At 73.4% G+C, this 57671-nt stretch carries 28 protein-coding genes, 2 pseudogenes and 1 riboswitch (1 of these 31 running past the window's edge); of the genes and pseudogenes, 16 read left to right on the top strand and 14 right to left on the bottom strand.

Features of this window, described 5'->3' with window-relative positions:
* Positions 1–8182 carry the 3' portion of a type I polyketide synthase gene (locus tag JOF41_RS18615; RefSeq protein ID WP_209620782.1) on the top strand. 881 nt of this gene lie to the left of the window's left edge, so the window shows 8182 of its 9063 coding nt (coding positions 882–9063); the start codon falls outside the window, past its left edge; the stop codon is at positions 8180–8182.
* Between the two features lie 45 nt (positions 8183–8227).
* A pseudogene (locus JOF41_RS18610) lies at positions 8228–14155 on the top strand (thioester reductase domain-containing protein); the annotation flags it as partial.
* 254 nt (positions 14156–14409) lie between these two features.
* Here JOF41_RS18610 and JOF41_RS18605 read toward each other — a convergent pair.
* Together JOF41_RS18605 and JOF41_RS18600 are read right to left on the bottom strand one after the other, a co-directional pair.
* Positions 14410–16797: a BTAD domain-containing putative transcriptional regulator gene (locus tag JOF41_RS18605; RefSeq protein WP_209620776.1), complete on the bottom strand. Its 2388-nt coding sequence runs from the start codon at positions 16795–16797 to the stop codon at positions 14410–14412.
* Between the two features lie 220 nt (positions 16798–17017).
* Positions 17018–17938 carry an NAD(P)-dependent oxidoreductase gene (locus JOF41_RS18600; RefSeq protein ID WP_268248803.1) on the bottom strand — a complete coding sequence of 307 codons (921 nt, stop codon included), beginning with the start codon at positions 17936–17938 and terminating at the stop codon, positions 17018–17020.
* 139 nt (positions 17939–18077) lie between these two features.
* Here JOF41_RS18600 and JOF41_RS18595 point away from each other — a divergent pair, with 139 nt between their 5' ends.
* The 5 genes from JOF41_RS18595 to glyA all read left to right on the top strand — a co-directional run bounded on the left by JOF41_RS18595 (position 18078) and on the right by glyA (position 26055).
* Entirely contained in the window at positions 18078–21317 is a 3240-nt protein-coding gene (locus JOF41_RS18595) for an AfsR/SARP family transcriptional regulator (RefSeq protein WP_189224998.1), read from the top strand.
* Positions 21318–21672: 355 nt separating this feature from the next.
* Positions 21673–22848: an acyl-CoA dehydrogenase family protein gene (locus JOF41_RS18590; protein ID WP_209620773.1), complete on the top strand. Its 1176-nt coding sequence runs from the start codon at positions 21673–21675 to the stop codon at positions 22846–22848.
* Positions 22849–22947: 99 nt separating this feature from the next.
* Positions 22948–24378 (top strand): flavin monoamine oxidase family protein, encoded by a 1431-nt coding sequence (locus JOF41_RS18585; RefSeq protein WP_189225000.1) that lies wholly within the window; start codon positions 22948–22950, stop codon positions 24376–24378.
* A gap of 13 nt (positions 24379–24391) precedes the next feature.
* Entirely contained in the window at positions 24392–24589 is a 198-nt protein-coding gene (locus tag JOF41_RS18580; protein WP_189225001.1) for a hypothetical protein, read from the top strand.
* Between the two features lie 89 nt (positions 24590–24678).
* Positions 24679–24764, top strand: a riboswitch (ZMP/ZTP riboswitch).
* 28 nt (positions 24765–24792) lie between these two features.
* A complete protein-coding gene (gene glyA / locus JOF41_RS18575) occupies positions 24793–26055 on the top strand; it encodes a serine hydroxymethyltransferase (RefSeq protein WP_189225002.1) in 1263 nt (420 codons plus the stop codon).
* On the opposite strand, the gene JOF41_RS18570 is transcribed toward glyA, so the two are convergent.
* Together JOF41_RS18570 and JOF41_RS18565 are read right to left on the bottom strand one after the other, a co-directional pair.
* The gene (locus JOF41_RS18570) at positions 26031–26624 is read right to left on the bottom strand and encodes a TIGR04141 family sporadically distributed protein (protein ID WP_209620770.1); all 594 of its coding nucleotides are present in this window, start codon (positions 26622–26624) and stop codon (positions 26031–26033) included. The genes glyA and JOF41_RS18570 overlap by 25 nt on opposite strands.
* Positions 26625–27076: 452 nt before the next feature.
* Positions 27077–27253 (bottom strand): hypothetical protein, encoded by a 177-nt coding sequence (locus JOF41_RS18565; protein ID WP_209620768.1) that lies wholly within the window; start codon positions 27251–27253, stop codon positions 27077–27079.
* Between the two features lie 152 nt (positions 27254–27405).
* On the opposite strand from JOF41_RS18565, the gene JOF41_RS18560 reads away from it, so the two are divergent.
* Entirely contained in the window at positions 27406–30246 is a 2841-nt protein-coding gene (locus JOF41_RS18560; protein WP_209620764.1) for an AfsR/SARP family transcriptional regulator, read from the top strand.
* Positions 30247–30250: 4 nt separating this feature from the next.
* Entirely contained in the window at positions 30251–31078 is an 828-nt protein-coding gene (locus tag JOF41_RS18555; RefSeq protein ID WP_189225006.1) for an arylamine N-acetyltransferase family protein, read from the top strand.
* A 1-nt stretch (position 31079) separates the two neighbouring features.
* Here JOF41_RS18555 and JOF41_RS18550 read toward each other — a convergent pair whose 3' ends face one another.
* From JOF41_RS18550 to JOF41_RS18535, 4 genes are all read right to left on the bottom strand, one after another.
* The gene (locus JOF41_RS18550) at positions 31080–31964 is read right to left on the bottom strand and encodes an NmrA/HSCARG family protein (RefSeq protein ID WP_209620761.1); all 885 of its coding nucleotides are present in this window, start codon (positions 31962–31964) and stop codon (positions 31080–31082) included.
* An 83-nt stretch (positions 31965–32047) separates the two neighbouring features.
* Positions 32048–32632 (bottom strand): TetR/AcrR family transcriptional regulator, encoded by a 585-nt coding sequence (locus tag JOF41_RS18545; protein ID WP_229795958.1) that lies wholly within the window; start codon positions 32630–32632, stop codon positions 32048–32050.
* A 291-nt stretch (positions 32633–32923) separates the two neighbouring features.
* Complete coding sequence (gene pip / locus JOF41_RS18540) at positions 32924–33865, bottom strand: prolyl aminopeptidase (RefSeq protein ID WP_209620759.1); 942 nt, start codon at positions 33863–33865, stop codon at positions 32924–32926.
* A 58-nt stretch (positions 33866–33923) separates the two neighbouring features.
* The gene (locus tag JOF41_RS18535; protein WP_209620756.1) at positions 33924–34535 is read right to left on the bottom strand and encodes an NADPH-dependent F420 reductase; all 612 of its coding nucleotides are present in this window, start codon (positions 34533–34535) and stop codon (positions 33924–33926) included.
* A 79-nt stretch (positions 34536–34614) separates the two neighbouring features.
* Here JOF41_RS18535 and JOF41_RS18530 point away from each other — a divergent pair, with 79 nt between their 5' ends.
* The 3 genes and pseudogenes from JOF41_RS18530 to JOF41_RS38805 all read left to right on the top strand — a co-directional run.
* Positions 34615–34968, top strand: a complete 354-nt coding sequence (locus JOF41_RS18530; protein ID WP_209620753.1) for a winged helix-turn-helix transcriptional regulator — start codon at positions 34615–34617, stop codon at positions 34966–34968.
* 427 nt (positions 34969–35395) lie between these two features.
* Positions 35396–35557 (top strand): hypothetical protein, encoded by a 162-nt coding sequence (locus JOF41_RS18525; RefSeq protein WP_189225011.1) that lies wholly within the window; start codon positions 35396–35398, stop codon positions 35555–35557.
* Between the two features lie 16 nt (positions 35558–35573).
* Positions 35574–36410, top strand: a pseudogene (locus JOF41_RS38805) (NsdA family TPR-like regulatory protein); the annotation flags it as partial.
* A gap of 144 nt (positions 36411–36554) precedes the next feature.
* Here the strand turns inward: JOF41_RS38805 and JOF41_RS18520 are convergent.
* The gene (locus JOF41_RS18520; protein WP_209620751.1) at positions 36555–38027 is read right to left on the bottom strand and encodes a glycoside hydrolase family 76 protein; all 1473 of its coding nucleotides are present in this window, start codon (positions 38025–38027) and stop codon (positions 36555–36557) included.
* 283 nt (positions 38028–38310) lie between these two features.
* Here JOF41_RS18520 and JOF41_RS18515 point away from each other — a divergent pair, with 283 nt between their 5' ends.
* The gene (locus JOF41_RS18515; protein WP_189225014.1) at positions 38311–38583 is read left to right on the top strand and encodes a GlsB/YeaQ/YmgE family stress response membrane protein; all 273 of its coding nucleotides are present in this window, start codon (positions 38311–38313) and stop codon (positions 38581–38583) included.
* Between the two features lie 72 nt (positions 38584–38655).
* Here the strand turns inward: JOF41_RS18515 and JOF41_RS18510 are convergent, their stop codons facing one another.
* On the bottom strand, positions 38656–39945 hold the full coding sequence (locus tag JOF41_RS18510; RefSeq protein ID WP_209620748.1) for a M20/M25/M40 family metallo-hydrolase: 1290 nt from the start codon (positions 39943–39945) through the stop codon (positions 38656–38658).
* A 152-nt stretch (positions 39946–40097) separates the two neighbouring features.
* Entirely contained in the window at positions 40098–42551 is a 2454-nt protein-coding gene (locus tag JOF41_RS18505; RefSeq protein ID WP_209620745.1) for a galactose oxidase family protein, read from the bottom strand.
* An 877-nt stretch (positions 42552–43428) separates the two neighbouring features.
* On the opposite strand from JOF41_RS18505, the gene JOF41_RS18500 reads away from it, so the two are divergent.
* From JOF41_RS18500 to JOF41_RS18490, 3 genes are read left to right on the top strand one after another with little or no spacing between them, the layout of a single operon-like run.
* The gene (locus JOF41_RS18500; protein ID WP_209620742.1) at positions 43429–49836 is read left to right on the top strand and encodes a golvesin C-terminal-like domain-containing protein; all 6408 of its coding nucleotides are present in this window, start codon (positions 43429–43431) and stop codon (positions 49834–49836) included.
* Positions 49833–50303, top strand: a complete 471-nt coding sequence (locus tag JOF41_RS18495) for a hypothetical protein (RefSeq protein ID WP_189225018.1) — start codon at positions 49833–49835, stop codon at positions 50301–50303. The genes JOF41_RS18500 and JOF41_RS18495 overlap by 4 nt, the downstream gene beginning before the upstream one ends.
* A gap of 43 nt (positions 50304–50346) precedes the next feature.
* The gene (locus JOF41_RS18490; RefSeq protein WP_209620739.1) at positions 50347–51378 is read left to right on the top strand and encodes a YncE family protein; all 1032 of its coding nucleotides are present in this window, start codon (positions 50347–50349) and stop codon (positions 51376–51378) included.
* 379 nt (positions 51379–51757) lie between these two features.
* On the opposite strand, the gene JOF41_RS18485 is transcribed toward JOF41_RS18490, so the two are convergent.
* From JOF41_RS18485 to JOF41_RS18475, 3 genes are all read right to left on the bottom strand, one after another.
* Positions 51758–53416 carry a glycoside hydrolase family 27 protein gene (locus JOF41_RS18485; protein ID WP_209620736.1) on the bottom strand — a complete coding sequence of 553 codons (1659 nt, stop codon included), beginning with the start codon at positions 53414–53416 and terminating at the stop codon, positions 51758–51760.
* Between the two features lie 90 nt (positions 53417–53506).
* Positions 53507–55006 carry a non-reducing end alpha-L-arabinofuranosidase family hydrolase gene (locus JOF41_RS18480; protein ID WP_209620733.1) on the bottom strand — a complete coding sequence of 500 codons (1500 nt, stop codon included), beginning with the start codon at positions 55004–55006 and terminating at the stop codon, positions 53507–53509.
* A 235-nt stretch (positions 55007–55241) separates the two neighbouring features.
* Positions 55242–57551, bottom strand: coding sequence for a beta-L-arabinofuranosidase domain-containing protein (locus JOF41_RS18475; protein ID WP_244989626.1), 2310 nt, complete (start codon positions 57549–57551; stop codon positions 55242–55244).
* Positions 57552–57671: the final 120 nt, after the last annotated feature.

The following is a 57671-nucleotide window of genomic DNA, read 5'->3' as shown; positions in this document are numbered from 1 at the left end:
GCGCGGCAGCGCGATCAACTCCGACGGCGCGTCCAACGGCCTGACCGCGCCCAACGGCCCGGCCCAGGAGCGGGTGATCCGCCAGGCGCTCGCCTCGGCCGGTCTGTCCACTTCGGACGTGGACCTGGTGGAGGCGCACGGCACGGGCACCAAGCTGGGCGACCCGATCGAGGCCCGCGCGGTGCTGGCCACCTACGGCCAGGACAGGACCGCCCCGGTGTGGCTGGGCTCGCTGAAGTCCAACATCGGCCACGCCCAGGCGGCGGCGGGCGTCGGCGGCGTCATCAAGGTGGTGCAGGCGATGCGGCACGGCGTCGCGCCGCGCACCCTGCACGCCGAGCAGCCCTCCCGCCACGTCGACTGGTCGGCGGGCTCGCTGGAGCTGCTGACCGAGGCGCGCGAGTGGCCGCGCGGCGACCGGCCGCGCCGGGCCGCGGTGTCCTCGTTCGGCTTCGGCGGCACCAACGCGCACGTGATCGTCGAGGAGGTCGAGCAGGAGGTCGAGCGGGAGCAGGCCGCCGCCGCGCCCGCCGGGCCGGTGCCGGTGGTGCTGTCGGGCAAGACCCCGCGCGCCGTGGCCGAGCTGGCGGCCAGGCTCGCCGACGTCGAGCTGACCGCCGACGTCGCCTACACGCTGGCCACCCGCACGCCCATGCCGTACCGGGCGGGGGCGGTGGGCCTCGCCGACTTCCCCGAAGCGGTGCTGCCGCGACCGGGCAAGGTGGCGTTCGCGTTCACCGGGCAGGGGTCGCAGCGCGTCGGGATGGGCTTGGAGCTGGCGCGGTCCCAGCCGGTGTTCGCGCGCGCCCTCGACGAGGTGCTGGCGCACTTCGAGCAGCCGGTGCGGGCGGCGGTCGAGTCCGGTGAGGGCCTTGACGAGACCGGTGTCGCTCAGCCCGCGCTGTTCGCGGTGGAGGTGGCGTTGTTCCGGCTGCTGGAGTCCTGGGGTGTGCGGCCGGACTTCCTGGTCGGCCACTCGATCGGCGAGCTGGCCGCGGCGCACGTGGCGGGTGTGCTGTCGTTGGCGGACGCGGCGAAGCTGGTGGAGGCGCGCGGCCGGTTGATGCAGGCGCTGCCGCGTGGTGGTGCGATGGTGGCGGTGCGGGCGGCCGAGGACGAGGTGGAGCTGCCCGAGGGTGTGGCCGTGGCGGCGGTCAACGGGCCGCGCTCGATCGTGCTCTCCGGCGTCGAGGAAGCGGTGCTGCGGGCGGCGGAGGGCTTGCGGGGCAAGCGGTTGACCGTCAGCCACGCCTTCCACTCGCCGCTGATGGAGCCGATGCTGGACGACTTCCGCGCGGTGGCCCGGACGCTGACCTTCCACGCGCCCGCGATCCCCGTGGTGTCCACGGTGACCCCCGACGCGGACTGGACCGACCCCGAGTACTGGGTCGAGCAGGTGCGCGCGACCGTGCGGTTCCACGACGCGATGACCGCGCTGGAGCAGCGGGGCGTGCGGACCGTGGTCGAGCTGGGTCCGGACGCCGTGCTGTCCGGGCTCACCGCGTCGGCCTTCGAGGACATCACGCCGGTGCCGCTGCTGCGCGCGGACCGCTCGGAGGCGCGGGCGGTGGCCGAGGCGCTGGCCGCGCTGCACACCAGCGGGGTGGACCCGGACTGGGCGGCGGTGTTCCCCGGCGCCCGCAAGGTCCCCCTGCCCACCTACGCCTTCCAGCGCAAGCGGTACTGGCTGCGCCCGACGCGGGGCGGCAACGCCGCGGGCGTGGGCCTGCGCTCGGCCGGGCACCCGCTGCTGGGCGCGGCGGTGGACATGCCCGACGGCTCGACCGTGCTCACCGGCACCCTGTCGCGGGCCGCGCACCCGTGGCTGGCCGAGCACCGGGTGGGCGGCGCGATCGTGGTCCCCGGCACCGCGCTGGCGGAGATGGCGGGCCGGGCGCTGGCCGAGCTGACCATCACCGCGCCGCTGGTGGTGCCCGAGGACGGCGTGGTCACCGTGCGAGTGGTGCGCTCCGACGACGCCGTGGAGATCTACTCCCGGCTCGACGACGACGAGCAGTGGACCAAGCACGCGGCGGGCGTGCCCGCCGCCGACCCCGGGCCCGCCGAGGACCTGCTGGCGTGGCCGCCGCAGGACGCCGAGGAGGTCGAGTTCTCCTACCAGGGCGTGGAGCGCCACGGCTACGGCTACGGCCCGCTGTTCCGCGCCCTGCGGCGGGTGTGGCGGCGCGGCGAGGAGCTGTTCGCCGAGGTCGCCCTGCCCGAGGAGCCCGAGGCGGGCGGCTTCGCGGTGCACCCGGCGCTGTTCGACGCGGCGCTGCACCCGCTGCTGCCCGGCGTGGTCGACGACGACCGGCCCGCCGCGCTGCCCTTCTCCTGGCGGGGCGTGCGCTTCCACGGCACGGCGGGCACCGCGCTGCGCGCCCGGATCACCCCGACCAGTCCGGAGTCGGCGGCGCTGCTGCTGGCCGACAGCGCGGGCACCCCGGTGGTGTCGGTGGAGGAGCTGGTGCTGCGGCCCGCCACCGGCGCGGTGACCGGCGACCGGCTGCTGTTCACGCCCGCCTGGCGCACCTCGCCGGTCCGGGTCGACGCCACCGCGCGGGTGGAGACCGGCGAGGGGACCGTGCCCGAGCGGGCGCGGCACGCCGTGCACCACGCGCTCGGCGTGCTGCGCGACTGGCTGGCCGGCGACGGCGGCAGGCTCGGCGTCGAGGTCGACGACGACCTGGCGCACGCCGCCGTGCACGGCCTGGTGCGCAGCGCCGCGGCCGAGCACCCGGACCGGTTCGCGGTCCTGCGCGACGGCCAGGCCGTCGAACAGGTCCTGGTGCCCGCCCCGCGCCACGACGGCGCCGCGCCCCGCTGGGACGCGGTGCTGATCACCGGCGCGAGCGGCGCGCTGGGCTCGGCGCTGGCGCAGCACCTGGTCAGCAGGCACGGCGCGGGCAAGCTGGTGCTGGTCAGCCGCAGCGGGCGCGTCCCGGAGATCACCGGGGACGTCGAGGTGGTCGCCGCCGCGTGCGACGCGGCCGACCGCGACGCGCTGGCCGCGCTGCTGGCCGAGCACCCGGTCACCGCGGTCGTGCACGCCGCGGGCGTGGTCCAGGACGGCACGCTGGACTCGCTGACCCCCGAGCAGGTGGACGCGGTGCTGCGGCCCAAGGTCGACGCGGCCTGGAACCTGCACGAACTGGTCGGCGACGTGGACGCCTTCGTGCTGTACTCCTCGATCGCGGGCGTGCTGGGCACGGCGGGCCAGGCCAACTACGCGGCGGGCAACACCTTCCTCGACGCGCTGGCCGAGCACCGCCGCGCCCAGGGCCTCAAGGCGACCTCGCTGGCGTGGGGGCTGTGGGAGGCCGACAGCGCCCTGTCCGGCGGTCTGTCCGAAGTGGACCGCAAGCGGATCTCCCGGCTGGGCCTCAAGCCGATCGGCGTGGCGGAGGCGCTGGCCGCCTTCGACGCGGCCGTCGCGGGCGACGCGCCGGTGCTGGCGGTGACCGGTCTGGACCGCGCGGCGCTGCGCGAGGACCCGCACCCGGCGCTGCGCGAGCTGGCCCCGCGCCGGGCCAAGCCCAAGGCGGGCGCGGACCGGTTCGCCGCGCTGTCCGAGGGCGACCGGCTGCGCGCGCTGACCGAGCTGGTGCGCGGCCAGGCCGCCGCGGTGCTCGGCCACGCCGACCCGTCCGAGGTCGCGGCCGACCGGGCGTTCACCGAACTGGGCTTCGACTCGCTGACCGCGGTGGAGCTGCGCAACCGGCTGGCCACCGCCACCGGGCAGCGGCTGTCCACCACGCTGGTGTTCGACCACCCGACGCCCGCGGCGCTGGCCAGGCACCTGGCGGGCGCGGTCGCGCCGAAGGCCGCCGAGCCCAAGCAGGCCACCCCGGCCGACGAGCCGATCGCGATCGTGGGCATGGCGTGCCGCTATCCCGGTGGTGTGCGGTCGCCGGAGGAGTTGTGGCGGTTGGTGGCCGACGGGGTGGACGCGGTGTCGGGTTTCCCGACCAATCGCGGTTGGGACCTGGACAACCTCTACGACCCCGACCCGGAGCGGATCGGCACGAGCTACGCGCGCGAGGGCGGGTTCCTGCACGACGCGGACCTGTTCGACGCCGACTTCTTCGGCATGTCGCCGCGCGAGGCGCTGGCCACCGACCCGCAGCAGCGGCTGCTGCTGGAGACCGCCTGGGAGGCGCTGGAGCGCGCGGGCATCGACCCGACCGCGCTGCGCGGCAGCCGGACCGGCGTGTTCGCCGGTCTGATGTACCACGACTACGGCAGCGGCGGGGCACTGCCCGCCGAGCTGGAGGGCTACCTGGCGGCGGGCACGGCGGGCAGCGTCGCCTCCGGCCGCCTGGCCTACGCGCTGGGCCTGGAGGGTCCGGCCATCACGGTGGACACGGCGTGCTCGTCGTCGCTGGTGGCGCTGCACCTGGCGGCCAACGCGCTGCGGCGCGGCGAGTGCGACCTGGCGCTGGCGGGCGGCGCGACGGTGATGTCCACGCCCGCGGCGTTCGTGGAGTTCTCCCGCCAGCGCGGGCTGGCCCCGGACGGCCGCTGCAAGCCCTTCGCCGCGGCGGCCGACGGCACCGGCTGGTCGGAGGGCGTGGGCCTGCTGCTGGTGGAGCGGCTGTCCGACGCGGTGCGCAACGGCCACCAGGTGCTGGCGGTGGTGCGCGGCACGGCGGTCAACCAGGACGGCGCGTCCAACGGCCTGACCGCCCCCAACGGCCCGTCCCAGCAGCGGGTCATCCGCGCCGCGCTGGACGCGGCGGGCCTGCGACCGTCCGAAGTGGACCTGGTGGAGGCGCACGGCACGGGCACCACGCTGGGCGACCCGATCGAGGCCGAGGCGCTGCACGCGGTCTACGGCGGTGAGCGCGAGCGACCGCTGGCCCTTGGCTCGCTGAAGTCCAACATCGGCCACACGCAGGCCGCGGCGGGCGTCGGCGGCATCATCAAGGTGGTCGAGGCGATGCGGCACGGGGTGCTGCCGCGCACCCTGCACGTGGACGAGCCCACCCCGCACGTGGACTGGTCCGGCGCGATCGAGCTGCTGACCGAGCAGCGCCCGTGGCCGTCGACCGGCCGCCCGCGCCGGGCGGCGGTGTCCTCGTTCGGCATCAGCGGCACCAACGCCCACGTCGTGCTGGAGCAGGCGCCCGAGACCCAGCCCGCCGAGCCAGCCGAGGGCCCGGTGCCGGTCGTGGTCTCCGCGCGCACCCCGGCGGCGCTGGCCGAGCAGCTGGACCGGCTGGCGGCGGCGGAGGTGCCGCTGGCGGACCTGGCGCACACCCTGGGCACCGGCCGGGCGCTGCTGGAGCACCGCGCGGTGGTGGCCGCCACCGAGCACGCCGACCTGCGCTCCGCGCGGGTGCTGCCGAAGGTGGCCGAGGGCCGGGTGGCGTTCGTGTTCACCGGCCAGGGTTCGCAGCGCGTGCGGATGGGGCTGGAGCTGGCGGAGCACTTCCCGGTGTTCGCGCGGGCCTTCGACGAGGTGTGCGCACTGCTGCCGGTGCGGGCGGCGATCGAATCCGGTGAGGGCCTTGACGAGACCGGCACCGCCCAGCCCGCGCTGTTCGCGGTGGAGGTGGCGCTGTTCCGGCTGCTGGAGTCCTGGGGCGTGACCCCGGACTTCGTGGCGGGCCACTCCATCGGCGAGATCGCCGCGGCGCACGTGGCGGGTGTGCTGTCGCTGGCGGACGCGGCGAAGCTGGTGGAGGCGCGCGGCCGGTTGATGCAGGCGCTGCCGCGTGGTGGTGCGATGGTGGCGGTGCGGGCGGCCGAGGACGAGGTGGAGCTGCCCGAGGGTGTGGCCGTCGCGGCGGTCAACGGGCCGCGCTCGATCGTGCTCTCCGGTGTCGAGGAAGCGGTGCTGCGGGCGGCGGAGGGCTTGCGGGGCAAGCGGTTGACCGTCAGCCACGCCTTCCACTCGCCGCTGATGGACCCCATGCTGGACGACTTCCGCGAAGTCGTGCGCGGCCTGGAGTTCCGCGCGCCGACCCTGCCGGTGGTGTCCTCGGTCTCCCGCGACGGCGACTGGACCGACCCCGAGTACTGGGTGCGGCACGTGCGCGAAACCGTCCGCTGGGCCGACGCCGCGCGACGGCTGGTGGAGGCGGGCGTGACCACCTTCGTCGAGCTGGGCCCGGACGCGGTGCTGTCCGGACTGCTCGACGAGGTGCTGCCGGAGGGCTCGGCCGCGCTGCCCGCGCTGCGCCGAGACCGCTCCGAGCGGCTGACCGCGGTGGAGCTGTTTGCGCACCTGGGGGCCAGGGGCGTGGCGGTGGACTGGTCGGCCTTCCCCGGCCGCAAGGCGGTGCTGCCGACCTACCCGTTCCAGCGGGAGCGGTACTGGCTCACCGCGCGCAGGCGCGGCGGGTCCGGCCACCCCGTGCTGGGCGAGCCGGTGCCCGTGGCGGGCAGCGACGAGGTGCTGTTCACCGGCCTGACCGACGGGCCGCTCACCGCCACCGGCCTGGCGGAGCTGGTGTGGCACGCGGGCCGCGCGGTCGGTTTCCCGGTGCTGGACCTGGAGATCTCCGCGCTGCCCGAGCAGCGGGAGGCGCGGGTGCAGGTCAAGCTCGGCGCGCCCGAGGACGGGCGGCGCGCGGTCACCGCGCACGCCTGGCGCGACGGCTGGGTCGAGCTCGCCCGAGGCGCGCTGGCCGAGGGGCCGGTGGTGGACGCGCGGGTGGACCTGGCGCTGGTCGCCCGCGACGACCAGGACCCGGTGGTGTGGCGCGGGCTGCGGCCCACCGCGCCGGGCGTGGCGGTGCGGCTGGACGGCGGCGTGTTCCGCGACGAGGCGGGCGCCGAGGTGGCCCGCGTGGACGAGGTGTCCTTCCGGGCGCTGGGCGCGCCCCTGTACGAGGTGCGGTGGCAGCCGGTGGAGCTGCCCGCGACCGACGAGCCCGAGCCGGAGGTGCTGCGGGTCGAGGCGGGCCCCGACCCGCTGACCACCGCGCGCACCGAGACCCGGCGGGTGCTGGCCGAGCTGCGGCGCCGCGCCGAGGGCGGCGAGCGGCTGGTGGTGCTCACCCCCGACCCCGCCGACCCCGGCATCGCCGCGGTGTGGGGCCTGGTGCGCGCCGCGCAGGTCGAGGCGCCGGAGCGGATCGTGCTGGTCGGCGGCTCCCCGGAGCGGCTGGCCCCGGTGGTGGCCGCCGGCGAGCCGCAGGTGCTGGTGCGCGGCGGCGAGGCGTTCGTCCCCCGGCTGGCCAAGGCCGAACCCGCCGCGGCGCTGGACGACGTGGTGGTCAACGACGCGGTGGTGCACCGGGTCGAGCCGCCAGCCCCCGTCGTGCTCGGCGCGCTGACCGACGAGGTGCTGGAGGAGACCCTGCGCGAGGTGGTGGACCGGGCGTGGGAGCTGCACGAGGTCACGCCGGACCGGCCACTGGTGTTCGTGTCCACTGTGGACGGCGCTCTGGGTGCGACCGGCCACGCCCACCACGCGGCGGCGGTGGCGTTCCTGGAGGCGCTGGCCCGCCTGCGCCGGGAGGCGGGTTCGCCCGCCACCGCGATCGCCCTGCCCCAGGGCGAGGGCACCGCACTGGACGACTCCGCACTGGACGACTCCGGGCTGGACACGGCGATCCGGGCGGACCTGCCCGCGCTCGTCGCCGCCCCGCTGTCGGCGCTGCCCGCCGGACCGCTGCTGCGCGACCTGGTGCGCCCGGCGGCGACCGCCACGCTGGCCGAGCGGCTGGCGGGCGCGGCCGACGGCGACCGGCGGCGCATCGCCGAGGACGTGGTGCGCGCCCAGGTGGCGGCGGTGCTCGGGCACGGCGACCCGCGCCGGGTGGACCTGGACCGGCCGTTCAGCGACCTCGGGTTCGACTCGCTGACCGCGGTGGACCTGCGCAACCGGCTGGCCGCGGCCACCGGCGTGCGGCTGGAGACCACGCTGGTGTTCGACCACCCCACGCCCGCCGCGCTGACCGGCGTGCTGCTGGCGCGGGTCGCCCCCGCGCAGGCGCAGCCGACCCCGCCCGCGCTGGCCGAGCTGGACCGGCTGGAGGCCGTGCTGGCAGGCATCGGCCACGACGACGACCACCGCGACCAGATCACCACCCGGTTGCGCACGATCCTGTCCCGCTGGAACGAGGCCGCGGCCGGGTCGGACACCGACCGGGTCCGCCCGGACTTCGCCGCCGCCTCCACCAGCGAGCTGTTCGACTTCATCGACAACCAGCTCGGCCGCGTCGCGCGGTGACCGGTCGACCGCCCGAGCAGGAAAGGAAACCCGGTGTCCAACGAGGAACGGTTGGCCGAGTACCTGAAGTGGGTGACGGCCGAGCTCCAGCAGGCCAAGGAGCGCATCGCCGAGCTGGAGGCGGCCGAGCCCGAGCCGGTGGCGATCGTGGCGATGGCGTGCCGCTACCCCGGCGGCGTCGCCTCGCCCGAGGACCTGTGGCGGCTGGTCGAGAGCGGCGGTGACGCCATCACGCCGTGGCCGCGGGACCGGGGCTGGGACGTGGAGCGCCTCTACGACCCCGAACCCGGCACGCCCGGCCGCAGCTACACCCGCGAAGGCGGGTTCCTGGCGCACGCCACCGAGTTCGACGCGGCCTTCTTCGGCATCTCCCCGCGCGAGGCGCTGGGCATGGACCCGCAGCAGCGGGTGCTGCTGGAGACGGCGTGGGAGCTGTTCGAGCGCGCGGGCATCGACCCGACCGCGCTGCGCGGCACCCGCACCGGCGTGTTCGCGGGCGTGGGGGAGCAGAGCTACCTGGGCCTGGCCGGGCCGGAGGAGCTGGAGGGCTTCCTGATGACCGGCAAGCTCAGCAGCGTCGCCTCCGGCCGCGTGGCCTACACCTTCGGCTTGGAGGGGCCCGCGGTCACCGTCGACACCGCGTGCTCCTCCTCGCTGGTGGCGCTGCACCTGGCGGTGCGGTCGCTGCGCGAGGGCGAGTCGAACCTGGCGCTGGCGGGCGGCAGCACGGTCTACGGCTCGCCCACCGGGTACGTGGACTTCTCCCGCCAGCGCGGGCTGGCGCCGGACGGCCGGTGCAAGTCCTTCTCCAGCACCGCCGACGGCACCGGCTGGTCGGAGGGCGTGGGCCTGCTGCTGCTGGAGCGGCTGTCCGACGCCCGCCGCAACGGCCACCCGGTGCTGGCGGTGGTGCGCGGCACCGCCGTGAACCAGGACGGCGCGTCCAACGGCCTGACCGCGCCCAACGGACCCGCGCAGGAGCGGGTGATCCGGGACGCGCTGGCCGACGCCAGGCTGGCCCCGGCCGACGTGGACGTGGTCGAGGCGCACGGCACCGGCACCCGGCTGGGCGACCCCATCGAGGCGCAGGCCCTGCTGGCCACCTACGGCCAGGGCCGCACCGAGCCGCTGCTGCTGGGCTCGCTGAAGTCCAACATCGGGCACAGCGTCGCCGCCGCGGGCGTGGGCGGGGTCATCAAGATGGTGGAGGCGATGCGGCACGGCGTCGCGCCGCGCACCCTGCACGTGCAGGAGCCGACCCCGGTGGTGGACTGGTCGGCGGGCAAGGTGGAGCTGCTGTCCCAGGCGCGCCCGTGGCCCTCGGCGAACCGGGCGCGCCGCTCGGCGGTGTCCTCGTTCGGCGTCAGCGGCACCAACGCCCACGTGGTGCTGGAGCACGTGCCCGCGCCCGAGCCGCAGGACGCGCCGAAGGCGCCGGGGGAGTGGCCGTTCCTGTTGTCCGCGCGCAGCCCGGAGGCGCTGCGCGCGCAGGCCGCCCGGCTGCGCGAGCACGTGGCCGCGCACCCCGAGGCCGACCCGGCCGACGTGGCGTTCTCGCTGGCCACCACGCGCGCGGCGCTGGAGCACCGGGGCGCGGTGGTCGCGGCCGACCGGGAGTCGCTGCTGGCCGCGCTGGACGGGTTCGCGGGCGGCGCGCCGGTGCCGCCGCCGGGCCGGACCGCGTTCCTGTTCACCGGCCAGGGCGCACAGCGCGCGGGCATGGGCCGCGAGCTGCACGAGCGCTACCCGGTGTTCGCCGAGGCGTTCGACGCGGCGTGCGCGCTGCTGGACCCGCACCTGCCCAAGCCGCTGAAGGAGGTCGTGTTCGGCGGCTCCGAGGAGCTGCACCGCACCCGCTACACCCAGCCCGCGCTGTTCGCCTTCGAGGTGGCGCTGTTCCGGCTGCTGGAGTCGTGGGGCGTGCGGCCGGACTGCGTGGCGGGCCACTCGCTGGGCGAGCTGACCGCCGCGCACGTGGCCGGGGTGTTCTCCCTGGAGGACGCCTGCGCGCTGGTCGCCGCCCGCGCCCGGCTCATCGACGAGCTGCCCGACGGCGGCGCGATGGGCGCGGTGGCCGCGCCGCCCGAGGAGGTCGAGCCGCTGCTGACCCCCGGCGTCGGGATCGCCGCGATCAACGGCCCGGCCGCGGTGGTGGTCTCCGGCGACGAGGACCAGGTGCTGGCGCTGGAGGCGCGGCTGCGGGAGCGCGGCAGGCGGACCAAGCGGCTCACCGTCAGCCACGCCTTCCACTCCGCGCGCATGGAGCCCGCGCTGGAGCCGTTCCGCCAGGTGGCCGCGCGGGTGACCTACCACGCGCCGACCATCCCGGTGGTGTCGAACGTGACCGGCGCCCCGGCGGGCAGCGACCTGCTGCGCTCCCCGGACTACTGGGTGCGGCACGTGCGGGAGGCGGTGCGGTTCGCCGACTGCGTGCGGGCGCTGGCCAAGGAGGGCGTGACCACCTTCGTGGAGGTCGGCCCGGAGGCGGTGCTGACCTCGATGGTGCGCGACACCGTCGACGGCGTGGCCGCGGTGGCGCTGCAGCGCTCCGGCGGCGGCCTGGCGGCGGGCGTGGCCGCGCTGCACGCCAACGGCGTCGCCGTGGACTGGCGGGCCTTCTTCGACGGCAGCGGCGCGCGTGCGGTCCCGCTGCCCACCTACCCGTTCCAGCGGCAGCGGTACTGGGTCTCGCACGTCGAGGCGCGGGACGCGGGCGAGTTCGGGCTGGTCGACGCCGGGCACCCGCTGCTCGGTGCGGCCGTCCCGGTGGCGGGCGCGGACGAGGTCGTGCTCACCGGCGTGGTCTCCCCGCGCACCCAGCCGTGGCTGGAGCGCCACCGCGCGCGGGGCGCGGCGGTGCTGCCCTCCTCGGCGCTGGTGGAGCTGGCGATCCGGGCGGGCGACGAGGTGGGGCTGCCCAGGCTGGCGCTGCTGGAGGTGACCGCGCCCGTGGTGGTGCCCGAGCGCGGCGTGCGGCTGCAGGTCCGGGTCTGCGGCGACGAGGTGACCGTCCACTCGCGACTGGACGGCGGGTGGACGCGGCACGCGGTCGGGCGGCTGGCCCCGGCCGGTCCGAAGCCCGCGTTCGGCGACGGGCCGTGGACCGAGGTCGAGGGCGTCGAGCCGGGCGGGTTCGGGCTGCACCCCACCCTGCTGGACCGCGCGGTGCGCCTGGTCGGCGACGGGGAGGCCGTGCGGTGGCGCGACGTCGAGCTGCACGCCGTGGGCGCGGCCTCGCTGCGGGCCAGGGTGACCGAGGGCGGCGGGCTGCTGCTGGCCGACCCCAGCGGTGCCCCGGTGGCCACCGTCGGGGCCGTCGAGGTGGCCCCCGTGGCGGCGCGGGAGGTGGCCGAGGGGCTGCTGCGCCCCGCCGACGCGCTGCTGGAGGTGGTGTGGGAGCCGGTGGCGCTGCCCGCGCCCGCCGAGGACCTGCCGCGCGTGGTGCGCTGGACGCCGGGCGCGGACCTGCGCACCCGGCTCGCGGGCGCGCTGGCCGACCTGCGCGGCGGCGAGCGGCTGGTGGCGGTGACCTCCGGCGCGGTCGGCCCGGACGTGTCCGATGTGGACGGTGCCGCGCTGTGGGGCCTCGCCCGCTCGGCGCAGTCCGAGCAGCCGGGCCGGATCACCCTGGTGGACGCGGACTCCGCCACCGACGAGCTGCTCGCGGCCGTGGTGGCCTCCGGCGCGCCGCAGGTCGTGGTGCGCGGCGGGGTGGCGCACCTGCCGAAGCTGCGGCCCGCGCGACTGCCCAGGCAGCCGTGGAACCCCGAGGGCACCGTCCTGGTCACCGGCGGCACCGGTGCGCTGGGCGCGCTGGTGGCGCGGCACCTGGTGGCCGCGCACGGCGTGCGCGAGCTGGTGCTGACCAGCCGCCGGGGCCCGGACTCGCCGGGCGCGGCCGAACTGGTCGACGAGCTGTCGGCGCTGGGCGCGCGGGTGCGCGTGGAAGCCTGCGACGTCGCCGACCGCGACCAGGTGGCCGCGCTGCTGGAGCGGCACCGGCTGACCGGCGTGGTGCACACCGCGGGCGTGATCGACGACGGCCTGGTGGACGACCTGACCCCGCAGCGCCTGGACACCGTGCTGCGGCCCAAGGCCGACGCGGCCAGGCACCTGCACGAGCTGACCCGCTCCCACGACCTGAGCGCGTTCGTGCTGTTCTCCTCGATCGCGGGCGTCATCGGCGGCGCGGGCCAGGGCAACTACGCCGCGGCCAACGCCTACCTGGACGCGCTGGCCGAGCACCGCCGCGCGCTGGGGCTGCCGGCCACCTCGATCGCCTGGGGCCTGTGGGAGCGGACCAGCGGCATCACCGCGGAGCTGACCGACGCCGACCGCGCCCGCATCGCCAAGGCCGGGTTCCGGCCGGTGGCCACCGAGCAGGGCCTGGCCATGCTGGACGCGGCGCTGGGCGCGACCGCCGTGGTCGCCGTGCCGCTGGACCTGACCGCCCTGCGGGCCCGCCCGGACCAGGCCCCGCCGCTGCTGCGCACCCTGCTGCCGACGGTCCGGCCGGGCGCCCGCAACGGCGCGCCGACGCCGGACCTGGCCGAGCTGCCGGAGGACGAGCGGCGGCGGGTGGTCACCGAGCTGGTGCACGCCGAGGTCGCCTCGGTGCTGGGGCTGAGCGCGCCGGTGCCGGACAAGCCGTTCCCCGACCTGGGCTTCGACTCCCTGCTGTCGGTGGAGCTGCGCAACCGGGTGGCCGCCGCGACCGGCCTGGCGCTGCCCGCCACGGTGGTGTTCGACCACCCCACGCCGAGCGCGCTGGCCGCGTTCCTGGCGGGCGCGGCGGGTCCGGCGGAGGTCGACTACGAGGCCGAGGTGGTGCTGCCCGACGACATCCGGCCCGCCGCCGAGGTCGTGCGCACCGTCTCCGCGCCCTCGCACGTGCTGCTGACCGGGGCCACCGGCTTCCTCGGCGCGTTCCTGCTGCGGGAGCTGCTGCGCGCCTCCGAGGCCACCGTGCACTGCCTGGTGCGCGCCGAGGACGAGGCGGCGGGGCTGGCCAAGCTGGAGGCCAACCTGCGCTGGTACCGGCTGCGGGACGAGGTCGACACCTCCCGCGTGCGGGTGGTGCCCGGCGACCTGGCCAAGCCCCGGCTGGGGCTGGCCGAGGAGGTCTTCGACCACCTGGCCCGCACCGTGGACGCGGTCTACCACGCGGGTGCGACGGTGAACTGGCTGCGCCCGTACCAGGACCTCAAGGCCGCCAACGTGCACGGCACCCAGGAGGTGCTGCGCCTGGCCGCGCGGCACCGCACCGTGCCGGTCCACCACCTGTCCACCACCGGCGTCTTCGCGGGCGCCCGCGAGCCGGGCGTGCCGCTGCGGGTGGACGACCCGACCGGCCCGGCGCGCGAGCTGCCCAGCGGCTACCTGCGCAGCAAGTGGGTGGCCGAGCAGGTGGTCGGGCTGGCCCGCGAGCGGGGGCTGCCGGTGTCGGTCTACCGGGTCGACCTGGTCTCCGGCGACCAGCGCAGCGGCGCCTGCCAGACCAGGGACTTCGTCTGGCTGAGCACCAAGGGCCTGATCCAGGCCGGGGCGGTGCCGCGCGGGCTCAGCGGCGCGGTGCCGATGGTGCCGGTGGACTACGCCACCGCCGCGGTGGTGGCGCTGTCCGCCACCTCCGGGGCCACCCACCACATCTACAACCCCGGCCAGGTGCGCTGGCAGACCATCGTGGAGCGGCTGCGCGCCCACGGCTACCCGCTGGCGGAGCGGGACTGGGAGCAGTGGCGGGCCGCGGTGCTGGCCGACCGGGACAACGCGCTGATCCCGCTGCTGGACGCGTTCGACCTGATGACCTCCGACAGCGCCGCGTTCTACCCGCTGGTGGACGTGTCGAAGACCGAGCAGGCGCTGGAGGGCACCGGCATCCAGTGCCCGCCGATCACCGCCGAGCTGGTGGACACCTACATCCGCTTCTTCGCCGAGACCGGCTACTACCCGGCGGCGGGTGGGAGTCGGTGACCGGGTGGGCCCGCCGGGCTGCGGCTCGGCGGGCCCACCGCTCGCCCGCGATCCGGGGCGGGGCGCGAAGGGGCTGCCGGGAAGGCGCCGCTGAGAAGTGCCGCGGGAAACGCCGCGGGAAACGCCGCTGAGAAGTGGCGCTGAGAAGTGGTGCTGGGGAATCCGCGAGGAGGTGATGGGCGTTGTCCGCCCGCTGGTCTGCGCTGCGCGTCGCCGTTGGCGCGCAGCGTCGTCAGCGTGGGGAACCAGGTGGATCAGTTGTCGGTGACGGCAGGGGGGTGGAGCCCGAGAGCGCGACCGGCGGGGCCGCCGAGACGGCCGTACGCCGAAGAGGCGGTCAGCACACCGCAGGTGCCGCCCAGCAGCACCTCGACGTCACCGCGGTGGTCGCCTCGGTGGTCGAGGCGCTGGGTGGTGCGGTGGTCGCCGTCGTCCATGGCGCTCAGCTCGACCTTCTGCGGGCAGCGCGACCGCAGCAGCTGCCGGTGCACCACCCGAGGCGGGTCGGACAGCCTCGGTTGGAACAGCAGCCTGCCCGTCCGCTCGTCCGCGGCCAGCAGCATCGCCCGCCGCAGCCCACCGGGGCTGCGTCCCGGCTGCGGGGTCAGCGTGATCGACGCGGCGTGCCGCTTGCCGCCACCCCAGTCCGGTCTGCGGTCCAGCAGCGACAGCCGCGCCGACACCACGACCATCAGCGGCGCGGTCTGCTCGGTGGTGTCCACCAGGCACTCCACCGCGTCCAGCAGGTCGTCGCCCGCCAGGTGCAGGTCGCGCAGCTCCAGCACCAGCGGCCTGCGCAGCGCGGCCAGCTTGAGCAGTCCCCGCCACGCGGCCAGCACGGCGCGCGGGGCCGGGCCCGCGGGCAGCTCGGTGCGCTGCGGGGAGCGCAGCAGGCGCAGCAGCCGGGTCGCCTGCCAGTCGGCGTGCCGGTCGACGCCGATGACCTGCCTGCACGCCCGGACCAGCTTCGCCCGCGCCGAGTCCAGCGGCTCGTCCGGCTCGATGCCGCAGTAGGAGGTGAGCACCTGGGCCGCGGCGGCCAGGTCGTCCTCCGCGGACACCACCCCGGTGAGCAGCAGCGGTTGCGCGGGTTCCTGCTCGACGCAGCGCTCCACGCCCGCGATGAAGGAGCGCATCGCCTCGTCCGGCTCACCGAGCACGGTGACCAGGTGGGGGGTGTCGCGCTGCACCGTGCGGCTGAGCAGGTTGCGGACCAGCGCCAAGTCGCTGTCGTGCTCGCCGTCGCCCGCCTTGGCGGGCGCCGCGCCCTCCACCCGCCACGCGCCGCTGTCGGCGGGTGCGCACACCACGGCCTCGCCCGCCAGCGCCTTGGTGCGGTCGCAGATCCACACCTCGCCCTCGGGCACGTGGTTGATCAGCTGCCGCACCCGGTCGACCAGCGTCCCGCTCACCGCGGGCGTGCCGGGGCGGCTCTCCTGGCACCACTCGACCAGGGCGTTGCCGGTGGTCAGCGCGATGTGCACGACCAGCTGGGAGGAGGCCAGGCAGTCCCGCAGCGCCAGCGCGGCCCGCACCGCCCACGCCTCCTGGTCCGCTCGGGCGTGGGGGTGGCCGAACAGCGCCAGCGAGGCCGAGCCGATGGACGTGGCCACGGTGCCGCCCAGCTCCTCGATGCCCGCGCGCACCATGGCCGACGCCGCGGCCAGCGCGTGGTCGACCTCCTCCGGGGCGGTCGTGGCGTCCGCGGCGTCCGGGCGCAGCCACGCCTGGACCAGCGCCACGGTCATGTGCTGGTGGCGCGGGTTCTCCCCGGTGGGCTGGAAGGGGATCAGCGCCGGGTCCGGCAGCGCCGCCGCGTCGCGCGCCGTGGTGGCCGACTCGGGCGCGGCGGGGACCGCCACCACCTGCTCCCGCTCGGGCAGCGCCAGCGACGGGTCGTGCCCGAGGATGGCCTGCTGGAGCTTCTGCAGCGCGGGCCCCGGCTCCAACCCCAGGTCGGTCACCAGGTGCCTGCGCAGCCTGCTGTAGACGGTGAGCGCGTCGGCGTGCCTGCCGCACCGGTACAGCGCCAGCATGAGCTGACCGCAGCAGCGCTCCCGCAGCGGTTCGGCTTCGACCATCGCCTCCAGCTCGCCCAGCACCGCCTGGTGCCCGCCGCAGGCCAGCTCGGCCTCGAAGTAGTCCTCCAGCACGTCGCGGCGGGCGTTGGCCACCCCGGTCAGCTCCGGCCAGGTGATCCCGGCCTCGACCAGGTCCGCCAAGGGGTCGCCGCGCCAGGTCGCCAGCGCCTCCCGCAGGGTCCGGGCGGCGCGCTCCGGCGTGCCCGCGGCCAGCTCCGCACGCCCCTGCTCGGCCATGCGGTGGAACTCGAACAGGTCGACCTGCTCGGGGTCCACCCGCAGCACGTAGCCGGGCGCGCGGGTCAGCAGCTCCGGCGCGGTCGGCGACTCGTCGGCGGCCAGCAGCGCCCGCAGGCTCCACACCGCGTTCTGCAGGATCTTCTTGGCCGAGGCGGGCAGGTCCTCGTTCGGCCACAGGGCGTCGAGCAGGTGGCTGGTCGGCGTGACGTGGTTGGCCTTCAGTAACAGGAAACCCAGGGTGGCACGCTGCTTGACCCCACCCAGCGGTACCGGCCGCCCGTCGTGGACGACCTCAAGCGGGCCGAGCAGTCGGAATTTCATCTGACTTCCCCCACGGTTCGATGGGAGTGCGTGGAATAGCCCTTGTGGGGCCTGGACCCGCGGGAGCGGGCGGTCGCCCGATCCCTCGGGTGGGCCACATCGGTCCGTCACCAGCATTACCGCCACCGGGGCTGGCGATTACCACAGACCTGCGGCGGTCGCGCCCACGATGGTGGGCGGGCGCGGGAGGGTTCCCGCGCCCGCCCACCGTGGCCCCGCGTCAGCTCTGCGGCTTGCGCAGCACCTCGTAGATCGCCGCGAAGCCGTCGCCCGCGTGGCCCTGCTTGATGGCCCGCTCGGCGCGGTCGAGCAGGAACTCCGGCAGCGCCACGTCGACGTTCTGCGCCCTCGTGGCGTCCACCAGGTGCTCCACGGCCACCGCCTGCATGCCCAGCGCCGACCCGCCGTCGGGGTAGGTGCCCCGGTCGACCTGCTCGGCGATCTTCGGGATCTCCGGGGCGACCACGTGCTCGAACCACAGCTGGGCGAAGGGCAGGAAGGACTCCGCCTTGACCTTCTCCGAGCCGACCAGCGCCAGCGAGTGCATGAAGCCGGACCAGGTGGTCCACATCATGCCCAGCAGCGCCACGTCGTAGAGCGAGGGCAGGCCCGCGTCCTCGCCCAGGTAGGTGCCCGCACCGGCGATGGAGGCCAGCGCCGAGGCGTGCTCGTCGTAGACCGCCTTCGGGCCGCCGTAGAAGATCAGGGCGTGCTCGGAGCCGATCATCGGCGGGGTCGCCATGATCGCCCCGTCGAGGTAGCCCACCCCGCGCTCGGCGGCCCACGCCGCGGTCTGCCTGGCCTCCTCCGGGGTGCCGGAGGTGAGGTTGACGATCACCCGGCCCGCGGGCGCGTCGCCCAGCGAGTCCACGATCTCCCGCATGGCGCGGTAGTCCAGCACGCACACCACCACCAGCTTGCTGGCGGCGATGGCCTCGGCCACCGTGGCGGCCGAGACGGCACCCTTGGCGACCAGCGCCTCGGCCTTCTCCGGGGAGCGGTTCCACACCGTCGTCGGGTGACCCTTCTCCAGGAAGGCGTTGGCCAGCGCGGACCCCATCGACCCGAGGCCGACGACGGTCACTGGCGCTCGGTTCTCCGAACCCATGGCAATCCTCTTCGCTTCGTGTTTCCACCTGATGGTTTGCGCGCGGGGGTTCCGCGCGAACCCCAGAGTGGCCCGCCGCTCTCCAGGTGCTCTCTCAACGTTCTCTAGATCCTTCTCCGAACGTGGTCCTCATCTCGGGGGCGGATCGGGAGCGGTCGATAGTGTGGAAGCCATGCGCTTCGGCATCCTGGGAGCACTGGCGGTCTGGACCACGGACGACCGCCCGGTCCAGCTGCCGGGGCGCAAGGTCCGGGCGCTGCTGGCCGCGCTGCTGGTGCACGAGGGCCGCCCGGTCTCCGCCGACCGGCTCGCCGACCTGCTGTGGCCGCAGTCACCGCCGGGCAACCCGGTGGGGGCGCTGCACACCCGCGTCTGGCAGCTGCGCCGCGCGCTGGAGGCGGCCGAGCCGGGCGGCGGCGAGCTGGTGGTCTCGCACCCGCCCGGTTACCTGGTCGACCTGTCCGCCGCGCAGCTGGACGCCGCCGTCTTCACCGAGCTGACCGCCGCCGCGCGGGACGCCGCCGACCCGCGCGCCCGCGCGGCTCTACTGGACCAGGCGCTGGCGCTGTGGCGCGGCGAGGTGCTGGCCGACTTCGCCGACGAGGAGTTCGCCCGCCCCACCGCCGCCCGGCTGCACGAGCAGCGGCTGACCGCCGTGGAGGAGCGCGCGGAGGCGATGCTGGAGCTGGGCGAGCACAGCGTGCTCGTCGGCGAGCTGACCGACCTGCTGGCCCGGCACCCGCTGCGCGAGCGGCTGCGCGCGGCGCAGATGAGGGCGCTGCACGCGGCGGGCAGGCGCGGCGAGGCGCTGACCGCCTTCGACGAGCTGCGCGCCCGGCTGGCCGACGAGCTGGGGCTCTCGCCGAGCCCGGAGCTGGTGGCGCTGCGCCAGGCCATCCTGGAGGACGAGGAGCGCGCCGCGCCCGCGCTGGGGCCGATCACCACCGCCACCCGCGTGCGCACCAACCTGCCCGCCAGGGTCAACGAGCTGATCGGCCGGGACCGGGCGGTGGTCCAGGTGCGCGCGCTGCTGGAGGCGGGCAGGCTGCTCACGCTCACCGGCATGGGCGGGGTCGGCAAGACCCGGCTGGCGCTGGAGGTGGCCGAGCGGGTGGCCGGGGAGCACCCCGACGGCGTCTGGCTGGTGGAGCTGGCCGCCGTGGACCCGGCCGCCCCGGCCGACCGCGACGGCGGGTACAGCCCGGTGGCCAACCAGGTCGCCGAGGCGCTGGGCATCCGCGACGAGACGGTCAACGAGGGCGGGGTGGTGCCGCTGCCGGTCCGGCTGGCCGACGCCCTGCGCGCCAAGCAGATGCTGCTGGTGCTGGACAACTGCGAGCACGTGGTGGACGAGGTCGCCGTGCTGGCGGTGGACCTGCTCAGGGCCGCGCCGGGCCTGCGGCTGCTGGCCACCAGCCAGGTGCCGCTGGGCATCGCGGGGGAGCGGTTGTGGACGGTGCCGCCGCTGGCCCTGCCCGACCCGGCCGCGGCGGGCGACCCGGCGCAGGTCGCCCGCGCGGGCGCGGTGCGGCTGTTCCTGGCCAGGGTCGCCGCGGGCGTGCCGGGCTTCCGGCTGGACCGGACCAACGCCGAGGCGGTGGAGTCGATCTGCCGCCGGTTGGACGGGCTGCCCTTCGCGCTGGAGCTGGCCGCCACGCGGGTCCGCTCGCTGGGCGTGCACGAGGTCGCCCACCGGCTGGAGGACCGCTTCGCCCTGCTGCGCGCGGGCGGCCGGGACGCCCCCGCCCGGCAGCAGACGCTGCGCGCGGCGATCGACTGGAGCTGGGAGCTGCTGGCCGAGGACGAGCGGGCGGTGCTGCGCCGCCTGTCGGTGTTCAGCGGCGGGGCCACGCTGGAGGCGGCCGAGCGGGTCTGCGCGGGCGGCGGGGTCGCTCCCGACGAGGTCGTCGACCTGGTCGCCAGGCTGGTGGACCGGTCGCTGGTCAACGCCGCGGACGGGCCGGGCGGCAGGCGCTTCTGGCTGCTGGAGTCGGTGGCCGCCTACGCGGCGGACCGGTTGCGCGCCGCGGGCGAGCGGGACGAGGTGGACCGGCGGCACGTGCGGTACGCCACCGAGCTGGCCCAGCGGCTGCTGCCGCACCTGAGGGGGCCCCGGCAGCGGGAGTGGCTGGAGCGGGTCGACGCCGAGGCGGCCGACTTGCGCGCCGCGCTGGACGGCGCGGTGCGCCTCGGCATGGCCGAGCACGCGGTGCGCCAGGTCAACGGGCTGGCCTGGTACTGGTTCCTGCGGGGCAGGCTCGGCGAGGCCAGGCGGGCCTTCGCCACCGCCCTGGGCGTGGCGGGTCCGGTGCCCGCGGCCGAGCGGGCGACCGCGCTGGCCTGGCAGGCGGCCTTCGCGCTGCGCGCGGGCGACTCGACGCACTCGCTGGAGCACTACGACCGGCTCGTGGAGGAGATCGAGGACCCGCGCGACCGCGCGACGGTCCGCTGGTTCCTCGGCTTCGCCCGGATCGGCTTCGGCGAGCACGACGAGGCCGAGAAGCGGATCGACCAGGCGCTGGGCGAGTTCCACGCGCTGGAGGACCGGTGGGGCTGCGCGGCGGCGCTGGCGGCGCTGGCCAAGCAGGCGGTGCTGCGCGGCGAGCTGGAGGCCAGCAGGCGGTGCGGGGAGGAGAGCGCGCGGCTGTTCGGCGAGCTGGGCGACCGGTGGGGGCAGCTGCTGGCCAACGACGCGCTGGCGCTGCTGGCCGAGGTGCGCGGCCAGTACGACCGGGCCGCCCGCCTGCACCGCGACGGGCTGCGCATCGCCGAGGGGCTGCAGCTGTGGACCGAGGTCTCGACCAAGCTGGCGGGCCTTGGCCGCATCGCCCTGCTCAACGAGGAGCACGACGCGGCCAAGGAGCTGCACGAGCGCGCGATGCGCCTGGCCGCGGAGCAGAGCAACACCTTCGGCGAGCACTTCGCCGAGGTCGGTCTGGCGCTGGGCGCGCGCAGGCTGGGCAGGCTGGACGAGGCCGAGGCGCACCTGCGCCGCTGGCTGGCCTGGTGCAGGCAGGTGGACGGCGCGCTGGGCCTGGCGCTGGTGCTGGCGGAGCTGGGGTTCGTCGCCGAACAGCGGGGCGATGCCGCGCGGGCGCTGGAGCTGCACCGGGAGGGCTGCGCGCGGGCGTGGGCGGTGGGCGACCCCAGGGCCGTGGCGCTGGCCGTGGAGGGGGTGGCGGGCGCGGTGTCGCTGGCGGGCGACCACGAGCGCGCCGCGCTGCTGCTGGGCGCGGCCACGGCCGCCAGGGCCGCCGCGGGGGCGCCCCTGCCCGCCGCCGAGCGGGGTGACATCGACCGCGTCTCCGCGCGCTGCCGCGCGGCGCTGGGCCAGGCCGCGTTCGAGGCCGCGCTGGAGCGCGGCCGGGAGCTGAGCCTGGCGGAGGCCCGGTCGCTGATCCCGCGCGACTGAACGGCCGGAAAACCACCACCGAACCCGGTGAAATGATTTCACGAGGAACCGTCTAATTCTTCCTGCCCGCTTCTTCTCTGCTCGCGCGTGCCCATAGCGGGTATTCCACACGATCCGGGAACGCGCTGGTCATCGAGCGGTAATCGGCTGGTCATCGCGCCGGCGATGAGTCCGAAGTTACCCCCGATCGGGTGAATTGGGATATACCTACGGCGTCGGTCCCGGAACCTGCCGCGCGGATTCGGCAGCACCGCCCGAGTGGTTCCACGAACCGGCTCACCGCAAACCCGACCCGTTCGCCGACGGTCGCGCCGCTGCGGCCGCGACACCCGCGAAGAACTACGGAGGAGATCCGATGGGTGAGCACGACGAGAGCGCCCGAGCCGTCCTGGAGGCCGTCCGCGACAGCGTCCCCCAGCTGCGCGAGAACGGCCTGGAGGCCGACGAGCGGCGCTGGATCCCCGAGCAGAACATCGACCTGCTGGAGAAGGCGGGCGTGTTCAGCCTGGCCGTGCCGCGCCGGTTCGGCGGCCTGGACCTCCCGCTGCCCGACCAGGTCGCGGTGCTGACCGAGATCGCCAGGGGCTGCGGCTCGACCAGCTGGTCGGCCGTGGCGTGGGTGTCCACCGCCTGGATGGTCACCCTCTACCCCGACAAGACCCAGGAGGAGGTCTTCGCGGGCGGCTCGGTGCGCGTCTCGGGCGCGTTCACCCCCACCGGCAAGGCGGTCCCGGTCGAGGGCGGCTACCGGCTGACCGGCAAGTGGCGCTTCAACACCGGCTGCCGGGGCGCGCACTGGGACCTGCTGGCCGCGCTGGTCGAGCACCCCGACGGCAGCGAGGAGGAGGTCTTCGCGCTGGTGCCGATGTCGGATCTGACCATCGCCGACGACTGGCACGTCACCGGCGCCTCCGGCACCGGCAGCTCCACCACCTCCGCCGAGGACCTGTTCGTCCCCGCCCACCGGGTGATCAGCGGCGAGGTGGCGCTGACCGACGGCGCCCCCGGCCGCACGCCGACCGCCAAGGGCCGCGAGTACAGCCTGATCACCTACGTGGTGGCCGAGTCCGTGGCCACCTACATCGGCATGGCCAAGGCGGCGCTGGAGGTGTTCCTGGAGCGCCTGCCCGGTCGCGGCCTGGCCTACACCTCCTGGACCGACCAGCGGCAGCACCCGCTGACCCAGCACCGGGTCGCGCTGGCCGCCAACAAGATCACCGCCGCCGAGACGCTGTCGGCCTCCTTCGTCGAGCTGCTGCAGCGGCGCGCGGACGCGGGCGAGCAGCCCACGATCGAGGAGCGGGCCACCGTGCGCGGCCAGGCGGGCACCGCCATCCAGCTGGTCAAGGAGGCGGTGCAGGACCTGCAGACCATCGCGGGCGCTTCGGCGCTGAGCAAGTACCTGCCGTTCCAGCGCTACTACCGGGACCTGCTGGCGCTGTCCACGCACGGCCTGATGTCGCCGGACATGAGCCTGGAGGTGCACGGGCGCGTGCTGGTCGGCCTGGACCCGGAAACGCCCTTCCTGTGACCCCGCGGTCGACCGACCGCGCCGAACCACCTGAACCACCTGAAACACCGCACTGAACCACGCACTGAACCACCGCACGAGAAACGGAAACCGCAGCCGATGTTCGACAGATCAGGGACGGGCGCCGGGGTCTCCCGGCGCCGGCTCCTCAAGGGGATGGCGGCGGGCGCCCTGGCGACCGCGGCGGGCGCGGCCCTCCCGCCCGCGCTGGCCGCCGCCGCGCAGGGCGGGCCCACCGCGCAGGCCGACTACGACGTGATCGTGGTCGGCGGCGGGTTCGCGGGCGTCACCGCCGCGCGCCAGCTGCGCCGCAAGGGGCTGGCCGTGCTGCTGCTGGAGGCCCGCGACCGGGTCGGCGGCCGCGCCTGGACCTCGACCTTCGAGGGCGAGCAGGTCGAGATGGGCGCCACCTGGATCGACCCGCTGCAGACCAACGTGTGGGCCGAGACCCAGAACCAGGGCATCTCCATCGTCGCCGACTCCGCGCCGGGGCGGGCGCTGTTCCCGACCGACACGGGCATGGGGTACTTCTCGGTGGAGGAGGCCTTCGGCGGTCAGGGCGAGCTGCTGGCCCGGTTCAGCGAGCAGGCGCGGGCGCTGTTCCCGCAGCCCTACAGCCCGCTGTCCAACCCGACCGCGCTGGCCCAGGCCGACCAGCTCACCGTGCGCGACCGGATCAACGCGCTGTCGCTGACCACGCGGGAGAAGCGCTGGCTGGACGCGGGCGTCGGCCCGATCAGCGGGCTGTCCACCCGCGGCGCGATGACCGACTTCCTGCACTGGTGGGCGCTGTGCAACTACGACGCCGCGACCTACCACGGCATCAACACCTACCGGCCCAGCACCGGCATGGCGGGCCTGCTCAACAAGATGCTCTCGCGCGACGCGCCGGACGTGAAGCTGAACAGCCCGGTCACCGCGGTGAACGACTCCGGCTCGCAGGTGTCGGTGCGCACGAAGTCCGGGACGACCTACACCGCGCGGGCGTGCGTGATGGCGGTGCCGGTCAACGTGTGGCGCACCATCTCCTTCACGCCCGCCCTGTCCTCGCTGCGGCTGCGGGCCTCGCAGGAGACCATCGGCGTCGGCACGGCCCGCAAGTTCTGGGTGCACCTGCGCTCCAGCCTGGGCAACACCTACGTCAACGCGCCGGAGTCCTACTCGGTCAACGTCATGGTGCCCTACAAGCAGACCTCCCAGGGCTACCTGATGATCGGCTTCAGCGTCGACCCGAACCTGGACGTCAGCAACACCACGGCGGTGCAGAACGCGATCCGGGCGCTCGTGCCCGACGCCCAGGTGCTGGCCCTCAAGGGCGCGAACTGGGGCTCGGACCCCTACGCGCTGGGCGGCTGGTCCTTCCGCAGGCCCCGGCAGCTCACCGAGCTGCTGTCGGCCATCCAGAAGCCGCAGGGCCGCATCGCCTTCGCGGGCAGCGACATCGCCAGCGGCTGGAGCGGCTACGTGGACGGGGCGATGGAGTCCGGCGTGCAGGCCGCGCTCCAGACGCAGTCCATCCTCGGCGTCTGAGGGAAGTGGAGCGATGACCGCCCCGACGACCACTCCGACGACCGCCGCGGAGCGCACCGGCCCCGCCGAGCTCACCGATGAGCACGAGCGCACTGGGGACATCGTCACTGGGGACACGGTCCTGAGCAGGCTCTGCCGGTACGGCGCCGTGCTGGCGGGCGAGGAGTGGATCGCGGCGGTGGACGCCCTGCTCGCGGAGGAGCGCGGGTGAGGCCCGCGCGGTGACCGGTGGCGCTGCCCGGTGACGACCGGGCAGCGCCACTCGCGTCGTGGGGCCGGGGCGCGCGGGGCGGGTAGCATGGCCGCACTCGCGACTGGCGTGCCGAAGGTGGGAGCGACCACCGGGGAGCGGAGGCCGGATCGCACCGCGCGCCTGGGTGCGACGGCGGCGCTGCCGCGCGCCCGGAGGTTGTCGTGCACGATCCCGCCATCCCGTCGCTGACCGCCACCGACCCCGAGGTCGCCGCGCTGGTCCAGGCCGAAGCGGGCCGCCAGTTCGGCAAGCTGAGGCTGATCGCCTCGGAGAACTACGCCTCCACCGCCGTGCTGGAGGCCACCGGCTCGGTGCTGACCAACAAGTACTCCGAGGGCTACCCCGGCCGCCGGTACTACGAGGGCCAGCAGCTGGTGGACCCGATCGAGACGCTGGCGGTGCAGCGGGCCAAGGCGCTGTTCGGCGTCGCGCACGCCAACGTCCAGCCCTACTCCGGCTCCCCCGCCAACCTCGCGGTCTACCTCGCCTTCCTCGACCCCGGCGACACCGTGCTGGGGATGGCGCTGCCGATGGGCGGCCACCTGACCCACGGCTGGGGCGTCTCGGCCACCGGCAAGTGGTTCCGCGGCGTGGGGTACGGCGTGCGCCGGGACACCGGCCGGGTCGACCTGGACCAGGTGCGCGACCTCGCCCGGCGCGAGCGGCCCAAGGTGGTCTTCTGCGGCGGCACCGCCGTGCCGCGCACCATCGACTTCCCCGCCTTCGCCGAGATCGCCCGCGAGGTCGGCGCGGTGCTGGTGGCCGACATCGCGCACATCGCCGGTCTGGTGGCGGGCGGCGCACACCCCTCGCCGGTCGGCCACGCCCAGGTCGTCACCACCACCACGCACAAGACCCTGCGCGGTCCGCGCGGCGCGATGATCCTCACCGACGCCGAGCACGCCAAGGCCGTGGACAGGGCGGTGTTCCCCGGACTGCAGGGCGGGCCGCACAACCACACCACCGCGGCCATCGCGGTCGCGCTGGGCGAGGCCGCCACCCCCGCGTTCCGCGACTACGCCCACGCCGTGGTGGCCAACGCCCGCGCGCTGGCCGAGGCGCTGGTCGAGCGCGGCTTCGACCTGGTCTCCGGCGGCACGGACAACCACCTGATCCTGGTGGACCTGACCGGCCGCGGCATCGCGGGCAAGCCCGCGGCGAAGGCGCTGGACCGGGCGGGCATCGAGCTGAACTACAACACCGTGCCGTTCGACGGGCGCAAGCCGTTCGACCCGTCCGGCGTGCGCCTGGGCACCGCCGCGATCACCACCCGCGGGCTGGGCGTGGCGCAGATGCCGCTGGTCGCGGAGTGGATCGACCGGGCGGTGCGGGCGGCGGGCGAGGACGACGAGGCGGCGCTGGACCGGATCGCGGCCGAGGTCGGCGAGCTGGTGGCGGCCTACCCGATGCCGGGCTGGGCGTAGCGGACCGCGCCCGCCGCGCGGCGGCACCGCTCGACCTCGTACCACTGGCCCTGGTGCAGGCGGTAGGCGCGGCCGTCGACCTCGGTCTCGAACACGATCCAGCGGTCCAGGGGGATCGGCCCGGTCAGCAGCTGCTGGCCGTGCTCGTCGGCGCAGGGCATCAGGCGGCTGTCGCGCAGTTCGCTGACCCGCATGGCGGGGACGATCCGCGCGAAGCGCCCGGTGATGCAGGCGATGTCCGGGCCGGGGGCGGGGCGCAGCGGGCCGAGGCCGCCCACGTTGTTGGTGTAGAAGGACTTCGTCACCGCGGCGTGGGCGGCCGCCGGGCTCGGCCAGCACGTGGCCAGCGGCCCGAACCGGTCGTCGCCGCCCAGGGCGACGGCCAGTCTGTGCTCCAGCTCGGGCAGCAGCGGGTGCTCGGCGTCGAGCGGGCGCCCCTCGGGCGGGCGGTGCTGCGGCGGGACGGCTGGGAGGGGGCGGCCGGACACCCGCCGCCCTCGCGGGGCGGAGTCACCCGACCGCGCGTCGGCGCGCACCGGCCGCGGGGGTGTGGGCAGCTCTGCACTCAACGGAGGTTCCTCCGATAATTATTCACGTTGCTGTGCCTGCTGGTGGGGGGAGATCACGTTTTCTTTTCGGCACGGGTCGAGTTCTCCCGGAGCATGCCCGACGGCGCGGCGGCCGTCTCGTCCACCGCGTCTCATTTCGGTGAGCGGTAGTTCGAGCGCGGTGAGCGGTGTAATCCTTCCGTCCCCACTGATAGGTGGTCCTGAACTCCTTCGTAGTCGTATCTGCCTGCGGATCCACCAGGTCGTTCACCGTAATGGCCTGGTCAGATCACTCCATAGGGGGGTGTTTTGGCGGTGCCGAGTAGTCGAAAGTCGTATTCGTGTGGAATGGTCGACGAAACACCTCTCGCGTACTACGCGATCTGCGGTCACGGGCGGCCGGACCGGCGACCGCCCGTCACGGCAGCGGTGCCGGTCCGCGCGGAGGAACCGGAATGAGCAAATATCGGGATTCACCGTTCCCGGTGGTGCGCCGACCGGGGCGGGGAATGCCCCGCCGTCCCGTCGGGCCGGTCCCGCTCGGCGTCGGCGGCCTCGCGGGAGCGCCGCAGCAGGCGGTGGTCGTCGGCGGCGCGCTCGGCTTCCGCCCTGCGCTGCCGGATGATGGTCCAAGCGTCCCAGTGGTGCATCAGGCCCCCTTCGGCGTCGGCTGCGCGGCGGCCCGACCCCCCTGGTTCCGGGCCGCCACGTCACCGAGGGTGGGAGCGGGGTGTTGAGCGGCGGCCCTGCAAACGTTGAACCCGCTGCTCAGCGCCGGGAGGAACGAGTGGGGGAGAGCGTCATGGGGGTCGGGTTCCGCGTCCTGGACGGGGTCGAGGCGCGCGTGGGCGACAGGCGGCTGGAGCTGGGGCACGCGCGGCAGCGCTGCGTGCTGGCGGCGCTGCTGGTGGACGCGAACCGGGCGGTGTCCGCCGATCGGCTGCTGGAGCGGGTGTGGGGCGAGCGGCCGCCGCTGCGGGCGCGGTCGGTGCTGCGCACCTACGTGTCCCGGCTGCGCGGGGTGCTGGCGGGCACCGGGGCGACGATCACCCGGCGGGACGGCGGCTACGTGCTCGACGTCCCACCCGGCTCGGTCGACCTGCACCGCTTCCGCTCCCTGGTGGCGCAGGCCAGGCAGCAGCGCGACGACGGCCGCGCGCTGGCGCTGGTGGAGGACGCGCTGGCGCTGTGGGGCGGTGAGGCGCTGGGCGGGCTGGACACGCTCTGGGCGCAAGCGGCGCGGCAGGCGCTGGAGCTGGAGCGGGCCGCCGCCGACAACCAGCGCGTCGACCTGGCGCTGCGGCTGGGCAGGCACGCCGCCCTGCTGGCCGAGCTGCCCGCCCGCGCCGCCGCGCACCCGCTGGACGAGCAGGTGGCCGGGCAGCTGATGCTGGCGCTGCACCGGGCGGGCCGCCCCGCCGACGCGCTGGCGCACTACCAGCGCATCCGGCGGGCGCTGGTCGAGCAGCTCGGCGCGGAGCCCGGCCCTCGACTGCGTGAGCTGCACCAGCGCATCCTCACCGCGAACGACCCCGGCGACGCCCCGCACCCCGAGCGGGACGCGGGCGGCGGGCGGGTGCCGCGCCAGCTGCCCGCGCCACCGGGCTCGTTCACCGGCCGGGAGCACGAGCTGGCCGCGCTGGACGGGCTGCTCGGCGCGGGCGGGCGCACCGGGATCGCCGTGCTGACCGGTGGCGGGGGCATGGGCAAGACGTGGCTGGCGCTGCGCTGGGCGCACCGGCGCCGCGACCGGTTCCCCGACGGACAGCTGCACGTGGACCTGCGCGGCTTCGACCCGGTGGCCGAGCCGCTGGCCCCGGACGCGGTGGTGCGCGGCTTCCTCGACGCGCTGGGCGTGCCCGCGCCGGACGTGCCCGCCGAGCCGTCCGCGCAGGTGGGCCTGTACCGGGGGCTGACCGCCGACCGGCGGCTGCTGGTGGTGCTGGACAACGCCCGCGACACCGCGCAGGTGGTGCCGCTGCTGCCCGGCGGCACCACCAGCGCGGTGCTGGTCACCAGCCGCCGCCTGCTCACCGCGCTGGTCGCGGGCCACGACGCCACCCCGGTGGAGGTGGGTCTGCTGTCCGACGAGCAGGCCGCGGAGGTGCTGGCCGGGCACCTCGGGGCCGCCAGGGTGGCCGCCGAGCCCTCGGCCGCCGCCGAGCTGCTGCGGCACTGCGCCGGGATGCCGCTGGCGCTGGGCGTCCTCGCGGCCCGCGTCAGGACGCGGCCGGACCTCCCGCTGGCCGCGCTGGCCGAGGAGCTGGCCGACGCGTCGGCCAGGCTCGACGCGCTGGACACCGGCGAGCTGCCGACCACGTTGCGCGCGGTGTTCTCCGCCTCGGTGCGGGTGCTCGGGCAGGGCGCGGCGCGGCTGTTCGGGCTGCTGGGCCTGGTCCCCGGCCCCGACGTGGGCACCGCCGGGGCCGCCGCGCTGGCGGACGTGCCGCTGCCCGCCGCGCGGCAGGCGCTGCGCGAGCTGGAGGAGGCGCACCTGGTGCACCAGCACGCCCCCGGCCGCTACCGGATGCACGACCTGGTCCGGTTGCACGCGGGTGAGCTGGCGGGCGAGGACGGCCCGGCCGCGCTGGAGCGGCTGGCCGACCACTTCTGCCACGTCGCCTCGTTGGCGGCGGACCGGTTCGCGCCGGGGGAGCCGCACCGCCGCCCGCCCGTGCCCGTGCGGGCTGGCCCCGAGGTGGTCTTCCCCACCTACCGGGAGAGCAAGGAGTGGCTGATCGCCGAGCGCGCGAACCTGCTGGCGCTGGTCGGCCGCTCGGCGCCGCGCCACGCGGTGCACCTGTCCAGGGCGCTGGCCCGCTACCTGGACTCCATCGCCCACTACCACGACGCGCTCGCCCTGCACCTCGCGGCGTTCGCCGCGACCGGCGGCCAGGACGGGTACGTCCTGTGCCACCTGGGGACGGCGCTGAGCAGGATCGGCAGGTTCGCCGAGGTCCTGGGCCACTACGAGCGCGCTCTGGAGATCGCCGCGGCCACCGGCGACCTCGCGCTGGAGAACATGGCCGCGACGGCGCTGGGCATCCACTGGCACCAGCGGGAGGGCGCCGACGCGGCACTGCCCCACTACGAGCGGGCGCTGGCCGCCGCCAGGCGCGGCGGCTACCGGCACAGCGAGGGCATCGCGCTGGCCAACCTGGGAGGAGCGCAAGCCGAGCGCGGGCGGCACGAGGAAGCGCTGGCCCTGCTGGGCCAGGCGGGGGGCATCGCGGAGGAGCTGGGCGATCCGGGTCTCGGCGCGGTGGTGCTGAGCGGTCTGGGCGACCTGCACCGGCGTCAGGGACGCGCGGAACTCGCCATGCGGATGCACCACCGGGCGGCCGAGATGGCCAGCGGGGGCTCGATCCGCACCATCGAGGTGCAGGTGCTCAACGGCCTGGCGTCGGCCGTGCACCGCCTGGACGGCCCCGAAGCGGCGCTGGAGCACTACGGCAAGGCCCTCGACCACGCCCAGCGCACCGGCTACCGGCTGGAGGAGGTGCTGGCGCACGAAGGCATGGCGGCGGCGCTGCGCGAGCTGGGGCGCGCCGGGGAAGGCGCTCGGCACGCCGAGCGCGCGCTGGCCCTGCGGGCGGAACTGGGACTGCGCTTGACCTCCAGTGAGGTCGATGTTCCACAGTAGGCGCATGGGGATCGCCGTTGAGCAGAAGACCGAGTGGGACATCGACGTCATCGACGTGGACCGCTACCTCGACCGCATCGGCCACGCGCGGCCGGAGCAGCCGTCCACCGCGGCGTTGAAGTCGCTGCACGCCGCGCATGTGCGCGCCATCCCGTTCGAGAACGTGGACGTCGTGCTGGGCCGCCACCGGGGCATCGCGCTGCCGGTGGTGTTCGACAAGCTGGTCGGCCGCAAGCGCGGCGGCTACTGCTACGAGCACGCGACGCTGTTCGCCGCGGTGCTGGAGCGGTTGGGCTACCGGGTGCGGCGCAGCTACGCGCGGGTGCAGCCGGACCACCCCGGCCCGAACACGCACATGCTGCTGGTCGTCGAGGCCGAAGGCGCGCAGCACCTGGTGGACGTCGGTTTCGGCGCGGAGATCATGCACCCGATGCCGCTGGTGCACGGCGCGGAGGTGGACCAGGCGGGGTGGCTGCACCGCGTCGTCCGCGAGGACGACCTGTGGACGCTGCAGAAGCGCGTGGACGGCGGCTGGGAGCGGCTGCACAGCACGGACACGCGCGCGGCGAGGCCGATCGACTACGAGGTGTTCCACCACTACACCTCGACCCACCCGCGCTCGCCGTTCACCGGACGGCTGGTGGTCATGCGGCTGGCGGAGGGCGTGAGCCGCAAGCTCATCGGGCGGCAGCTGCTGGTCGAGCACGCCGACGGGCGCGTGGAGCAGCGCCCGGTCGGCGTGGACGAGCTGGACGAGGTGCTGCGGGGGCTGGACGTCGAGCTGGACGAGGAGGAATCGGCCCTGCTGCGCCAGTTCCACGCCGCCGGGTGAATCACGCCTGCGGCATGCGCAGGTCCCGCGCGGCCCAGGTGGCGAAGTCGGTGGTGGGCAGCCCGAGCGCGTGCGCGTGCTCCGGCCGCACCGGGGTGTCCACCACGTTCATCCACTCGTGCAAGGTCACGATCGCGGGGTCGAGGCCGTCCGGGGGCAGCACCGGGATCTCGCGGCCCAGCGCCCGCGACAGGGTCGCCGCGATCCCGCCGACGGTCAGCAGGTCCCCGGCCAGGTCCAGCTCGACGCCGTGGAACCGCTCGGGTTCGGCGAAGGCCCCCGCGGCGGCGGTGCCGATGTCGTTCACCGCCACCAGCGGGATCAGCGTGTCCTCCCGCATGGCGGTGACGAAGCCGCCTTCCCACCACTGGCCGAACAGGGGAGTCCACCCCGTCAGGCTCTCCATGAACGCGGCGGGCTTGAGCAGCGTCCAGTGCCGGAACCCGGCTTCCCGCACCAGGTCCTGGGTGTGGGCCTTGCTCTCCCAGTAGTGCTCGTCCCACTTGCCCTCACCCCAGCCGGGGGTGGCGCGGTGCGCCCCCGCGCCGTAGACCGAGGTGTGGACGAACTGCGGCACGCCCGCCGCCTTCGCCGCTTCCACGAGGTTGCGACCGTGCCTGACCTCGCGGTCCGGGTCGTCGACGCCGTGGGTCTGCACCGAGAACACCGCCCGCGCGCCGGTCGCGGCGGCCACCAGGGACGCGGAGTCGTCCAGGTCACCCGCCACCAGGTCGGCGCCCAGCGCTTCCAGCGCCTTGGCCCGCGCGGCGGCCGGATCGCGCACCAGCGCGCGCACCGCCGAGCCCTGGGCGAGCAGGGCGCGCGCGACGGCTCCGCCCTGCGTGCCGGTGGCGCCGGTGACGAGGACCGGATCGGTCTGGGACATGGGATCTCCTCGCGCGGAACTTAAACGGGGTAGCCCCCCGTTTCTTGTCGCCACCGTAGCGGAGGGGCACCCCGTTTAACAACCTACCTCGGTCGAACGCCGTTGAGCGCCAGGTGGAGCAGCCGCTCGGCCGAGGCCGCGCTGTTCTCCGTCCCCTGGCCGATGGCGGTGACCAGGGCGATCAACTCGGTCATGGACACCTCGCGGTCCACGGCCCCGGCGGCCTTCGCGCGCGCCAGCAGCGGCTCGCCCGCCTCGTGGATCATCCGCGTGCAGAGGGAGGACTGCGGGAACTCCTCCGTGCCGCCGCGGGTCAGCGCGGCGGCCAGCCCCTTGGTGGAGGCGATGAAAGTGCCCACCGCGCGCAGCCACCCGGTCAGCGCGTCGGCCGGGTCGGCCAGGTCGGCGAACTCGTCGACCCGCGCGCACAGCCGCTCCACCTCGTCGTGGAACAGCGCCTCCAGCAGGTCCCAGCGGGAGGCGAAGTGCCGGTGCAGCGTGGCGGAGCCGACTTCAGCGCGCCGCGCGATCTCCTCCAGCGACGCATCGGCCCCGTGCTCGGCGACCGTGGTCCTGGCCGCCGCCAGGATGCGGTCGTAGTTGCGCTGGGCGTCCGCGCGCTTCGGGCGGCCGGGAGCCACGGGCACCTCCGGGAAGTGGGGCGTCACCCTGAATCCTAGTCGCTCCGGCTTCAGGCGGTGTCGCACCCGCGACGCCGGTCGGCTCGCGCTCGTGACCGGCGACGAGCATCCCTGGCGCGCCAGGACGGCAGTGGAGCCCCGGTGTCGCGGGAGTCCCACCCGAGGTGCTCTCGGTCACCGGGACTCCCCGTCCCCGCTCGGATTCTCTGTCCGAAGTGGACCCTCAGCTCGGCGACGTCCTCACTCGCCTTCGCCGAGTCGTCCCCGCCCGAGTCGTGCTGGAACGCCATTCGTTCGACACCGATCGATCAAAGGTCGTCACGGCCGGAACCGGTCCGTCGCGGCCACCCTGGCCTCGGTCATGCCGGGACCACCGCCGTGCGCGATCTCGCGGATCAGCACCAGCTCGCCCTCCGGCCACACCCGCTCCAGCAGCCAGGGTGTGCCGACCAGGTTGCCCAGGTCCAGCTCGCCCTGCACCACCACGCCGGGAATGCCCGCGAGCTTGTGCGCCTGGGCCAGCACCGCGCCGTCGGTCAGCCACGAGCCGTGCGCCCAGTAGTGGGTCACCAACCGGGCGAAAGCCAGGCGGTACTCGGGCGAGTAGTCGCTCATCAGGCCGTTGGGGGTCTGGGGCAGCATGGCGTCCTCCCAGGTGCACCAGTCGTCGGCGGCCTTGCGGTGCACCGCCGGATCGGGGTCGAGCAGCAGTTCCAGGTAGGCCGCGGCCAGGTCGCCGTCGCGCCGGTGCGCGGGCACGCCGTCGCGGAACCGCGCCCACGCCTGCGGGAACACGTGCCCCAGACCTCGGGTGAGCAGGTCGACCTCCACCTGCCTGCCGGTGGCCACCCCCGCCAGCACGATCTCCGACACCCGGTGCGGGAACCGCTCGGCGTAGACCAGACCGAGGACCGCGCCCCACGACGCCCCGAACAGCAGCCACCGGTCGACGCCCAGCCGCTCGCGCAGCAGTTCCAGATCGCCGATCAGGTGATCGGTGGTGTTGGCCGACAGGTCGACCACCGGCGCGCCCGCGTGCGGGGTGCTGCGCCCGCAGCCGCGCTGGTCCAGCAGCACCACCCGGTAGGCGGCGGGGTCGAAGTAGCGACGGGAGTTGGGCGTGCACCCCGCGCCGGGCCCGCCGTGCAGCACCACGGCGGGCTTGCCGTCGGGGTTGCCGCACACCTCCCAGTACACGTGATGCCCGTCGCCCACGTCGAGCATCCCGTGGTCGTACGGCTCGATCTCCGGGTACAGCACGGCGTCCCCCTCGGACTGGATGCAACAGTGCTGTTACATTAACCGGGGGCGCAACGGCTTATCCCGACGCGGCCTCCAGCGGGGTGAACGCCGCCCGGACGTCCACCCCCTTGACCCACATGCCGATCGCGAACGCCGCTGTCGCCTCCAGCAGCGCCGCGCGCTCCAGCGGCCCGCCGTCGACCGGCACGCCACCGGCGTCGCGCACCAGCCGCCCGACCAGCGCCACCGCCTCGGGGTCGTCCCCGCACAGCGGCACCGCCAGCGGCCTGTCCCCGAACACCACCGGCGACGGCCTGCGCCACACGTCGACGTGGCAGAGGTTGAACGCCTTCACCACCCGCGCGTCGGTGCCCGCGAGGCGCAGCGCCTGCGCGGGCTCGTCGAGCACGAAACGGCCCTGCACCACCGAGTTCGTGCAGTCCACCACGATCTTCCCCGCCGCGTCGCCGAGGCAGTCCGCCGCCACGCCTGCGGGCACCGCCAGCAGCACCGCCTCGCCGAACGACAACGCGTCGCCCAGCGATCCGGCCCGCGCGCCGATCCGGTCCGCGCACACCGCGGCCCGCTCCGCGACACGCGCGCCCACCAGCACCTCGTGCCCGGCGGCGACCCACTTGCCGCCCAGCGCCCCCGCCATCGAGCCCGCGCCCAGCACACCGATCCGCACCCGTTCCTCCTCGTGGTTGGCTGGGCACGACGCTAGGGAGCCCGATGGGCACCGTTCGGTGCCCGCGCGGAGGTGGACAGTGGAGTACCTGGCCGACTGCCGGGCGCGGCTGGCCTTCGACCTGCTGGCCAACACGTGGAACCCGGTCGTGCTGTGGGCGTTGCGCGACGGCCCCCGCCGCCACGCCGACCTGCGCAGGCACATCGGCGGCATCCGGCAGAAGGTGCTCACCGAGACGTTGCGCCGCTTGGAGGAGCACGGCCTGGTGGCGCGGCGATCCCGGCCGGGCCGGGTCGACTACGCGCTGACCGGCCTGGGCGCGAGCCTGCTGGGGCCGATCGGCGCGCTGGGGGAGTGGGGCCACGATCACGGCGACGCCGTGATGGCGGCGCTGGACCGGGAGCCGTCCACGGCGGGGTCAACCGACGGGTGAGGCGACGGCGCGCACTTCGCGGACCAGGTGGGCGGCGAGGACCCAGGGCAGCAACGGGTCTCCGAAGGTGGTGATGACGGGACTGGTCGGGGTCCAGGGGTGTCTCCTCGCGGTAGCCGATGCCCCGGTTGCCGGGCAGTGCGATCACGCCGGGGCTGTCGCCCTCCTCGGCCGACCACGCCGTCACGTAGGGCACGAGCGGGGCGGTGTGCTGCCTGCGGTGGCGGGGCGAGGCGGTCATGGTGTTCTCCGGGCGGTGCGGAACGTGCTCTGGTTCTGTCGTCGCGCGGCCACCACCCAAATCCGTGCGTCCCACGTGGGAAATCCGCTCCACGAAAGTTCCACGTCGAGGCAAGTCACCCGTTTGGGGAGGCCGGCTACCCTGAGCCGAGGCGCGGACACCCGGCTGGACCACCAAGGGGCCCTCATGGCACGTCGCACGGACGCGATCGTCGAACACCGCGAACTGGGAAAACTCCTCACGGCGTACCGCGATCTGGAAGCCCGACGAGCTGAACACGAACTGCGGGTGCGCTGGGAAGCCCTGACCCGCACACGCCGGGATCTGCCGTTCGGCACCGTGGTGTGAACGGCAGATCCCGCCGATGCTGGACATGGGCGTGGGCGACGGTCGTGGTCCGAGCCCCCGCGAGCCCGTCGATGACGACTACATCGCTTCCCTTCGACAGCAGATGAGGCGACTGCTGGACATCGACGTCCAGTTCGGCGGGAACGAGGCGTCCGTTCAGGCGGTGCGCTTGTTCCGAGCCGCGCACCGGCGGGTCGGCGCCAGTCCGTGTCCGCCACGCCTGAGGCGCGACCTCCACTCGGCGGTGGGGGAACTGGCCGAGATCGTGGGATGGCTGCTCTACGACGCCGATCGGCAGGACGCGGCCCGGCGGATCAACCTGGAAGCGCTGCACTACCTGCGCTGGGCGGGGGACCGCGGCGTGGAGCTGCTGACGCTGCAGAACATGTCGATGCAGGCCGAGTACGTGAACCGGCCCGACGAGGCGCTGCACATCGTGGACTCGGTGCTCGGCTCGGGTGGGCTGTCCCCGCGCCTGGAAGCCCTCTTCCTGGCGCGCGGCGCCCACGCGCTGGCGCAGCAGGGGCGGCGGCAGGAGGCGGCCCGCGCGTTCGGCAGGGCGAGGTCCCGGTATCTCGACGGCACCCGCGATGGTGATCCGACGTGGGCGTACTGGGTGGACGACAGGCAGTTCGCGTGGTTCGAAGCGAGGATCAACGCGGAAGCGGGCAACCACGGCAAGGCGGCGGAGATCTTCCACGACGCGCTGGCGGCGACCCCGAAGCACCGGGTCCGCGCCTTCTACAGCCGGACCGGCTACCTCTTCGAGAGCCTGGTCGACTGCGCGGACTGGCGCCAGGCGGAGGAAGTCGTGCCCCGCCTGGCGCCCTACGTCCTGGAAGTCGGCTCGGGGCGACCGAGTCGATCCTGCGCGCCACCCTCGCACGGGCGGACCGCCCCGGCACACCGGGCGACCTCCGCGACGGCGCGGCCCATCTCCGGGACCTGCTCGACCGGCGGTGACCGGGGTGATGCCGCTGTCGGGGCGGAACCCGGCTCAGGCCGCGTTCATCAGGTCCAGCGCACTGTGCTGCCGCGCCGCGTCCGCCCGGTCGAACGGACCGGCCCAGCGCAGCCCGTAGGTGTCCAGCGCGGTGCGGTTCGCCGCATGCGCGGTGTTGGCCTGCCGGGTCAGGTAGGCGGTGTAGGGCCGGTCGGCCAACACCCGGTTGAGCACGCCGAGCGAGCGCGCGTAGATCCCCTTGAACGACGGGCCGTCCGGCTCGCAGTTGGCAGGCTCGCAGGGCTCCCGCAGCACGCCGTTGGCGTGCAGCGCCTGCGCCGTGGTCGACGCGGCGGCGAGCTGGCGGGCCCTGGTCAGCAGCGCCGCGTCACCGGTGGCCCGGTTCAGCTCCACCAGCGCGGCCAGGACGACGCCCTGGTTGTAGCTCCACACCTGGGAACCGTTGTTGCGGCAGGTGTCCAGGGAGATGCCGTCGTTGACCAGGTTGGCGCTGTTGATCATCCCCGTGCCGCTGTACCAGGACCAGCCCGCCCGCGCCCGCTGGAGGTAAGCGGTGTCGCCGCTGATCCTGTTGTGCAGCGCGGCGTTGAGCTGGATGTAGAGGGCGTTGGTGATGGCGTTCTTGTAGTCGTGGGCGGTGCGCCACCAGACCCCGCCGCCGCACACGCCGTCCCAGTGGGCGTGCATGTGGTCGGCGGCGTGGCGGGCGGTGGACAGGTACCTGCTGTCGCGGGTCAGGTCGTAGGCGGCCACCCAGGCCAGCCCCCACCACCCGGTGTCGTCGAGGTAGTCGTTGCGGAAGTGGCCCATCGCGGCGTTGACGTTGCGGTCGTAGGTGTTGGCGATGGCGTACCGGTAACTGGCCATGCCCGAGACGCGGATGTTGTCGACGATCGCGGTGAGCGCGTTCGCCGAGTTCCACCAGCCGCTGGTGGTGAACAGGCCGGTGCCGTTGTCGTAGAACTGCATCAGCGCGGTCGCTGCGGCGGTGCGCCGGTCGTAGGCGTTCCAGGTGGTGCGCGCCCACGCGGTGCAGGCGATGTCCGGGCGGTTCCCGGCCCTGCCGCAGGCGCGCAGCGCTCCCACGCCCCGGTTGGCCCAGTCGTCGACGTTGTACATCATGGTGCGCCATCCCGCGGCGCCCGAGGGGATGGCGGTGTTGCCCAGCCGGGCACCGGAGGCCCAGCTCCGGCCGCCGTCGAAGGAGCGGTCGAGCCAGACCTCGTCACCGGGGAGGCCGCTGCCGATGGTGGCCCAGCCCATGGCGTCGGTGTCGTTGAAGCGCAACGAGATGCGGCGACCGAACAGGGTGGCCGAGCCGCCGTCCCGGTCGGCCGGGGCCAGCGCCGGGTCGCGCGCGTCGCAGTAGCGGTTGCACACCGTCGCGGCGGCGGACGGCGTGGTGCTGGCGGACGGCGTGGTGCCCGTGGGGGATTGTGCTGTCGCAGGGGGCGCGGTGGCGAGCAGGGTGGCGACCGCGCTGACGAGGACCAGGGACGACTTCATCGTCGAGACCTCCCGGATGGATGCGCCCATCGGAGATGTGAGAGCGCTCTCACACAGTTGCCGACGCTAGTGCCGCGCGTGAGGACCGGTCAACGCGCCGGATGCGGTGTTCCCCTTGGGGCAGCGGAAACCGGGACGTGGGCCGTTCCGGGGATGGACGCGGACCGGGCAGGCGATCACGATGGGCGACAGCTCACCGACAGTCTCGACCACTGATGACCGGCAGGAGTGAACCCGGCGGGAACCGGGTATGCCACGCCGCAGTTCGAGCAGAGGAGAGGACATGACCGTCACCAGCATCATCGGCGCCCTCGTCGTGGGACTGATCATCGGCGCGCTCGGTCGCCTGTTCCGGCCGGGCAGACAGGCCATCCCGATCTGGCTGACCATCGTGGTCGGCATCGTCGCCGCCTTCATCGGCACGTTGATCGCCTCGGCGCTGGGGGTGCGCGACACCGGCGGCATCGACTGGATCGAGCTGATCCTCCAGGTCGTCGTGGCGGTCGTGGGCGTCGGCATCGCCGCGAACGTCTACGGGCGGCGCAGCCTGCGCTGACTCGCGGGCGGGCGCGGGTGGGCCGCCCCCACCCGCGCCCGCCGCCGCCGCACCGCCAGAACGGCCGCACCGTCAGAACTGCAGCGACCAGCCGTTGATCCGGCCCACGTCCTGCCGCGCCACGTCCTGCACCCGCAACCGCCACGTGCCGTTGGCGACCTCGGTCGAGGCGTTCACGGTGTAGGTGGTGACCAGGTCGTCCCCGCCGTCGGCGCTGGAACCCTTGACCCGGTACGAGCTGCCGTCCGGGGCGAGCAGGTCGATCACCAGGTCGCCGCGGAAGGTGTGGGTGATGTCCACCCCCAGGCCCAGCGCCGCCGGGGCGTTGCCCGGCACCGCGGAGACCGTGATCGCGCTCTCCGCGGTGGACAGGTCGGGGATCGGCACGTCGGTGGTGTTCTCGAAGCGCGGGCCCGGCGTCGCGCCCGCCCCGGCCAGCGTCCACAGGGCCTGGGCGATCGCGTCGCTGTTGCGGTCCAGCGCCGTGGCGTCGATGTTGGCGGTCGTGTCGCAGGACCGGTGGTAGCAGCGGTCGAACGCGACCCCCGCCGTGCCGCCCCACTTCTGCGCCTGCGCGCTGGTCTTGGTGACCTCGGCGCCGGTGAACAGCCCGCCGACCGGGATGCCCGCGCGGGCGAACGCGGCGTGGTCGGACCGGCCGCCCACCGAGGTCAGCTCGGTGGGCACGGCGAGCGCGGCCTGCAGGGTCTCCTGCAGCGCCAGCGACCCGGCGGGCTGCCCGCTGGCGCTGTAGACGAAGTAGCCGGGGTTGGGCGAGCCGATCATGTCGAAGTTCAGGTACGCCTTGATCCTGGACCGCTCGGCGGCGGGCAGGTTCTCGACGTAGTAGGTCGACCCGACCAGGTTCAATTCCTCCGCGCCCCACCAGCCGAACCGCAGGTGCCGCTGCGGCTGGAAGCCCTCCCGCGCCACGGCCAGCGCGACCTCCAGGATGCCCGCGGACCCGCTGCCGTTGTCGTTGACGCCGGGGCCCGCGCTGACGCTGTCCAGGTGCCCGCCCAGCATCAGCACGTCGTCGGGGTTGCCGCCGGGCCAGTCGGCGATGAGGTTGTAGCCGGTGGCGCCGCTGGCGGTGAACTGCTGCACGGTGGTCCGGTAGCCCGCCGCGTCCAGCCTGGCCTTGACGAAGTCCAGCGAGGCCCGGTAGCCGGGCCTGCCGTGGGCCCGGTTGCCGCCGTTGGCGGTGGCGATGGCCTGGAACTGCTCCAGGTGCGCCTGGACGTTGGCCAGCGGGATGTCCGGGGCGGCCTGCGCGACCGGCTCGGCGCGGGCCGCGGTGGGGGTGAGCACGGCGGTGGCGAGCAGGATCGCCACCGCCAAGGGGGTCCTCTTCGGGGACATGGCTACCTCCGCAGGGTTGGGATGGCCACCGTTCGAGAGTGGTCCGCCCCTGCTCGGCGCGCTAGCGGCGTTCGTCGTGAGGTGTTCGGCCGATTCGGTTACTCCATTGACTCGATAGTTTCAGTGTTGACAAAAATTGGCCTGGCCCGGGATCAGAGGCCCACGTTGACGATCTTCGCCACGCTGGGGACGCCGTTCTTCAACGCGAACAGCATGTGGTTGCCCGGCAGCACGTCGCCCGCGGGCGGGATCTCCACGGTGTAGCGCGTCCTGGTCGCCGGGGACGTCGACACCGTGCGCAGGGGGATGCGCCGCTGGTCGTTGTTCACCGTGTGCGTCACCGGCCCGTAGCGCACCAGGACGAACGACACGCCGTCGTCGGCCTCCACGGTCAGCTGCCCGCCGGCGGTGGCGGTGGCGGGCGCGGTGTGGATGGTGGGACGCGGCGCCTCGCGGCCGTCGCGGTCGAACAGGTAGGGCGGGCTGAACACCTGCCCGTCGGGGTGGTTGGTCTCGCACGGCAGCTGCCCGCACAGCCCGCCGCCACCGCTGAAGACGCGGCCGTCGGGCAGCAGGGTGGCGACGCTGTGGTAGTTGCGCGGCACGGCCATGGTGGCCTGCGGGGTGAAGCTGTTGTCGGCCGGGTTCCACAGCTCCGGGGTCAGCACCGCGTCGGTGTCGGTGAACTCCAGCGGCACCCGCTGCCCGCCGATGACCAGCACCTTGCCGTCGGGCAGCACGACGCTGGTGGCGTAGGCGCGGCGGAAGCGCATGGCGCCGCCGTCGGTCACCCGCGGCCCTCCCGCGCCGGTCAGGTCGATCAGCCGGGCCCGGTTGCTCGCCAGGTAGCGGGGGTCGGCGATCTCGTTCTCGAGCGGGCGGTAGTGCGGGGCGCCGCCCGCGGTGAAGATCTTCCCGACGTCGTAGGAGGCGGCGTTGCCGTGCATGGCGTCCTGCGTGCCGCGGGTGCCGGCGCTGGTGGCGGTGCCGCTGCCCGCCGTGTCGATCCAGTGCATGGTGTTGCCGGGGCCCGCGTGGAACACGCGCCCGCCGCGCACGGCGTGGAACCAGCCGTGGTTGTCCGCGCGGTAGGGCCCGCCCTCGTCGGCGGTGTGGATGGTCGAGCCGAGGACGCCGGGCAGGGTGCGCCAGCGGCCCGTGGCGGGGGAGAAGACCTCGCCGGGGTGGTCGCCGTCCCGGCCCGCGCCGTGGGAGTTCCAGGAGCCGCCCAGCACGAACGCCTCGCCGGTGGACAGCAGGGTCATGCCGGGGTATCCGCGCGGCGCGGCCATCCCGGCTTCCCGGCTCCAGCGGCCGGTGGCGGGGTCGTAGCTGCTGGTGCTGGTGATCGAGTCGCCCCCGGTGACCAGCAGCCTGCCGTCGGCCAGCGCGGCGGTGCCCGGGCAGAACATCTCGTGGCTGACCTCGGCCTGCTTCTCCGGTTCGACCACCCCGCTGTCCGGGCGCAGCCGCGCGGTGTGCGTCGGCGAGTCCGTGCTGATGGCCGTGCGCTTGCCGGAGGACCAGGTCAGCAGCGTGCCGTCGGGCAGCACCGCGGCGGCGGCGGGCACCAGCGGCAAGCCGATGGTGCGGGTGCTCCACGCGCCGTGGGTGGCGGGGGTGGCGGGACCGTCGAGGGTGATCTCGGCGGCCTCCACCTCCTCGGGGCCCTGCTGGGCGGTCAGCCGCACGTGGCGGGCCTGCGTCACCCGGTCGAACACGGCGGTCTTGGGGTAGTCGTCGTCGCTCCACGTGCCGCGGGCCACCTCGGTGAACTGCGCGCCGTCGGAGCTGGTGGAGACCGCGTAGCCCAGCACGCGCTTGGACCGGTCGCGCGGCGGCGCGTAGACCAGTCCGTCGACCCGCTGGGGGCGGCCGAGGTCGAGGGTGATCGAGGGCGCGCCGGACGCGGTGCGCCTGCCCGACCAGAAGGTCCTCGGGTCGTCGTCGAGCACCGCGGCGGCGGACTGGGCCCCGTTGCGCCCGGTGGCGGTCCACCCGGTCCGGGGCAGCGGCACCGAGCCGGGGCGGTGACCGGGGTCGCCGAGCAGGTCCAGGCGGGCCGCGGAGACCTGCCTGGGCGCGGCGGTGTCGGTGGCGACCAGCCGGACCGCCGAGGCCGTGGTGGCGGGGAAGGCGATGGTCTTGGCCTCCTCGGTGTGCCCGAGCCTGCCCGAGCTGACCGGGAACCAGTCCCGCTCGGGTGTCCGCACGTCGATCCGGTAGTCCAGGAACAGCTGCGCCTGCGCGCCCCGCAGCGGGTGGTAGACCAGCGCCGACACGGTCCGGGGCGTCGGCAGGGCGATGGCGATCCAGCGCTCGCCGCGCTGGTCGGCCCCGCTGGTCCAGTGTCGCCCGCCCGCGGGGTCCAGCACGCCGTCCGCCCGGCCCGCGCCGTCCTCGCTGCTGGCCGTGGCCCGCCAGCCGGTCCGGTCCAGCGCGGGAGCGGGCAGGCGGTCCTGGTCGGGGAACGGGGTGGTGACGAACGGCTCGGCGGCCGACTGCGGCCCGGTGGTCAGCGCCGCGGCCGTGGCGGCGGCCACGGCGATGAGCGTCCACCTTGGACGGCGGGAGCGCGCGGGCACGCGAGTGGTGGGTTCGTCCATGAATTGCTTACCTTCCCCATCGGGATACGGCGGGACGATCGGTCGACGGCCTGCCCGCGTTCGTCTCCGGATGGTAGGTCCGGTCATGAGCGACCGGAAGTCGCTCGATGGGGTTGACGACCTCATTGAGGGACAGGTATTCCGCGAGTTCCAGCGGTCCGTCGCAATAGGACCAGAAGGGTCTTTTGGCCCGGTTTTTCCGGATTCCTCATTGGTGCCGCACGCGCAAGGGCAGTGCCGGGGGCCGGCCACCGGCCTTCGGCGGGCAGGCCCGCGGACAGCGCAACGTGGTGGAACGCTGCTTCAACCGGCTCGAGCAGTTCCGCGCCGTCGCCACCCGCTTCGGCAAACGCTGGAAGACCCGCTGGAAGTCCGCGCTCAACGCCTCCGGGATCGCCTTCGACGGCCGCTTGGCCGCCGGACGCGGCCGGCCCTCTTCACCCCGAGTCGCACCGCTCGTTCGGCAGAGCCGCTCGTCTGGGCGGCAGGCCGTGCTGATGCCGGCTCTACGCCGAGTAGGTCTGCGGCAGTCCTCCCGTCACCTGAATAGGTCACTCCTGATCACCCCCGCTGTGTTTGAATGCTTGCGAGGCCGTTCTGGTGGGGGTTATGCGGCCTGTTGTTCGAGGGGTGTTCGTAGGGGCGGAACGCAGCTCGCTCACGTTGACGGCGTCTTCCGGGGCGGCCGGTGCTGGGGCGTGCCTGTGCGTGAGCGCGGGGGGAACAGGTGAACAAGGGGAAAGCACGTCTGCTCTGGTCTGCCGCTTCGGCGTTGGCGTTGGCGGCGGCCGGGCTCTTACCGGTGCCGACACCGGCCGCGAGAGCGGCGGAGGTCGTACCCAGGGCGGTCGCGCCACCGTCTCAGAGGTGCACCCAGGTGGCCGTGGCGGCGGAGGCAGCCCGTTCGTCCGCCCAGGCGCCGGAGAGCAGGCTGATCCGGGCGGATCAGGCGTCCGCGGCGTACGCGGCCCCGGACACGCCGCGACGGATGATCCCGGGTGACGAGCACCCGGTGCGGGTGACCGTCCGCAACACCACGCAGCAAGCGCTGGTGGCGGGCAGGCACGTGCTGTCCTACCACTGGACCCTGCCCAACGGCACTGACGCCACGGCCGGGAACCGGCTGGACACCGCGTTGCCCGCGAGCGTGGCGCCGGGCGCGGAGGCCACTCTGGACGCACGGGTGAAAGCCCCGCAACTGGCCGACATCGGCAACGACCGCGAGCAGTTCACGCTGCGGTGGGACGTCTACGACAACAGCACCCGCAAGTGGCTGTCCGAGACGACGGGCGTGCCCACCCTCGACCTCGACGTGCGCGTGGAGGAGCCCACTTCCGACCAGCTCGGGCTGGAGCACTTCTACTCCTACGCCAGTGTCCCCACCGGCGCGGGCGGGGACCTGTCCGTCAACGAGTTCTCCGGCAACGCCGTGTGGAACTACGACGTGTTGACCAACCCCAGCCGCGGCCTGGCGAGCTTCAGCCGGGTGACCTACAACTCCTCGGACACCTCGGACTCCTACGCGGGCCCCGGGTGGTCGGTCACGGCGTCGACGCTGAACCGACTCGGCACACCGCTGGCGTTCGGCGGCTTGCTGCCGGGACTGCTCGGGTGGCCCACCACGGTGACCCTGGTCGACGGCGACGGCACCGGGCACGTGTTCGAGCTGAACAAGCACGACAGCGCCGACAGCCGGAAGTGGACCTACGACGCGCCTGCCGGTGTGCACCTGTACCTGCAGTACCTGCCCGACAACGGGGAGGACCGCCGGTGGAGCTTCACCACGCCGGAGCGCACGCGGTTCTTCTTCGACGGGCAGGGCTACCACACGGCGACGGTGGACAAGAGCGGCAACACCATGTCGTTCACCTACGAGCGGGCGCTGCTGGGCAACCGCAACACCGGTGTGCTCAAGCACGTCACCGACGCCAACGGGCGCCGCACGCTGACGCTGGACTACTACCAGCGCGGTGACGCGTTCTCGTACATCCTGGGTGGCCGGAAGCTGACCGGGACGAACCTGGACAACCTGTTCATCATCAACAAGGTCAAGTCGATCACCGACGTGTCCGGCCGGGTGGTGGCGTTCACCTACACCGACAAGGGCCACCTCGGCGAGGTCGTCGACGGCCAGGGCAACCCGGACGCCAAGCCGTTCACGTTCTTCTACGACGAAGCCAACGCCAAGCTGCTGTCGGTGGTGGACCCGAACGGCGGCACCACCAGGGTGGACTACTTCACCGGCGCCGGTGAGGCGTTGCGCAAGTGGAACGTCCGGACCGTCACCGACCGGGGCCGGGCCGCGACGAACTTCGACTACGTCGACCCGGACGGCGACAAGGGGTCGAAGGTCGACTCCACGCTGGTGGACGGCAACGGCCGCACTACGCGCACCCTGCTCGACGGCTACGGGCGGGCGGAGCGCATCACCAACGCCAAGGACGAGACCACCCGGCTGCACTGGGACGCCGACAACAACGTCGTCCGCCTCGTCGAGCACAACGGCGCCACGCAGACCTGGTCCTACGACCAGAAGACCGGCTTCCCGCTGGAGATCCGCGACGCCGAGGCCAACCGGACCGACGGACCGGCCACCCGCCTGGGCTACCGCACCGAACTCGACGGGCACGTCGCCGACCTGACCGGGAAGACCACCCCCGAGGGCCGCCAGTGGGCCTTCGCCTACGACGACAAGGGCAACCTCCTCGCCGTCACCGATCCGAAGGGCAGCGCCACCCCAGAGCAGGGCGACTACACGTCACGCTACTCCTACGACGGCTTCGGGCACCTGATCGAGCAGACCGACGCCAACGGCCACACCACCAAGTACAGCGACTACGACGCCAACGGCTACCCGCGGCTGATCACCGACCCGCTCAACTGTGCCACGGCCTACCGCTACGACGACGTCGGCAACGTTACCTCCGTCACCGACGCGCGGGGCAAGACCAGCACCTACACCTACGACATCTTCAAGCGCCCGCTGGACGCGCGCGAGCCGAAGGACCAGGCGGCCGGCGTCCACATCGTCACGCCGGGCCCGCGCTACGACCGCAACGACAACGTGGTGACCAGCACCGCTGCGAACGGCGCCGTCACCCGCGCCGTCTACGACCCGATGGACCGCCAGGTCGGCATCTACGCGCCCAAGGACGACGCGAACGGCCCGGAGAAGCTGACCACGTTCGACTACGACGCGGTCGGCAACCTGATCAGGCAGACCGAGCCCAAAGGGACGCTGACCCCGCAGGACCCGGACGACTTCACCTACACGTTCACCTACGACGAGCTCGATCGGGCCGTCCGGGTCGTCGACGCCAACGGAAACGTGCTCAGCGCGGAGTACGACGACGTCGGCAACCTCGTCGAAGAGGCCGACGCGCGCAAGAACAAGACCCCGAACCCCGATGACTTCACCACCCGGTACGTCTTCGACGCCAACCACCAGGTGATCGAAACCGTTGACGCGGAAGGCCACTCGGCGAAGACGCGCTACGACCGCGACGGCAACGTCGTCGCCAGCACCGACGAGCAGGGCAACGAGACGCTCATCGAGCTGGACGAGCGCGGCATGCAGCGGGAGGTCCGCTCGCCGCACAGCTCCGACAACGGCACCATCCGGTACTTCACCACCCGCTACGAGTACGACCAGGTCGGAAACCTCACCCGCACCACCAACCCGCGCGGGGTCGACACACCGGACAAGGGCGACGACTTCGTCAGCGAGACGGTCTACGACGAGCTCAACCGGGTGCGCGAGGAGATCCTGCCCTACGACCCGGCCGACCCGGAGCACAAGACGCCGATCGCCACGATCAAGAGCTACAACGAGGTCGGCGACCTAGTGGAGGTCAGCGCACCGCCGTCGCACGGTGAGTCTGTCCGCAACATCACCAGGCAGACGTACTACGACAACGGCTGGCTGCGCACGTCGACCGACCCGTGGGACATCAGGACCGCCTACGACTACACCGCCACGGGCCAGCAGTCCAACCGCACGGTGACCAGCGCTGGCGGGGGTGCGCAGCGCGTGGAGACGTGGGAGTACTTCCCCGACGGCAAGCTCAAGAAGCGCTCCGACGAAGGCGTCCCGGTGGGCCGCAACGTCGTGGTCGTCGACAACTCCAACGCGGCGCGGACCCAGGTGAAGGGGAACTGGCGCACCGAGGAGTCCGGCAGGGGCTTCCAAGGCGCCGCGTACCGCGCCACCGATGCCGACGACGCCACGTTCGCCTGGAAGGCCGCCGTTCCGGCCGACGGCACGTACGAGGTGCTGGTCCGCCACCCCGGTGGGACGGCCACGGACGCCGCGTACACCGTGGAGCACAACGGCGGCACGAGCACCGCGACCGTCGACCAGACCCGGCGGGCCGGTGAGTGGACCAGCATCGGCGAGTACGCCATGTCGGCGGGACAGCTGCGCACCATCACCCTGTCCGGCAAGGCCAACGGCACCGTGGCCGCCGACGCCGTGCAACTCGTGCGCGACAACAGCGCCGATGCCGACGACGAGAAGAAGGTCTTCGAGCACCGGTACGACCCGAACGACAACCTCGTGGAGATGACCGACTCCACGCCGAACACCCCGGTCGACGCCTACCGCGTCGGGTACAACGCGGTGAACCTGGCGGAGAAGGTCGAGGAGCTCAAGGCCGGCGCGGTCAAGCACACCACCGACTACCGCTACGACGAGAACGACAACCTGACGTTCGCCAAGTTCGACGGCAAGTCGTCGCTCTACGAGTACAACGCGCGCGATCTGGTCACGAAGGTCACCAACAAGAAGGACGACAGCGACCAGGGCAAGGTCAACTCCTTCACCTACACGCCTCGCGGTCACGTCGAGCGGCACGTCAAGAGCAACGGCAACACCGTCGACTACACCTACTACCTCGACGGGCTGCTGCGCCGGCAGCTGGAGAAGAACAGCGACCAGGTCGTCGCCGAGCACAACCTGGAGTACGACTCCAACTCCAACAAGACCCGCGACGACGGGCGCAAGCAGAACGCGGACGACCACGGCGCGACCATCAACGCCGACGCCACCTACACCTACGACCCGCGCGACCGGGTGCGGAAGGTGACGAAGAAGGGCGGAGACGGCGAACGCACCGAGGAGTACAAGCACGACGACAACGGCAACGTCTGGGACCAGCGGGTCGGCGGCGCGCACACCACGTTCGAGTACGACCGCAACCGACTGCTGTCGTCCACCACGGACGGGCAGCGGGCGAACTACGACTACGACGCGTTCGGCCGCCTGCACCAGGTGACGCAGTCCGGCAAGCAGGTGGAGAAGTACACCTACGACGGGTTCGACCGCAAGGTGGAGCACGTCAAGGACCAGGGCTCCGGACCGAGGACCACCAAGTACACCTACGACCCGCTGGACCGGCAGCAGACCCTGGTCGAGGGCGACAAGACCACGGCGTTCCACTACCTGGGCCTGTCCGACCAGGTTCTGACCGAGGACGAGAACGGCAAGCTCCGCAAGGCGTACCAGTACTCCAACGACGGCGAGCTGCTCGCACAGGTCAAGTACTCCGACGACGGCGGCGAGGAGGACTCGGTCTACGGGTTCAACCCGCACTCGGATGTCGAGCAGGTCACCGATGCGAACGGCGACACGAAGTCCACCTACGGCTACACCGCCTACGGCAAGGACGACGAAGAGGAGTTCTCCGGCGAGGACAAGCCCGACCAGGCGAACCCGGACAAGCCGGAGGAGAACTCCTACCGGTTCAACACCGCCCGGCACGACAAGAGCACCGACACCTACGACATGGGGTTCCGGGACTACTCGCCCGGCCTGAACCGGTTCTTGACCCTGGACCTGTACAACGGGGCGCTCGCCGACCTCGGCATGACCACCGATCCCTGGACCAACAACCGCTACTCCTTCGGCGCGGGCAACCCGCTGTCCCAAGTGGAGATCGACGGCCACGGGTGGCTCGACGACGCCGTCGACTGGGTGAAGGACAACGCCAAGGAGGTCGGGCACGCGGCACTCGACGTCGTCGGCGTGATCCCCGTGGTCGGCGAGGCCGCGGACCTGGCCAACTCCGCTTGGTACGCCGCCGAGGGCGACTACGCCAACGCCGCGTTGTCCGCGGCCGCCGCAGTGCCGTTCGCCGGGTGGGGCGCCACCGCGGTCAAGGCGGGCAAGTACGCGGTGAAGGGCGCCGAGGCGGCGCAGGGCGGCGCGAAGGCGGCGAGCGCCGGGCAGAGCACGGCGAAGACGGCAGGCCAGGCGGCCGACGCCGGGGCCAACGGTGCCAAGGCGGCTCCGGCGCCGAAACCGGCGCCGAAAGCAGGCGGATCGAGTGGCGGCAAGCCCTCCGGGGGCGGGGGCGGCAAGGCCGGTGGCACGACGTCGACGGGCAAGAAGGCCTCCGGCGGCGGCTCGGGCGGCGGCAAGGCAGCCAACGGCGGCGGCACCAGCGCTACGAAGAGCGCCGCCGGCGGCGGTGGGAAGTCGAAGTCGTCGACGTGCAACAGCTTCGCGCCGGGAGCGGCGGTCGCGATGGCGGACGGCACCCGCAAGCCGATCGAGGACGTGCGCATCGGCGACGAGGTGCTGGCCACCGACCCGGAAACCGGCGACGTGACCGGCAAACCGGTGATCGCTTCGATCACCGGCCGGGGAACGAAGGACCTGGTCGAAATCACCGTCGACGCGGACGGGGACGCAGGCACGGCCACCGGAGCGGTGATCGCGACCGACAAGCACCCCTTCTGGGTGGACGACCAGGGCCGCTGGATCGACGCGCAGGACCTGCGCCCCGGCGACCAGGTGCGCACCGACCGCGGCCTCAGGCTGTCGGTGGTGTCGACCAGGGTGTGGACCGAGGAGAAGCAGGTCCACAACCTCACGGTCGCCGATGTCCATACCTACTACATCCACGCGGGTGAGATCCCGGTCCTGGTCCACAACTGCGACCTGGACAGCGCCACGCCGGACCAGCTGCACAAGCTGGCGACCGAAGGCGGTTCGGCCAAGAAGTTGTCCCCCGCCGGGCGCAGCATCCAGAAGCACAGCGCGCCCAACCGACCGCAGGCGCAGCGCGACAAGTACGACTTCGGCGCGAAGAGCAACTCCGACCGCAACTTCGTGGGCGACACGTACGTCGAGGAGATCCTGACCGATCCCCGGGCGACCAGGAAGCTCAACCACAACGCGACACCGCACTACGGCGGGTCTACTTTGGACATCAGGATGGGCAACGGTGTCGGCGCGAGGTGGAGCATGCGCGGCGGCCGGATGACTTTCGAGGGGTTCCTGTGACAGATCGCGTTGAGGTCAGCGGCGGCTTCCGCCAAGAGGACTTCGAGGCCGACGGATCGTTGCGCGACGTGTGCGTGCTGGAGGCCGGCCTGCCGGTCTGGGAGCGCCTGGTACGCGCGGTCGTGGAATCGTCCTGGGAGCACCAGTTCGAGGTCGACGGCGAACCGCGTCCGCTGGAGGAGTTCTCGGTGTCGGAGTTCTTCGCCTCGGCGGAGGACCAGGACGTGTCCGCCCGGCTGGCCGTCCGCGTGGGCGAGGTGTGGTTCGACTGCTTCTTCTCCGACGTGGAGGAGGTCGAGTTCAGCTTCGACCCGGCCGAGATCGCGGACGGTGAGCGCTTCGGCTCGCTGGAGCGGTTCATGGTCTGGCTGGCGGGCGCGTGCGATCGGAGAGTCGTCATGACGGTGGAGACCACCCGGCACGACGACATACCAGTGTTGCTCGAAACGCGGAAAGTGGACGGTTGAGACGGCACGGGGGATTCCCTGGGCCGACTACGGAGGGGGAGCCATGGGGCGGGGTGCGTTGGTGTGCCTGGGGGTCGCCGCGCTGACGGCGATGTCGGCGGTCTCGGCGCCGGTGGCGTCGGCGGCGACAGCGCTGCCGTTGTCGGGGTTCGGCGACGTCGTGGTGGACAGCGTCCACCAGAGGGTGTTCGTCTCCGGTGGTGCGTCGTCCAACGGCGTGGCGGTGGCGGACTTCTCCGGCCGGGTCCGCGCGGTGATCGAGAACCAGCCGGGTGCGGACGGCCTGGAGCTGAGCGGGGACGGCACGCGGCTGTTCGTGGCGCTGTCGGCGGGCGACGGCATCTCGGTGGTCGACACGTCGACCCTGGCCGAGACCGCGCGGTACCCGACCGGGGCGGGCTCGTGCCCCACTCACCTGGCCCGCACGGGTGGTGTGGTGTGGTTCGGTTACGGCTGCGCGGACGGCAACTGGTCGGGCAAGATCGGCAGGCTGGACCCGGCGGCGGCCGAGCCGGTGCAGGGCGACCAGCAGGGCGCCACCCGGTTCCAGCGGGCTCCGCTGCTGGCGTCCTCCGGCACCGAGCAGGGACCGCTGGTGGCCGGGCAGTTGTCGTTGAGCCAGTCGACGGTGCAGGTCTACACCGTCTCGGGGGCGGCGCTGACGGCCGGGGCGTCCGGCGACGTGGTGGGCGCCGGGCTCGCGGACCTCGACGTGACCGGTGACGGGGCGACGCTGTTCAGCGCGGCCGGGGGCCGGGACCGGGTCGAGGCGTTCGCGACGGCGGACTTGGCGCGTCGCGGTGCGTACGCCGCCCGGCCTCGACCCGCTGCCGTGTCGCTGGCGCCGGACAGCGCCTACGTGGCTGCGGGAGCGCTGACCAACGACTCCAGCGACGTGCTGATCTACCGCGTCGGCGGCGCGACGCCGGTGAACACCGTCGCACTGGACAGCGGCGAGACGGTGCAGCCGCGTGGCTTGGCCTGGTCTGCCGACCAGCGGACGCTGTTTGTGGTCACCAGGCACAACAACGACCCGCAGCCGCGCCTGGAGGTCGAGCGCTACCCCGTTGGCTGATGAGCGGATCAACCCGGTGAGGTGGCCGAACGCCGCACCCGCAGCGGTGCGGGGTTCGGCCACCTCGCCTCGTCGGCACGTGCGGTGGCGGACCCTCGTGCTCGCTCGAAAATGCCGCCCGCGCAGTGGTCGGGCACCGGTGATGCCATGGTGGGTCGGTGGGTGTCGCGGAACTGCTGGTACTCGCGCAGCAGTCCGGGGAGCCGGTGCTGTACTCGCCGAGGATGTCGTCCGAGCGGCTCAGGCAGCGTGGTGGTACCGGTGCGGAGCTTGCGCTCGTCTTCCCGGTCCGGCTCCGGGGACCGCGGGACCGCACGGTCGCTCAGCTCGTCGGGGCAGGTCTGCGGTGGTGTTCGCACCTTGGCTCCCCGTGTCCCGATCAGACTCGGGTCCACCGCTGGTTGGCGCCGTCATGGCAGGTCCACACGATCACCGGCGTGTTGTTCGCCGTGCCGTTGTTGTCGACGTCGAGGCACAGCCCGTTCCGCGCGTTACTGATCGTGCCATTGCCGTTCAGGGTCCACTGCTGGTGCGTGCCGCCGTTGCAGGCCCACAACTGGACCCTCGTGCCCGCGGTGGCGTTGATCGGCGTCTCCAGGCACTTGCCGAGCAGTTGCAAGGTGTTGCCGGTGTGCGTGAACCGCTGGTTGGCGGCGCCGTGGCAGTCCCAGATCACCGGTTGGGTGCCGTCGGCGGTGGAGCTCTCGGGCGCGTCCACGCACCGGCCTGCCGATGCGCTGCGCAGCGCGAAGGCCGTGGGCAGCGGGATGTCGCCGCCGCCGCTCACCCGGAACACGGCCGTGCCGTGGGCGGGGACGCTCGCCGAGATCGCGCCCGTGGTCGTGGAGGTCGCCCCCGTCCAGAGGTCGCGCAGGGTGAAGGAGCTCCCGGTCTTGCCGATGGTGTTCGCGGTCGTCGAGATGGTCGTGGTGGTGTTGCCCTGGTTGAGCATGGCCACCGCCACGTCCCCGTCGGCCAACCGCTTGGCGAGCACGCGCCGGGTGCCGTCGAAGGAGACCTGGACGCCCTGCAGGCCGAGGGGGTCCTGGTTGACCGTGATCAAGTCGCTGTTGTTGAGGATGCTCAGGGTGGCCGAGGACGCGTTGCGCACGTCGTTGCCCGCGATCAGGGGCGCGGCCATGATCGCCCACATGGCGAAGTGGCTGCGCTGCTCGGTGTCGGTCATCCCGCCGTTGCCGACCTCCATCATGTCGGGGTCGTTGAAGCCACCGGGCTGGGCGTACGAGGCCAGCGGGACGGTCCAGTCGATGATGTTCTTGACGCCCATGAACGAGTTGCCGTCACTGCCGGTGTCCCACCGGTTGGTGATGTCCTCGGTGGTGCGCCACATGTTCGCGACGTCGCCCCAGTCGCGCAGCCTGCCGGTCTTGGCGTGGATGCTGTTGGGGTTGATGCTGTAGACGATCGGCCTGCCGGTGGCGGCCAGGGCGTCCCGCATCTTCGCGAAGTCCCTGACCTGGTCGTCGATCGTGCCCTGCGGCGAGCACCAGTCGTACTTGAGGAAGTCCACGCCCCACGCGGCGAACTGGCGCGCGTCCTGCACCTCGTGTCCCTTGCTCCCGGTGGCGCCGGGGAAGGCGTTGAAGTACTGCGCGCACGTCTCGGCCGCAGGCACCTGGTAGAGGCCGAACTTCAGGCCCTTGCCGTGCAGGTAGTCCCCGAGCGCCTTCATCCCGCTGGGGAAGCGGGTGGGGTGCGCGCGGAGGTTGCCCTGGGCGTCCCGGTCGGGGTCGAACCAGCAGTCGTCCACCACCACGTACCGGTAGCCCCGTGCGGCCATGCCGTTGGCGACCAAGGCGTCGGCGGTCTGCCGGATCAGCTGCTCGTTGATGTCGCAGCCGAACGTGTTCCACGTGTTCCAGCCCATCGGCGGCGTGCGGGCCACGCCGTTCTCCAGGGCCTGGGCCGGAGCCGCGGCGGTGGTCGTCACGGCGGCCGCACCCGCGACCACCAGGGCGGCGGCCGCCAACAGCGCGGCGAACCGCCCGCGGCGGGCGGAGGGGAGTAATCGAATCATGGCGTTCCTTCGTCGACGGGTCGTTCCGCGCTTCGCGTTCGTGGTCGTGAGCCGGAGCCCCCGCACTCGGTGCGGGGGCTCCGGGGTCGGTCAGCGTTGCAGCGTCAGCAGGCCGGGGCGGTAGGGGAGCTTGCCGTAGTCACCGCCGGAGCTCGGGTTGCGGCCCTGGTAGAGCAGTTGCAGGTTGCAGGGGTCGATGGTCTTGGTCTGGTCGGGGTTGGTGCGGATGAGGTCGCCGTGGCTGATGTCGTTGGTCCAGGTGGCGCCGCTGTTGGCCTTGCCCGCGAAGGGGTTGCTCTCGGTGGCGGCCTGCGGGGTCCAGGAGCCGCTGAGGCTGCTGGCGGTGAAGGACCGGAAGTAGCGGCCGTTCGCGCCGATGGCCTCGACGATCATCAGGTACTGGTTCTGGCCCTGGACCTTGTAGACCTCGGGCGCCTCGAACAGGTTGTTCGTCGTGTCGCTCATGATGGTCGTGTAGGAGGAGCCGAAGCTGCCGGGGAAGTTCCCGATGGGCATGACCTGGCGGTAGATCTTGCCGTTGTCACCGGCGAAGAACAGGTACATGTTCTGGCTGTCGCCGATGAGCGTCTGGTCGATGGGGCCCGTGCTGGAGCCGGTGATGCTCGCCGTGGACAGCACCTGCGGCGCCGACCACCCGTTCGGGTTGGTGGGATCGGTCGAGGTCCGGTAGCTGAACGCGGTTCCACCCCACTGGTAGGCGAGCACCCAGATGTTCTTCGGGGCGAAGTAGAGCAGCGTGGGCGCGACGGTGCCGGAGCTCATCGCGTTCTGGTTCGCCGTGGCCATGTCGGACCAGTTGGTGAAGGGGGTGAAGTTCATCGAGCCCCAACTGGTCCCGGTGTCGTGCGTGGTGGCGTAGACCAGGTGCTTGCCGTTGTGCACGACGTGGGTGAAGTCCTTGAGCGAGACCCACCCGGACCTCGGCTGCGCCAGCGGGCCCGCCGAGGACCAGCGGTAGCTCGACGGCAGCGAGCACGCACCGGGTTGGGAGGAAGTGGTCGTGGTCGTCGGCTGCGTGCCCATGCGGACGAGTTGCCACTGCTGGTTGGTGCCGCCCCAGTCGCTGTACTGGACGATGTTCGCTCCGTCGTCGGTGGCGGCGTTCTGGACTTCGACGGCCTTGCCGCTGTTGCGGTTGATCAGCCGGACGTGGCCGCCGTCGGAGTCGGCCAGGCGGAACTGCTGGTTGGTGGTGTTGTTGTCGGTCCACTGGACGATGGCGCCGCCGTCGGCGGTGGAGAAGTTGTGGACGTCCAGCACCTTGCCCGAGTGGCGGGACTTGAGGCGGTAGTAGCCGTCTCCGGAGTCGACGAACTGCCACTGCTGCTGGTTGCCGTCGTTGCGGGTCCACTGGGTGATCCGCGCGCCGTCGCTGGTGGCCAGGTTGTAGACGTCCAGCGCCTTGCCGCTGTTGCGGTTGACCAGCGTGTACCACGCGCTCGTGTCGACCGTCGCCGCCGAACTCGGTGTGCTGCCGAGTGCGACCATCACGGCGCTGACGAACGTGACGACGGCGGCTGCGGCGGCGCCGGTGGCCCGGCGCCGTCGAGGGGAGGATCGCTCTTTCATGGATGTGCTCCTTCTCTGTGGGTCAGCCGACGACGAGTAGCCACTGCTGGTTGGCGCCGCCCCAGTCGCCGTGCTGGACGATGTTGCCGCCGTCGCCGGTGGTCCCGCCCTACGGCGATGCCGGCGCACCGCGACACGGCCAGGCACGCGCGCGGGTGACGGCGGCACCGGAGTCGCGACCCTCCACCGCCCTTGCCGTGGTGCGTGTGACACCGGACGCGAGGTGGAGGCCGCGCTACGTGTTGCGCACCAGCCGCCAGCGGTTGTCCGCCGAACCGTTGTCGGAGTCCTGGACAGCCTGTGCGCCCTGGGCGGTGGAGCCGCCGAGGATGCCGAGCAGCTTGCCGCTGTGGACGTTGCGGATCTTGTGGGTGCCGTCGCCGTTGTCCACCAGGGTCCACTTGTGGTCGGCGGTGCCGGTGTCGGACCACTGGAGCACGCGGGCGTTGTCGGCGGTGGACATGTTCTCCACGCCGAGGACCTTGCCGCTGTGGACGTTGCGGAAACGCACGTTGGCCCCGTCGGGCAGCATCTGCCAGTCGTGGTCGGCGGTGCCGGTGTCGCCCCACTGCAGCGCCAGGCCGCCGTCGGCGGTCGACATGTCCCGGATGCCCAGGACCAGCCCGCTCGCGACGTTGACCAAGCGGTAGCTCCCGCCGTCCCCGTTGCCGCCCGCGCGCCAGTAGACGGTGTAGTTGTAACCGTGGGCGTCGTGGAACGGGCCGAGGTTCACGGTCGCGCCGTTGGCCCTCGCGGTGAACGCCAGGCTCGAAGTGCTGGTGCGGGTGATGGAGGCGACGTCGAGGGAGGGCAGCGCGCTCAGGGTGGTGTTGCCGTAGTTGCCTGCCAGCACCGCGGGTCCGTAGGTGATCGCGACGACGTCGGGGTTGTCGTTGGCGGGTTGCGCCGCGACCCGCATGGGCAGGCGGACGGTGACCGTGTCGCCGGAGGTCCACGACCGGGTGAGGCTCGCGTAGGTGCCCGGTGTCGTGGCGATGTCCTGTGCCGTGCCGTTGACGCTGACGGTCGCGCCGGTGGTCCAGGCGGGGATGCGCAGTCGCATCGTCCACGACCCGCCGACGTCGCCGGTCACGGTCAGCGTGGTGGTGTCGGATACCGGGTAGGTCGTGGTCTGCGTGACGGTGATGCCCCGCTGAGCCCAGGTCAGCACCGAGGGGGTGTAGAGGTTCACCGTCAGCGTGGTGCCGCTGTGGAAGTAGATCGAGTTCGCCAGCGAGGTGTTGACCTCCAGGGCGGTGCCCTGGCAGCACCAGAACGTGGTGTAGTCGGTGCTCCAGTTGCCGCCGCCCCAGGCGGGACCGGTGTTGCCGCGCCGGTGGCCGGGGTTGAGGCCGGTGAAGTAGCAGATGTGGCCGTGCGGGTCGGCCGTGTTCTGCTGGCCGAGCAGGTGGTTGAGCAGAGCGCGCTCGTAGAAGTCGAAGTAGGCGGCGCGGTTCGGGTCGAGCAGCCACAGCTCGCGGGTCAGCTTGAGCATGTTGTAGGTGTTGCACGCCTCGGCCGTGTCGGTGTTGAGGTAGGCGGCGATGGCGTTGGGCGCGCGGAAGTGCTCCGCCTGGCTGTTCCCGCCGATGACGTAGGTGTGCGCGGCCACGGTGATGTTCCAGGCGTTGGTCGCGATGTCGCGGTAGCGGGTGGTGCCGGTGGCCTTGTACTCGCGCGCCGCGCCGATCCACTTGGGCACCTGCGTGTTGGCGTGCAACCCGTTGAGCCGGTCCTGGTTGGCCGCCAGGGGGTCGAACACGGCGGCGTGGTCGAACCGCTGCGCCGTCGTCAGCCACCGGGCGTCGCCGGTCTGCTGGTACAGGTCGGTGAGCACCGCGTTCATGCCGCCGAACTCGGTGCCCAGCACCCGCTGCATCGTGCTGTAGGACAACCTCCCGGTGCGCCAGTCGACCCAGCCCGCGAACCGCAGCAGCACGTCACGTGCCTGCGTGTTGCCGATGTAGCGCCACACGTCCAGCAGGCCCGCCAGGGTCTTGTGCAGCGCGTAGTACGACACCGACTTGGGCGAACCCGCCTCCATCGCGTCGAAGTCGGACTCCGGGAACCCGGACAGGTACCCGGCGTTGAAGCCCGCCGCGGCGTTGTTGGCCTGGCACTCGGCCAGCTCGGCCACCATGTGGTCGGCCCGGTCCCGGCACGTCGCGTCGCCCAGCACGGCCCACGCCTGCGCCCAGGCGCTGAGGAAGTGCCCCTGGCTGTGGGTGCGGAAGGGGAAGTTCGGCGCCTCCCACCCGCCCAGCGCGGCCGCGCCCCGCGTCGGCAGGCGGTGGTTGGCGCGGAAGTTGTAGAGCAACCGGTCCACGTCGACGAAGCGCAGGTAGGACAGCGTCCGGTTCTGGTTCTCCAGCCAGCGGCCCGCGCTCAGGCGCACCTCCCCGAGGTCGAACGGGTAGGCGGACACGCCGAGGTCACTGCGGGCAGGCGGCACGGAGGCCGCCCTGGCGGTGCCCGGCGACAACCCCGCAACGGTGGTGGCCGCGGCGGCGACGCCGGTGGCTCGGAGGAGTGCGCGTCGGCTCATCGGTGAGGACGACATGTGACTACTCCCGGTGCTCGGAAGCCGGCCGCCATCGAGGTCGGCGGTCGGCGGGGTCGTCGGTTGGTGGCGTCGTCGGTTGGTGGTGTCGTGGGACAGCGGAAG

Source organism: Saccharothrix coeruleofusca (assembly GCF_017876325.1).
GTDB lineage: Bacteria > Actinomycetota > Actinomycetes > Mycobacteriales > Pseudonocardiaceae > Actinosynnema > Actinosynnema coeruleofuscum.
The sequence above is the reverse complement of the archived record's forward strand: the minus strand, read 5'-3'. Positions and strand labels throughout refer to the sequence as shown.

Excerpts from the sequence above, each read along its gene's own strand:
- JOF41_RS18605 (WP_209620776.1), bottom strand. The coding sequence starts at position 16,797 with ATGAAATTCCGACTGCTCGGCCCGCTTGAGGTCGTCCACGACGGGCGG.
- JOF41_RS18595 (WP_189224998.1), top strand. The coding sequence starts at position 18,078 with ATGCGCTTCGGCATCCTGGGAGCACTGGCGGTCTGGACCACGGACGAC.
- JOF41_RS18590 (WP_209620773.1), top strand. The coding sequence starts at position 21,673 with ATGGGTGAGCACGACGAGAGCGCCCGAGCCGTCCTGGAGGCCGTCCGC.
- JOF41_RS18585 (WP_189225000.1), top strand. The coding sequence starts at position 22,948 with ATGTTCGACAGATCAGGGACGGGCGCCGGGGTCTCCCGGCGCCGGCTC.
- JOF41_RS18580 (WP_189225001.1), top strand. The coding sequence starts at position 24,392 with ATGACCGCCCCGACGACCACTCCGACGACCGCCGCGGAGCGCACCGGC.
- JOF41_RS18565 (WP_209620768.1), bottom strand. The coding sequence starts at position 27,253 with ATGCACCACTGGGACGCTTGGACCATCATCCGGCAGCGCAGGGCGGAA.
- JOF41_RS18560 (WP_209620764.1), top strand. The coding sequence starts at position 27,406 with ATGGGGGTCGGGTTCCGCGTCCTGGACGGGGTCGAGGCGCGCGTGGGC.
- JOF41_RS18555 (WP_189225006.1), top strand. The coding sequence starts at position 30,251 with ATGGGGATCGCCGTTGAGCAGAAGACCGAGTGGGACATCGACGTCATC.
- JOF41_RS18550 (WP_209620761.1), bottom strand. The coding sequence starts at position 31,964 with ATGTCCCAGACCGATCCGGTCCTCGTCACCGGCGCCACCGGCACGCAG.
- JOF41_RS18525 (WP_189225011.1), top strand. The coding sequence starts at position 35,396 with ATGGCACGTCGCACGGACGCGATCGTCGAACACCGCGAACTGGGAAAA.
- JOF41_RS18520 (WP_209620751.1), bottom strand. The coding sequence starts at position 38,027 with ATGAAGTCGTCCCTGGTCCTCGTCAGCGCGGTCGCCACCCTGCTCGCC.
- JOF41_RS18515 (WP_189225014.1), top strand. The coding sequence starts at position 38,311 with ATGACCGTCACCAGCATCATCGGCGCCCTCGTCGTGGGACTGATCATC.
- JOF41_RS18510 (WP_209620748.1), bottom strand. The coding sequence starts at position 39,945 with ATGTCCCCGAAGAGGACCCCCTTGGCGGTGGCGATCCTGCTCGCCACC.
- JOF41_RS18505 (WP_209620745.1), bottom strand. The coding sequence starts at position 42,551 with ATGGACGAACCCACCACTCGCGTGCCCGCGCGCTCCCGCCGTCCAAGG.
- JOF41_RS18490 (WP_209620739.1), top strand. The coding sequence starts at position 50,347 with ATGGGGCGGGGTGCGTTGGTGTGCCTGGGGGTCGCCGCGCTGACGGCG.
- JOF41_RS18485 (WP_209620736.1), bottom strand. The coding sequence starts at position 53,416 with ATGATTCGATTACTCCCCTCCGCCCGCCGCGGGCGGTTCGCCGCGCTG.
- JOF41_RS18480 (WP_209620733.1), bottom strand. The coding sequence starts at position 55,006 with ATGAAAGAGCGATCCTCCCCTCGACGGCGCCGGGCCACCGGCGCCGCC.
- JOF41_RS18475 (WP_244989626.1), bottom strand. The coding sequence starts at position 57,551 with ATGAGCCGACGCGCACTCCTCCGAGCCACCGGCGTCGCCGCCGCGGCC.